The following is a 57,671-nucleotide window of genomic DNA, read 5'->3' as shown; positions in this document are numbered from 1 at the left end:
TCTTCCTGCCCGCCGCCCATGTCTTCGGACGCCTGGTCGAGGTCGCCTCGGTGATGGCTCCGATCAAGCTCGGCTGCGTACCGGACATCAAGAACCTCACCGACGAGCTGGCCGCGTTCCGGCCGACCCTGATCCTCGGTGTGCCGCGCGTCTTCGAGAAGGTCTACAACGCGGCGCGCGCCAAGGCGCAGGCCGACGGCAAGGGCAGGATCTTCGACAGGGCCGCGAACACGGCGATCGCCTACAGCCGCGCGCTGGGCACCCCGCAGGGCCCGTCGATGGGCCTGAAGATCAAGCACAAGGTCTTCGACCGGCTGGTCTACGGCAAGCTGCGGGCCGTGCTCGGCGGGCGCGGCGAGTACGCGATCTCCGGCGGCGCCCCGCTCGGCGAACGGCTCGGCCACTTCTACCGGGGCATCGGCTTCACCGTCCTGGAGGGCTACGGCCTGACCGAGACCTGCGCGGCGACCGCCTTCAACCCGTGGGACCGGCAGAAGATCGGTACGGTCGGCCAGCCGCTGCCCGGCTCCGTGGTGCGGATCGCCGACGACGGCGAGGTGCTGCTGCACGGCGAGCACCTGTTCTCCGGCTACTGGAACAACGAGGCGGCGACAACCGACGCGCTGGCCGACGGCTGGTTCCACACCGGTGACATCGGCACCCTGGACGAGGACGGCTACCTCGCGATCACCGGCCGCAAGAAGGAGATCATCGTCACGGCCGGCGGCAAGAACGTCGCCCCCGCCGTCATCGAGGACCGCATCCGCGGCCACGCCCTGGTGGCGGAGTGCATGGTCGTCGGCGACGGGCGCCCGTTCGTGGGCGCGCTGGTGACGCTGGACGAGGAGTTCCTGGGTCGCTGGGCCGAGGAGCACGGCAAGCCGGCCGGCTCGACCGCCCTGTCGCTGCGCGAGGACCCGGAGCTGCTGGCCGAGGTGCAGCGCGCGGTGGACGACGGCAACGCGGCGGTCTCCAAGGCGGAGTCCGTACGCAAGTTCCGCGTTCTGGGCGCCCAGTTCACCGAGGAGGCGGGTCACATCACGCCCTCGCTGAAGCTGAAGCGGAACGTGGTGGCGAAGGACTTCGCGGACGAGGTGGAAGCGATCTACCGCTCGTGAGCGTGTGACCTGTACGTGTGGGGGTCCGCACCGGACGCTGGTGCGGACCCCTGCACGTGGCCAATGCGGGCCCTTGCTCCTACACGTTCAGAGCAGTTCCCTGAGCCTCTCCGCCAGCAGGTCCCAGCGCCACTTCTCCTCGACCCAGGCCCGGCCCCGCTCCCCCATCCGGCGCCGCAGCTCCGCGTCGCCCAGCAGCGCGTTGATCCGCTCCGCCGACTCCTCGGCCGAGCCGCCGCGCACCACCCAGCCCGTCTCGCCGTCGAGCACCGCGTCCGGGGCGCCGCCCGAATCACCCGCCACCACCGGCAGCCCGGTCGCGGACGCCTCCAGGTAGACGATGCCCAGGCCCTCCACGTCGAGGCCGCCGCGCCGGGTCCGGCAGGGCATCGCGAAGACGTCGCCGGCCCCGTAGTGCGCGGGCAGCTCCGCCCAGGGCACCGGCCCGGTGAACCGCACGGAGTCCAGCACCCCGGTCCGCGCGGCCAGCTTCCGCAGCTGCCCCTCGTAGGGCCCGCCGCCCACGATCAGCAGGACGGCGTCCGGCTGCTCGGCCAGGATCGCGGGCATCGCGAGGATCAGGGTGTCCTGGCCCTTGCGGGGCACCAGCCGGGACACGCAGACCACGACCGGCCGGTCGGTAAGGCCGAGCCGGTCCCGGACCAGGTCGCCGCCGGAGTCCGGGTGGAAGGTCTTCTCGTCGACGCCCGGGGGCAGCTGGACCATGCGGCCGGCGGCGGCCGGGGTGAGCGCGGCGGCGATCCGGGAGCGGGTGTACTCGCCGAGGTAGGTCAGCGTGTCGGTGCCTTCGCCGATCCGCCGCAGCAACTGCCGGGACGCGGGCAGCTGGGCCCAGCCGGCCTCGTGGCCGTGCGTGGTGGCGACCAGCCGCCGGGCGCCCGCCTCGCGCAGCGCCGGGCCCATCAGCCCGAGCGGGGCGGCGGCGCCGAACCAGACGGACGAGCAGCCGTGGGTGCGCAGCAGCTCGGCGGCGCGCCGGGTCACGCGCGGGGTCGGCAGCAGCATCGTCGTACGGTCGCGGATCACGGTGAAGGGCTGGTCGGCGTCGAAGGCGGCGGTCGCGGCCTCCCCCTCGGCCCCGCGCTTCCAGGTGGAGGCGTAGACGACGACCCGGTCGGGGTCCAGCCGCAGCGCCATGTTGTGCAGGAACGCCTGGATGCCCCCGGGCCGGGGCGGGAAGTCATTGGTCACGATCAAGGTCTTGTCCATCGCCGCCGACAGTACCGGCCCGGCCCCGCCTGGTGGCTCGCGCACAGGCCGGACGGGCATCATGGCTCCTCGTACGACGAAGGCGACGGGTGAGGCGGGTCATGACGGGTTCCAGCGGCACACGTCCGGCGGCCTTCGCGGTGTGGGCGCTCAGCAGGGCGCTGCTGCTGCTCTGGGTGAGCAAGGTGATCACCCCGCCGGGACTCGACGTGACGAGTGACGTGTCGGTGATCTACCACGGTTGGTACGACGTGCTGCGCTCGGGCACCTACCCGCAGTCCGACGTCACCTGGCAGTACCCGCCGGTGGCGGCCCTCGCGATCCTCTCCCCCGCCCTGCTGCCGTTCCTGGACTACGCCACGTCCTTCTACGTCCTGGCGTTCCTGTGCGACGCGCTGGTCATGGGTCTGCTGCTGCGCGCGAGCCGGGGGCCGGGCCGGCGGACGGCCGGGGTGTGGGTGTGGGTGGCGGGGGTGCCGCTGCTCGGCACGACCGCGTACGCCCGGTACGACGTGATGGTGACGGCCGTGGCGGTGGCGGCGCTGCTGGCCGGGCTGCGGCAGCCCCGGGTGCTGGGGGCGCTGGCGGCGTTCGGGGCGCTGCTGAAGGTGTGGCCGGCGCTGCTGCTGGCGGGGACGGCCCGGGGGCGGCACACCCGGCTGGCGTGGACGACGGCGGCCGGGGTGGCGGCCGGGCTGCTGGCGCTGTGCGCCGCGGCGGCGCCGGGGTCGCTGGCGTTCCTGGGCTTCCAGCGCGAGCGGGGCACCGAGGTCGAGTCGCTGGGGGCGCTGGTCTTCCACGTGGCGCGGCAGTTCGGCTGGCAGGGCCGGGTGGAGCTGCACTACGGCTCGCTGGAGTTCCTGGGCCCGCACGTGGGTCTGGTGAGCACGCTGGCGCTGGGGCTGAGCCTGCTCGCGTTCGGCTGGCTGCTGGTGTGGCGGCTGCGGGCGCGCACGTTCGGGGTGAGTACGCCGGCGGACGCGGCGTTCACGGCGGTGCTGCTGTTCACCACGACGAGCCGGGTGATCAGCCCCCAGTACATGCTGTGGCTGGTCGGGCTCGCCGCGGTGTGCCTGGTGCTGCGCGAGAGCCGGATGGGGTGGCCGGCCGTCCTGGTGGTGGTGGCCACGGGCATCACCCAGCTGGAGTTCCCGATCGGCTTCGTCCATGTGGTGACGAGCGACGCGACGGGCGTGACGCTGATGTTCCTGCGCAACGGGCTGCTGGTGGCCGCGTCCCTGCTCGCGGCCGTACGGCTGTGGCGCGAGACCGTGCGCGAACCGGAAGCGGAACCGGCGGTGCGCGAGGTGCCGGCCGCGCCCGCGCTCAGCCGAGCCGGTTCTCCAGATACACCCGCCAGCGCGCCGTGAAGTCCTGCGGGGTGGTGCCCAGCACCTCGTGCAGGGCCTCCTCCACGGCCCCGTCCCTGCCCCCGTGGCCGCCGACGGCCCGGTAGAACGCGAACAGCTTCGCCTCGCCCCAGTGGTCGGCGATCAGCTCGCAGGCCAGCCAGCCGCCCTCGTACGCCTTCGCCAGCCGGCCCGCGTCGCCCGCGAAGGCGAAGTCCTCGTCCTCGGGCAGCGCGGCCGGCCCGTCGCCCGCCCGGACGGCGTCGGCCAGCTCGGGCGCGATCTCCTCGGCGGTGCGCTCCTGGCCCCGGTAGGCCGCCCAGTCCGCGAAGCCCTCGGAGAGCCAGGTCGGGGTGGCGGCCGAGGTGCGGGCACGGGTGGCCACATGGGCGGTCTCGTGGGTGAGGACGACGCGCTGCCCGAAGCCGCCGAGCAGGGCGTACGCCTCCGGGTTGACGATCACCCGGTCGGCGGGCGCCTTCCCCGAGCCGCCGGTCTCGCCGGTGGTGACGGCCGCTATGCCCCGGTAGTTCGCGGCGGGCGATCCCAGCAGCTCCGCCATCTCCGACACGCTGTCCGGCACCAGCACCACCACGCGCCCGGCCCACCGCTCCGGCCAGGCGGCGGAGACGGCCGGCACCGCCTCGTCCGCGGTCGCGGCGATCGCGTCCAGCTCGTCCCGCGAGCGCCCGACGCCGAGCACCAGGCTGTGCGCCCCGCGCACCACCTCGATGTCGCCCTGCTCCCACAGCTGCCGGCCGCCGCCGTCCGCCGCCCGGTCCGCGGTGACGTACCAGCGGCCGTCCGCCGGGCCCCGGGCCAGCTCGACCACCCGGTCGACGGAGACGGGGGCGCTGTCGTAGCCCCTGAGCCGGTAGCCGAGCCGGACGTCGGCGGTGGCCCGGTCGCTCCCGTGCGCGGACAGGTGGGTCAGCCGGTACGTCCAGGAGCCGAGCGGCACGTCCGCGAGCCGGGCGATCTCGCGGCGCTGCGCGCTGCGCAGGGCCGTGGCGTCCGGGGCGACGACGGCTACGTAGGCCGCCGCGTCGTGGTGCAGCACCGCGGCGGCGCGCCGGTCCAGGGTGGCGCGGACGTCACGGGTGGTGGTGTCCGGCGCCTCGTCGGTCGGGGCCGAGCAGCCGGCCGCGCACAGCAGCGCGGCGAGCACGGCACCCGCCGCCCGCCGTCGCCCGCCACGCGCCCGCCCCGCGGTGCGCACCTGATCCGCCACATGACGAGCGTAAGGGCTGTCACACGCGGGTGACCGAGGAGACGGGCATCATGCCGACGGGGTCGTAGCGGACCGGGGCGCCGGGGTACGGGGCGTGGATGACCTGGCCGTTCCCGACGTACATGGCGATGTGGCCGGCGTCCGCGCGGTAGGCGACGAGGTCGCCGGGGCGGGCCTCGGAGAGCGGCACCATGCGGCCGGCGTACCGCTGGGCCTGGGAGGTGCGCGGCAGGCTGACCCCGGCCTGGGCGTAGGCCCACTGCATCAGCCCGGAGCAGTCGAACCCGGAGGGCCCGTTGGCGCCCCAGACGTAGGGGCGGCCGAGCGCCCGGTGGACGGCCAGGACGGCGGCCGCCGCACGGGACGAGCCGGCGGGCAGAGCGGCCATGGGTCCGGCGCCCGGGTCGCGGCCGTCGCGGGAGGCACGTGCGAAGGCGGCGCGCTCGGCGCCGGGCAGCGACTTCAGCACCTGCCGGGCCTGGAACAGCTTGTGTTCGACGGTCCGCTTGTGGCGGCTGACGGCCTCCCGGCCGCGTTCGAGACCGGCGAGCGATCGGGCGGCCTCGGCGCGGGTCTGGGCCAGCGCCCGCTGGGCCTTGCGCAGGTCGGCCAGGGCGGTGGCGCGGTGGGCGTCGGCCCGGCCGACAGCCGCGGCCCGGTCGAGATAGCTGTCGGGGTCGGAGGTGAGCAGCAGGGCGAGCGAGGGGTCGATGCCGCCGGAGCGGTACTGCGCCCTGGCGGCCGAGCCGAGCTCCTCGCGCATGCGGTTGATGCGCTCCTGGCCCCGGGCGGCGCGGTCCTGGGCCCGGCTCACCTCGCCGCGCAGCCGCGCGACGTCCTCGCCGGCCTTGTTGTACTGCTCGGTGGCGCGCTCGGCCTCGGTGTAGAGGCGGTCGACGCGGGCCCCGGCGGTCTGCGGGGTGTCCTGCGGCTCGGCGTTCGCGGTGGCCGCGCCGAGCGTCGCGGCGGCGGTCGCCGCGGCGGCCGTCAGGACGGTGACCCGGGCGCTCCGGCCGGCACCGGACTGTGTGGAACGGCGATGGGACCCCACAGGACGCCGCACTCCCTTCCGCTGTACGCAGACGCGCGCAGCCCCTGCCGCCCGGGCGGGCGGACCGACACACGGGAGCTGCACGGCAGGGCAGACAGTAACCGCGCGGTCACGGAGCGGACAAAGACACGCCGGGGCGGCGGGGAGCACACACAGTGACGCCCCGCCGGTGACCTGTGGTCTCCGGCGGGGCGGCCGTCAGTATCGGGCGCGGGAATTCGCCCGTTCGGGGGCGGTCAGATGCGCACCGCGCCGAAGATGCTGCCGATGGTGCTCATCGACTCGTAGCGCACGTACGCGCCGGGGTACGGGGCGTGCAGGACGGTGCCGTTGCCCGCGTAGAGGCCCACGTGCGAGTTGCCGTTGAAGAAGACCAGGTCGCCGGGCTTCAGCTGGCCGACCCCGATCCGGGTGCCCTGGTTGATCTGGGTGTACGTGGTGCGGGTGATGTTGGCGCCGGCCTGGGCGTAGGCCCACATGGTCAGGCCCGAGCAGTCGAAGGAGTTGGGGCCGACGGCCGACTTGACGTACGGCATGCCCACCCGGGTGGCGGCGGCGTTGAGGGCCTTCGCGCCGAGGGCGGAGGCGGGGGCCTCGTTGCCGAGCTCGACCCGATCTCCGGCGTCGCGGCTCGCGCGGACCTCGTCCTGCTGCATCTTCTGGCGTTCGGCGGCGGTGAGGGTGTTGAGCACCTGGCGCGCCTCGGCGAGCTTGCCCTGCTGCTTCTTCTTCTTCTCACCGAGCGTCTTGCGGACGTCGGCGAGGTCGCCCAACTTGTCCTGGGCCTCCTTGCGCTGCTGCGCGAGGGCCCGCTGCTTCTCCTGGACCTTCGACAGCGCCTCGGTCTGCTTGGCCGTCAGCTGGTCGAGTGCGGAGGCCTGGTCGAGGAAGCTGTCCGGGTCGGAGGAGAGGAAGAGCTGCACGGAGGGGTCGATGCCTCCGGAGCGGTACTGCGCGGCGGCGAGGGAGCCGAGGCCGGAGCGGAGCGAGTTGAGCTCCTGCTGCCCGCGGGCGACCTTGTCCTGCAGCGCGCTGATCTGCTTCTCGAGCTTCTCCTGCTTCTCCTTGGCCCCGTTGTACTGCTCGGTGGCCACCTCTGCCTCGTGGTAGAGCTTGTCGACCTTCGCCTTGACCTCGCTCTTGGTCGGCTTGGGGTCGGCGTGGGCGGCCTGGGCGGACAGGGCCACGGCCGCGGCGGCGGTCGCGGTGAGCACGGTCACACGAGCGCGGCTCGGCTGCTTGGGACGACGGTGGGACGCCACGAAGGCGAGCTCCTTCTTCCTCGAGCCGCCTACCGGGCCAATGGGGGGAGGTGAATCCCCGGCTCCGTGCACGTCACGGACTCGGCGGTTCCTTCGCCGTCACCCCGGATGGGCGATCGACCGTGCGAAGGTTCGAGCCCTGACCATAGTGACCATCTTGTGATCAGTTCAAATCCTCACAGGAAAAATCTCGTCACACAGGGCACTTCTTTACCCACATCACACCGGGTGTAGCGGCGACTTGACGGTCCGTTCCATGATCTCCGGCAAGTCACCGCAAGCAGCGCTAAACACGCGAAAGCCGCTTCAGGAGCAAGGCGGACGCAACGGGCCTGGCCCCCGCCCTGGCCACCCCGTCGGCCACCTCGCGGTCGGTGGAGACCACCACCACGGGCCGCCCCGACGGCTCCGCGCGCGCCAGTTGACGGATGAGCTCGTCGGCGGTGACGCCCGGCTTGCTGAACAGCACCCGCACCCCGCGCGGCGGCGCGAGCAGCACCGGCGCGGCCAGTTCGGCCCCGTCGAACACACAGGTCATCTCGGCGCCCGTGCGCGCCGCCAGCACCGAGAGACCGCCCAGCAGCCGCAGCCGCTGCTTCTCCAGCGGCATCTGCGGATAGCCGGTCTTGGTGACGTTGTAGCCGTCCACGATCAGATGGGCCTGCGGCAGCGCGAGCAGTTGGTCGAGCAGCGCCGGATCGGTCTCCGAAAGGGCCCTGGCCGCAACGTCCTTGGGTGACATCCGGCCCGGCTCGACCGCGTCCACGCCGTCCGCCGGCCGCATCGACGAGGGCGGCAGCGCCAGTTCGCGCCGCAGCCCGCCGGCCGCTTCGAGCACCGTGTCCAGCAGCAGCCGCAGCCGCATGTCCTCGACCGAGCGCCCCTCGCGGGCGGCCCTGCGGCTCGCCTCGACGGACGCCTCGGCCTCCCCGAGCCTCGCCCGCAGCCGCCGGGTCTCGCTCTCGGCCGCGGAGACCTGGGCGGCCGCCTCGGCGCGTACGGCATCGGTCTCGGCCCTACCCCGGCGCAGCGCCGCCTCACCGCGCTTGACCTCGTTGACCGCGCTGCGCAGCTTGCGCTGGAGGGCGTCGGCCTCCTTGCGGGCCGCCTCCAGCTCGGCGCGGAGCCGTTCCGTCTCGCTCTTCGTCTGGGCCCTGGCCAGGGCGAGTTCCTCGCGCAGCCGGGCCAGCTCGCGCCGGGTCTCCTCGTCGGCCCGCTCGGCGTCGGCCCGCTGGACCTCCTCGCCGGCCGCCGCGACGAGCTTCACCCAGCCGGCCGGCCGCAGCACATAGGCGGCCGCCGCCACGTCCACCGGGTCGGCGGCGGCGGGCGGCGCCCCGGCCTCCAGGGCGCCCGCCAGCTCCGGCTGGGCCTCCCGGAGCCGTTCGCCGATGCGGCGGCGGAACACCGCGTCGCCCGCCACCGCGGACGCCATCGCGTTCCCGGCGAACTTGGCGCGCCGGGACGGCGTGAAGCGCGCGTACTGCCTCAGCTGGGCGGGCAGTTCGGTGACCGTGAGACCGCCGAACGCGTCCGAGACCAGCGCGACGACCCGGCGCCGCACCTCTTCGGGCAGCGGGCGGTCGAGCGCCTCCACGGCGTCGTCGGCCCCGTCGGCCGACGCGGCGCCGCCCGCGGGCTGCTCCACCATCCGTCACCTCATGTGTTGTCTCCGCACGGCCCCGTCAGGAGTCGGCACCCGGCCTGTCGACTAGCTCGATCTGGTCCACCGCGTTGCACCAACGACAGCGCACCGACTCGATGGTCTCACTGACCACCTCGCGTTCCTCGACGCTCGACTCCCCGGCCAGGTCGAGATGGACGTACTCGACGACCTTGGACGAGCGCGTCACGTCGAATCGCGTGAGGTTTCCGCAGAGCGTGCAGCGCCAGCGGGTCGTGCCGGTCGGCTGGGGAACGGTCGTCATCGGTGCGTCCTCTTTCGTCGAGCCGTGAGCTGCCGGACAAGGGTCTCGCGGTGCGCCGTCGAACTGCGGATGTCCACCTGTCACCCTACGGCCTCGGCGCTTCCCCCCGGCACGGCGAGGCGGTCTGTCCCGTTCGCTCCGCTTGCGCCATGCTCTGTTCATGATCGATCGGCGGGCTGCGGCCGGCAGGCTCCTGCGCGCGGCGACTTCGGGCGGGCCACCGGTGACGTACGCCCTCATCGCCCTGTGCTGCGCGGTGTTCGTGATCAGCCCGCTCTCCGGATTCGTCCCGGTGCGCGGCGGCGCGGACGCCCTGCTCGCCGCCCAGGCGGGGTACTTCGAACGGTGGGGCGTCATCCCGAGCGAGCTGTGGGACGGCTCGGCACACGCCCTGCTCACCCCGCTCACCGCACTCTTCGTCCACGGCAGCTGGCTGCACCTGCTCGGCAACATGCTGTTCCTGTACGTGTTCGGCGCGATGGCCGAGGAGCGCATGGGCCACACGGAGTTCGCCCTCTTCTACCTCGGCTGCGGCTACCTCGCCCTGCTCGCCTACGCGGCCGCGCACGCCACGTCCGACCAGACGCTCGTCGGTGCGTCGGGGGCGATCTCGGCGGTGCTGGGGGCGTTCCTCTACCTCTTCCCCCGGGCCCGGGTCACCAGCCTCTTCCCGTTCCTGCTCTTCCTGCCCCTGCGCTTCCCCGCCTGGGTGGTGCTGATCTTCTGGTTCGTCCTGCAGTGGCTGGCCGCCGAGGGCGCGGGAAGCGGCCCGGGGGTGGCCTACCTGGCCCATGTCGTCGGCTTCGCCACCGGCTTCTTCTACGCCTGGGGACGTTATAGGGGTGACGCTAGAGTGAAGTCTCCAGCCACGGCCACCGAGGGAGAAAGCCAGCCGTGATCACCGCGATCGTGCTCATCAAAACCAGCGTGGACCGGATTCCCGAGATCGCCGAGGCCATCGCCGCGCTGGACAGCGTCAGCGAGGTCTTCTCGGTCACCGGTACCTACGACCTGATCGCCATGGTCCGGGTGTCCAAGCACGACGATCTCGCCGAGGTCATCCCCGGCCGGATCAGCAAGATCCCCGGTGTCGAGGGCACCGACACCCACGTCGCCTTCCGTACGTACTCGCAGCACGACCTGGAGGCGGCCTTCTCCATCGGCCTGGACGCGTAGGGCCTACGTGCTGCTGCGGCCGGGTACGGACGTCCGTACCCGGCCGCAGCAGCACGCGGTCCGTCCTCAGACCTGGGCGGCGCCCCGGTCCGGGACGCAACGGCCGTCCTCGGTGCGGTACTTCCAGCGGGCCCCGGCGCTGACCAGTTCCCGGACCGCCCGCAGGAAGCGCTCGATGTGCTCGTCCGGCGTGCCGGCGCCGAAGCTGACCCGGATGGCGTTCAGGGACCGCTCGCCCGGCTCGGCCTCCGGCGCCCCGCACTCGCCGGCCTCACCCGGGTCGCTGCCGAGCAGGATGCGCACGAGCGGGTGGGCGCAGAAGAGGCCGTCGCGCACCCCGATGCCGTACTCGGCGGAGAGGGCGGCGGCGAAGTGGGAGCTGTTCCAGCCCTCCACCACGAACGAGATCACGCCGACCCGCGGGGCGTCGTCGCCGAACAGCGAGAGCACCTTGACCTCGGAAACCTCGGCGAGCCCGGCCAGGACCTCGCCGACCAGGTGCTGTTCGCGGGCGACCAACCGGTCGAAGCCGGCCTCGGTGAGCGCCTTGCAGGCGGAGGCGATGGAGTGGACGCCGATGACGTTGGGCGAACCGGCCTCGTGGCGGGCGGCGGTGGTGTGCCACTCGACGTCGACCCCGCCGTCCGCGCGCCGGGCGACCTTGCGGGAGGCGCCGCCGCCGGCGAGGTAGGGCTCGGCGTCGCGCAGCCAGTCGGCGCGGCCGGCCAGGACGCCCGATCCGAACGGCGCGTACAGCTTGTGCCCGGAGAACGCGACCCAGTCCACGTCCAGCCCGGCGATGTCGACGGGGTGGTGCGGGGCGAGCTGGGCGGCGTCCAGGACGATCCTCGCGCCGTGGGCGTGCGCGGCGGCAGCCAGCTCCTTGACGGGCCACAGTTCGCCGGTGACGTTGGACGCGCCGGTGACGCAGACGAGCGCGGGGCCGTAGGGCTCACGGTCGGCGAGGGCCCGCTCCAGCGTGGCGACGGCCCGGGCGGGAGTGCGCGGGGCGTTCAGGTAGGTCACCCGGGCGTCGCGCCAGGGCAGCAGCGAGGCGTGGTGCTCGGTCTCGAAGACGAACACCTGGCAGTCGGCGGGCAGCGCGGCGGCCAGCAGGTTCAGCGAGTCGGTGGTGGACCGGGTGAAGACCACCTGGTCCCCGGGGCGGCAGCCCAGGAACTCCGCCACCGTGGCGCGGCTGGACTCGAAGAGGTCCGTGGAGAGCTGCGAGAGGTAGCCGGCCCCGCGGTGGACGCTGCCGTAGTACGGGGCGTACGCGGCCACGTCGTCCCAGACGCGCTTCAGCGCCGGGGCGCTCGCGGCGTAGTCCAGCGCGGCGTACCCGACCTCTCCGCCGGTGACCAGCGGGACGAGGACATCCTCGCCCAGAACCGGCAGAGGCGCACAAAGTGACTGCTCGGCGGCAGCGGTGAAGACAGACATGACGAACTCCCGTTACAGGCAGGCGAATTCCGCGTGCCTGCGAAGACGCGGCAGCACGGAGTGAAAGAAGAGGGGTACGCGGAACAGGGCCGAAGGCCCTAACGCATTCGCTTGCTCACAAGAGGCTCCCTGAGGACCAAGGACCCCACGGGCGGACGTCGCACGACATCCAGGGGTCCGCGCTTGCCGCAGACCTCGCTGCCTGCAGCCCGGTCTTCACCCGGGGCACCCCGCCACGGACGGAGGGTTGCCGGACAGCGGGCCGGGGCCGTAGTCGCTGTCACTCATGACCTGCGCAGCATCCTGCCATACGCACGGGAACGCGCAAGGCGCAGTCCAGAATCCGGACTGCGCCCTGCCTCACATCCGTGCGCTCACGCGTTGCTGGCGACGACCCATCTCTCCAGCGCCCGCCCGGCCGCCCCCGAGTCGATGGACTCGGCGGCCTTCGCCATGCCGGTGCGGATCTGCTCGGTGAGCGTGCCCTCGCCCGGGTCCAGCGCGACCAGCGCGGCAGCCGAGTTGAGCAGGACGGCGTCCCGTACCGGGCCCGTCTCACCGGCCAGCAGCCGACGGGCCACATCCGCGTTGTACGAGGCGTCCGCGCCGCGCAGCGCCTCCACCGGGACCAGGTCCAGGCCGACGTCGCGCGGGTCGAAGGACTCCTCGCGCACCACACCGTCCCGGGCCACCCACACCCGCGAGGTCGCCGTGGTGGTCAGCTCGTCCAGCCCGTCGTCGCCCCGGAAGACCAGGGCCGAGTTGCCGCGCTCGGCGAGGACGCCGGCGACGATGGGGGCCATCCGCAGATCGGCCACTCCGATCGCCTGCGAGCGCACCTTGGCCGGATTGGTCAGCGGGCCGAGGATGTTGAACGTGGTCGGCGCGCCCAGCTCCGCCCGGGCCTTGGCCGCGTGGCGCAGGGCCGGGTGGAACTTCACCGCGAAGCAGAAGGTGATGCCGGCCTCCTCGGCCACCTCCGCCACACGGCGCGGGGACAGCTCCAGGTTGACGCCGAGCTTCCCGAGTACGTCGGAGGAGCCGCTGGCCGAGGACGAGGCGCGGCTGCCGTGCTTGACGACCTTGGCACCCGTCCCGGCCACGACGATCGCGGACATGGTGGAGATGTTGACCGTCTTGGCCATGTCGCCGCCGGTGCCGACGATGTCGACCGTCCGGCCGGGCACCTCTATGGTCGTGGCGTGCTGGTACATGGCGCGGACCAGACCGGATACCTCCGTGACCGTCTCGCCCTTGGCACGCAGGGCCACCGCGAAACCGGCGATCTGCACGTCGGTCGCCTCGCCGCTCATGATGCGGTCCATCGCCCACGCGGTGGCGTCGGCGCTCAGGTCCTCGCCGCGCATCAGGGGGGCCAGCACGCCGGGCCAGGAACGGGCCGCCACGCTGTCGCCGCCGCCCGGGGTCACAACGTTCATGGTCCGCTCCTGGGGTCCACAGCCGATAAGGGGATGGGGCCACCCTATCGAGCCACGGAGACGGCAAAGAGCCCCGTCCAGCGAATGGACGGGGCTCTCGCCGTGGCGATCGGAACGGGTGATCAGTGGTGGCCGTGGCCGCTGGTGATCTCCTGGTACTCCTCGGCGGTGGGCTTGGCGATCTGGTTGTTCTCGCCGTACAGGCCCTTGCTGAGCCTGACCCGGAGCTTCTGGAGCCTGGACACCTTGCGCTCCACGCCGTTCTCGTCGACCGTCGGGCCGATCTCGAGCGGCTCGTACTGCTCGTGCGCCGTGAGCCTGTGCAGGTTCTCGGGCGAGAGCGGCTCGTGGACCTCGACGAACTCACCGTGCGGCAGGCGCTTGATGAGCCCGGACTCGCGCCCGTGCAGCACCTTCTCCTTGTCGCGGCGCTGGAGGCCGAGGCAGATCCGCCGGGTGGCGACGAACGCCAGGACGGGTCCGACGAAGAAGGCGACGCGGACGAACCAGCTGATCGCGTTGAGCGACAGGCTGAAGTGGGTCGCCCAGATGTCGTTGCCGCCGCCGACCAGCATGACGAAGTAGATCGTCACCCAGGCGACGCCGAGCGCCGTGCGGGTCGGGGCGTTGCGCGGCTTGTCCAGGATGTGGTGCTCGCGCTTGTCCCCGGTGATCCAGGACTCGATGAACGGGTAGAGCGCCAGGAGTCCGAGGACCAGACCGAAGACGACCAACGGGATGAACACGCCCAGGACCAGCGTGTGGCCCCAGAGGTTGATCTCCCAGCCCGGCATCACACGGACGAAGCCTTCGGCGAAGCCCATGTACCAGTCCGGCTGGGCGCCCGTGGACACCTGGTCGGGACGGTACGGCCCGAGCGCCCAGATCGGGTTGATCGTGGCGATGGCCGCGATGATCGCGATGAAACCGAAGACCAGGAAGAAGAAGCCGCCGGCCTTCGCCATGTACACCGGCAGCAGGGGCATGCCGACGACGTTCTTGTTGGTGCGTCCGGGTCCCGCGAACTGCGTGTGCTTGTGGTAGAAGACCAGGATCAGGTGGCCGACCACGAGCCCGAGCATGATGCCCGGCAACAGCAGGATGTGGATCGAGTAGAACCTCGCGATGAGGTCGCCGCCGGGGAACTCCCCGCCGAACAGGAACATCGAGATGTACGTACCGACGACGGGCACCGACAGGATCGCGCCCTGGGTGAAGCGCACACCCGTGCCGGATAGCAGGTCGTCCGGGAGCGAGTAACCGGTGAAACCGGTGAACATGCCGAGGACGAACAGCAGGAAGCCGAACAGCCAGTTGATCTCGCGCGGCTTGCGGTACGCACCGGTGAAGAACACCCGGAACATGTGCACGAACATGCCGGCCAGGAAGATGACCGCGGCCCAGTGGTGGATCTGCCGGACCAGCAGACCACCGCGGACGTCGAAGCTGATGTTCAGCGTCGAGGCGTACGCCTCGGACATCCGGATGCCCTGCATGGGCTCGTACGGGCCGTGGTACACGACCTCGTTCATGCTCGGGTGGAAGAACAGCGTCAGGTACACACCCGTGAGGATGATGATGATGAAGCTGTAGAGGCAGATCTCACCGAGCATGAAGGACCAGTGGTCCGGGAAGATCTTCCGCATGTTGGACTTGGCGAGGGAGTAGATCCCCAGTCGGCCGTCCGCCCAGTCGGCCACCCGCTCACCGGCGGGCGCCTTGCGATTGCCCGGCGCGGCCGATCCGGGCGTGTTGGTGGTCGCAGTACTCATCCGCGCTCCCAGAATGCAGGACCGACGGGCTCTTCGAAGTCACCGAGCGCCTCGAGGTTGCCCTCGCTGTTCACGCCGATCCGCAGCTGCGGAAGGGCGTGACCGGCCGGACCGAAGATGACGCGGGCGCCGTCGGAGAGGTCGAAGGTGGACTGGTGGCACGGGCAGAGCACGTGGTGCGTCTGCTGCTCGTAGAGGCTGATCGGGCAGCCCACGTGGGTGCAGATCTTCGAGAAGGCCACGATGCCCTCGTGGGCCCACTCGCGCTCGCGCTTGTCCTTGATGTCGTCCGGCTCGATGCGGATGATCATCAGCGCGGCCTTGGCGATCTGCGTCTGGAAGTCGTGCGCCTCCTCCTTCAGGCCCTCGGGCATGGCGAAGGTGAGCGAACCGACGGCGACGTCCTCGGGACGCAGCGGCTCCATGGTGTTCATGTTGACGAGCTGCTTGCCCTTGGCCCACAGGGTGTTGCGGAGCTTCTTCTCCGGCAGCGGCCCCAGGTCGCGCAGCAGCATCACACCGGAGAGCGGCACCAGGGCCAGCGCGCCGAACATGGTGTTGCGGATCAGCTTGCGCCGGCCGAGAGCGGACTCCCGGGCGCCGTCCGCGAAGTCGGCCAGAACCTTGGCCTTGACCTCGGGCGCCGCCTCGATGGGGTGCCGGTCGTCGGCGACCTCGACGTCGGACATCAGCGTGCGCGCCCAGTGGACGGCACCCGCGCCGATCAGGAAGAGCGCCAGCCCCAGGGTCAGACCCAGGGAGAAGTTGAGCGCGCTCACATGACCGAGCGGGAAGATGAAGACGATCTTGTCGACCGGGAAAATGACGTAGGAGGCGATGAAGCCCACCGTCGCCAGCATGGACAACAGGAACATGGTCGCGACGACGCGCTCGGAGCGCTTCGCGGCCCGCTCGTCGATGTCCTGGATGCGCGGCTTGTGTGCCGGCAGTCCCGGGTCGGCGAACGGGTCGTGCGCCTTGTCCACCGCGTCGTGCGCGGCACCCTGCTCTTCCGGCAGGTTCTCTTCTGGAATCTCTTGGCTACTCATGACTTCTTGGCCTTAGCGGTGTGGGCCGCGACCCAAATGGCAACTGCGATCAGACCGCCCAGTCCGAAGATCCAGCCGAACAGACCCTCGCTGACCGGACCCAGGCCTCCGAGGCTGAGGCCGCCGGGGGTCTGCGCCTCGGAGCTGTTCACGGTCTTGATGTAGGCGATGATGTCCCGCTTCTGCTTGTTGGGCATCGTCGAGTCCGGGAAGGACGGCATGCTCTGCGGGCCGGTCAGCATGGCCTCGTAGATGTGCTTGGGGTCCACGCCGTTGAGGTCGGGCGCGTACTTGCCGTTCGTCAGCGCGCCACCCTTGCCGGTGAAGTTGTGGCACTGCGCGCAGTTGGTACGGAACAGGTCGCCGCCCTTGGCGACGTCCGCACCTTCCGGGCTGACATCACTCTTGGTCGGAACGACCGGGCCGGCGCCGAGCGACGCGACGTACGCCGCGAGCTGGTCGATCTCGGCCTGGCTGTAGATGACCTTCTTCTTCGGTACCTGGGCACCCGGCTGCTGCGCGGGCATACGGCCCGTACCGACCTGGAAGTCCACGGCGGCGGAGCCCACGCCGACAAGCTGGGGCCCGTCGGTGGTGCCCTGACCGCCGGTTCCGTGGCAGCTGGCGCAACCGACGGAGTACAGCTTCTTGCCCTCTTCGATGGCGAGGGACTGGGCGGTGTCGTCGGCCTGCGCCTTACTCGCGGGCGCAAACGCGGCGTACAGCCCCCCGGTGGCCGCCAGCGCGAGGAGTAGTACGACGACCGCCGCCAACGGATGGCGTCGTCGTGCGGAGAGCTTTTTCACGGATTACCCCGGTGTCAGGATCTTCTGCGTCGATGCTGGATGTGGTTCGGGCTCGGGCCCGGTTACTTGATCAAGTAGATCGTGGCGAAGAGGCCGATCCACACGACATCGACGAAGTGCCAGTAATAGGACACGACGATGGCAGCGGTCGCCTGTTCATGGGTGAACCTCTTGGCCGCGTATGTTCTGCCCAGGACGAGCAGGAAGGCGATGAGACCGCCTGTCACATGCAGACCGTGGAAGCCGGTGGTCAGGTAGAACACCGAGCCGTACGGGTCCGAGGACAGCGAGATGCCGTCCTCCTTCACCAGCTCGGTGTACTCGAAGATCTGGCCTCCGATGAAGATCGCACCCATCACGAAAGTGATCACGAACCAGGCGCGGAGCTTCTTCACATCGCCCCGCTCCGCGGCGAAGACGCCGAGCTGGCAGGTGAGTGATGAGAGCACCAGGATGGTCGTGTTCGTCGCCGAGAACGGAACGTTCAGGGACGACGCCATTTCCTTCCAGTGTTCTGGTCCGGTCACCGATCGCAGGGTGAAGTACATCGCGAAGAGGGCCGCGAAGAACATCAGCTCGGAACTCAACCAGATGATGGTTCCGACGCTGGTGAGGTTCGGCCGATTGACCGACGGGTGCGCGTGCCCGGTTTCTACTGTCGTTGCTGTCGCCACGACCGACATTATGTCGGTCGCTTATCCCGCCCTCACTCCGGGGGGTGCCGTTCGGTGTGTCAGGGGGGTGTGTCCTGCCCGAACGGCCCATGCTTCCGCCGTCCGGACCGGTGCTGACAGGCTGTCGGGCGGAGTACGATCCGCGCATCGGACGGCTCTCGCACACCGAGCGCCCCGAGTGCCCCGAAGACACGGATGTCACGGAGGAACCATGCAGCCGACCGCCACGGTCCTGGTCTACAGCGACAACGCGCACACCCGTGAGCAGGTGAGGCTGGCAGCAGGGCGCAGGCCCGCGGCGGACGTGCCGCCGGTGGAGTTCCTGGAGTGCGCCACCCTGCCCGCCGTCCTGGAAGCCCTGGAGCACGGGGGTGTCGACGTCTGTGTGCTGGACGGCGAGACGGCCCCGGCGGGCGGGATGGGCGTCTGCCGGCAGATCAAGGACGAGATCTTCCGCTGCCCGCCCGTCCTGGTCCTGATCGGGCGCCCGCAGGACGCCTGGCTGGCCACCTGGAGCCGTGCGGACGCCGCGGTGACCCTGCCGGTCGAACCGGTGGAGTTCGCGGACTCCCTGGCCGCCCTGCTGCGCACCAGGCTCTCCGTGGGGGCCTGAGCCCCCGCCTTCCCGTCTCCCTGAGGGGCAGCGCACCCCCGGCCGTCAGACCTGGGGGCGCAGCCGCGCCGCCCGGACCGTGTCGACGCGCGGTGCGGTGGTGTCGTTGTGCAGTGCGCTGCCCTTCTGCCACTTGGCCCAGGACAGGTTCCAGTCGCCGTAGCCGTTGTCGAACGGCGTCATGGTCTCGCCGTCGCTGCCGACGACGCTGACGATGTCGCCCTCGCGCACGGTGTTGAAGAACCACTCGGCCTCGCTGGTGCTCATGCCGGTGCAGCCGTGGCTGACGTTCGCGTACCCCTGCGATCCGGTGGACCAGGGGGCCGCGTGCACGTACTCGCCGCTCCAGGTGACCCGGGTGGCGTAGTAGACCGGCAGGTCGTACGAGTCCGCCGAGCCCTCGGCGATGCCGATGGACTCCCCGCGCATACGTACGTAGTACTCCTTGCCCAGCACGACCTTGACGCCGTTGCGCGTGTCGAAGCCGGGCTTGCCGGTGGTCACCGGAATGGTCTTGATCACTTCGCCGTTGCGCAGCACCGTCATGGAGTGCTCCGAGGCGTCGGTGACGGCCTCGATGCGGTCGCCGGTGGTGATCTTCAGCGCCTTCGCGGGTGCCCCGTAGAGCGCGTTGGTCACCTTGATGCCGGTCAGGTTGCTGCTGACCTCGATGGCGGCCTTCGCCGGCCAGTACTCCTTGGGCCGGTAGTGCAGCGTCTTGTCGTCGACCCAGTACCAGGAGCCGGTGACCGCGGGCGTGGAACTCACCTTCAGGCCGCGCTCGACGGTGGCGCGGGCCGCGTTGTCGGTGACCGGGGCGCTGAGCTGGGCCGTGAGGGGCTGCCCGACGCCGTAGGTGCCCGCCTGGGGGCCGAAGGCGACCTCCAGGAACTTCTCGGCCGCCGCCGTGTCGAAGGACATCGTGCGGGTGCCAGGGGCGCCCTCGGCGTCCTCCATGCGGACCTTGACGGTGTAACGCGTCCCTGCGGCCAGCGGAGCCGTGGAGTGCCAGCGGTGGCCGTCGGCGTCGAGTTCGCCCGCCAGATGGCGTCCTGCGGCGTCCACGGCCGATACGTCGGTGATCCGGCCGTCGTCGCTGTCGACGGTGACTTCGAGGGGCTTGTCGGGATCGACCTTCTTGCCGCCGTCGGGGGTGTTGAAGGAGATCTCGTCGGCCGCGTCGTACGGCTGGGCCGAGAGCGGATGACCATCGGACTCCCCGCAGGCTGCCGCCCCGGCGACCAGGGTCGCGGCCAGCAGAGTGCAGCTCACTACGGGACGGAAGCGCGGCGTGTGGTTCATGAACCCACGCTAAGAAGATTCATCCGTTTCAGCGCGCGGGATGACTGCAAACGGGGGGCCGGCACTCCGCTCGGAAGTGCCGGCCCCCCGTCAGGTGGAGCGGTGTGTCACCGGTGGAACGGTGTCACTGGGTGCGGTTCTCACCCCGGTAGTACTCGAACACCCAGCCGAACAGGCCGATCAGCAGGATCGGGGCCGAGAAGAAGAGCAGCCACCAGCCGAAGGCCACTCCCATGAAGGCGAACGCGCCGCCGATCGCCAGCGCGAGCGGCTGCCAGCTGTGCGGGGAGAAGAACCCCACCTCGCCGGCCTCGTCCGCCACATCGGCTTCCTTGTTGTCCTGCGCCAGCGCGTCGACCCGCCGGGCCGTGAAGGCCAGGTAGAAGCCGATCATGACGCTCAGGCCGAAGGCGAGGAGCAGTGCGGTGGTGCCGACGGGCTCCTTGGACCACACGCCGTACGTGATGGCGACGATCAGGATGAACAGCGCCAGACCGAGGAACATCTTGCCCTGGATCTTCACTTGCCCGCCTCCTTGCCACCGGCGAGGGCCTTGTCACCCTCGGAGAGGTGATCCAGCTGCTCCAGCGCCGTGATCTCCGGGTGGTGCAGGTCGAACGCCGGGGATTCGGAACGGATGCGCGGCAGCGTGATGAAGTTGTGCCGCGGCGGCGGGCAGGAGGTCGCCCACTCCAGCGAACGGCCGTAGCCCCAGGGGTCGTCGACCTCGATCTTCTTGCCGTACTTGGCGGTCTTCCACACGTTGTAGAAGAACGGCAGGATCGACAGGCCGAGCAGGAACGAGGAGATCGTCGAGATCGTGTTCAGCGCGGTGAAGCCGTCCGCGGCGAGGTAGTCCGCGTAACGCCGCGGCATGCCCTCCGCGCCCAGCCAGTGCTGCACCAGGAACGTGCCGTGGAAGCCCACGAACAGCGTCCAGAAGGTGATCTTGCCGAGCCGCTCGTCCAGCATCTTGCCGGTGAACTTCGGCCACCAGAAGTGGAATCCGGAGAACATCGCGAACACCACGGTGCCGAAGACGACGTAGTGGAAGTGCGCGACCACGAAGTACGAGTCGGAGACGTGGAAGTCCATCGGCGGCGAGGCCAGGATGACGCCGGTGAGACCGCCGAAGGTGAAGGTGATCAGGAAGCCGATCGCCCAGAGCATCGGTGTCTCGAAGGACAGCGAGCCCTTCCACATCGTGCCGATCCAGTTGAAGAACTTCACCCCGGTCGGCACCGCGATGAGGAACGTCATGAAGGAGAAGAACGGCAGCAGTACACCGCCGGTGACGTACATGTGGTGCGCCCACACGGTCACCGAGAGGCCGGCGATGGAGATCGTCGCGGCCACCAGGCCGATGTATCCGAACATCGGCTTTCGGCTGAACACCGGGATCACTTCCGAGATGATCCCGAAGAACGGCAAGGCGATGATGTACACCTCTGGATGCCCGAAGAACCAGAAGAGGTGTTGCCAGAGCAACGCGCCGCCGTTGGCCGCGTCGAAGACGTGCGCACCGAACTTCCGGTCCGCCTCCAGGGCGAACAGCGCGGCCGCCAGCACCGGGAAGGCCAGCAGGACCAGCACACCGGTCAGCAGGACGTTCCAGACGAAGATCGGCATGCGGAACATCGTCATGCCGGGAGCGCGCATGCAGATGATCGTGGTGATGAAGTTGACCGAACCGAGGATCGTGCCGAAGCCGGAGAAGGCCAGACCCATGATCCACATGTCGGCGCCGACACCCGGCGAACGGACCGCGTCCGAGAGCGGGGAGTAGGCGAACCACCCGAAGTCGGCCGCACCCTGCGGGGTGAGGAAGCCGGCCACCGCGATGATCGAGCCGAAGAGGTACAGCCAGTACGCGAACATGTTCAGCCGCGGGAACGCCACGTCGGGCGCGCCGATCTGCAGCGGCATGATCCAGTTCGCGAATCCGGCGAACAGCGGCGTCGCGAACATCAGCAGCATGATCGTGCCGTGCATCGTGAACGCCTGGTTGAACTGCTCGTTCGACATGATCTGCGTGCCCGGACGGGCCAGCTCGGCGCGCATGAAGAGCGCCATCAGACCGCCGATGCAGAAGAAGGCGAACGATGTGACCAGGTACATCGTGCCGATCGTCTTGTGGTCAGTGGTGGTCAGCCACTTGATGACGACGTTTCCCGGCTGCTTGCGCCGGACCGGCAGCTCGTCCTCGTACGAGTCGTCTGCTGCCGCGGCACCCTGAGGTTCGTTGAGGATGCTCACAGTTTGTTCGTCTCCGCATTCCTGGCCGGTTCAGTCTGCTCGATGCCGGCCGGCACGTAGCCCGTCTGGCCCTTCTTCGCCAGCTCCTCGAGGTGCGCCTGATAGCGCTCCGGGGAGACGACCTTGACGTTGAAGAGCATCCGGGAGTGGTCGACGCCGCAGAGCTCGGCGCACTTGCCCAGGAAGGTGCCCTCCTGGTTGGGAGTCACCTCGAAGGCGTTGGTGTGGCCCGGAATGACGTCCTGCTTCATGAGGAACGGCACCACCCAGAAGGAGTGGATGACGTCACGCGAAGTCAGGATGAAACGGACCGTCTCGCCCTTGGGCAGCCAGAGGGTCGGCCCCGGGTTGCCGGTCTGCGGGTTCCGGTCTCCCGGGATGCCGGCGTCGTAGACGCCGTCCGCACCCTTGGGGAAGGCGTCACGGAACCTGTTCGGGATGGCGTCGAGCTCCTTGGGGACCTCGTTGCCCGTGGCGGCGGAGCCGTCCACGTTCTCGATGTAGTTGAAGGCCCAGCTCCACTGGTAGCCGACCACGTTGATGGTGTGGGCGGGCTTGGGGGAGAGCGTGAGGAGCTTCGTCTCGTCTCGTGCGGTGAAGTAGAACAGCACCGAGACGATGATCAGGGGGACCACGGTGTACAGCGCCTCGATGGGCATGTTGTACCGGGTCTGCGGAGGTACCTCCACCTTGGTGCGGCTGCGCCGGTGGAAGATGACGCTCCACAGGATCAGGCCCCAGACCAGCACGCCCGTGGCGAGCGCTGCCGCCCACGAGCCCTGCCAGAGGGAAAGGATCCGAGGGGCCTCTTCCGTTACCGGCGTAGGCATACCGAGGCGGGGGAAGTCCTTGTACGTGCAACCGGTGGCGGTCGCCAGGATCAGGCCCGCAGTCAGCACCTGCGGCAGCTTCCGCCGCATCGGGCGCCGCGACGAGCGGTCGGAGCCGTTGGGACTCACGTAGCGCCTTCCCGAGAGTCTCGCCCGCACGGTCGGCGCGTCCGTCTCGCTGGTCGGTCGCCGGCCCTGTGCGGGCAGGGGTTTGGATGTTTATGCGGACCAAACCCTACTGGACGCTATTTGGGGTCGCGCGGGGAGGGTGCCCAACGCGCCGCCCGACACCCCGAAGGGGTGGAATTCGCGCCTCCGGCCGCCATCTGACGCCCCCTCTCCCGGCGGGCCCCGGGCGCGGCCGGGCTAGCGTGGCCGGGTGCCCTACTTCGACGCGGCGTCGGCCGCCCCCCTGCATCCCGTCGCCCGCCAGGCCCTGCTTGCCGCGCTGGACGAGGGCTGGGCCGACCCGGCCAGGCTCTACCGCGAGGGGCGTCGCGCCCGGCTGCTGCTGGACGCGGCCAGGGAGGCGGCCGCCGACGCCGTCGGGTGCCGGCCCGACGAGCTGACCTTCACCTCGTCGGGCACCCGTGCGGTGCATTCCGGAATTTCCGGGGCGCTCGCCGGGCGTCGGCGTGTCGGCCGCCATCTGGTGGTGTCGGCGGTCGAACACTCGTCGGTGCTCCACTCGGCCTCCGACCACGAGGACCGGGGCGGCTCCGTCACCCGGGTGCCGGTGGACCGGACGGGCGCGGTGAGCCCGCAGGCGTACGCAAAGGCGCTGCGCGAGGACAGCGCGCTGGCGTGTCTGCAGTCCGCCAGCCATGAGGTCGGCACCGAGCAGCCGGTGGCCGAGGTGGCCGGAGTCTGCCGGTCGGCGGGGGTGCCGCTGCTGGTGGACGCCGCGCAGTCGCTGGCCTGGGGGCCCGTGCCGGAGGGGTGGTCGCTGCTGGCGGGCAGCGCGCACAAGTGGGGCGGGCCGGCCGGGGTCGGGCTGCTCGCGGTGCGCAAGGGTGTCCGGTTCGCGCCGCAAGGCCCGGCGGACGAGCGGGAGTCGGGGCGGGCGCCGGGCTTCGAGAACCTTCCGGCGATCGTCGCGGCGGCCGCGTCCCTGCGGGCGGTGCGGGCGGAGGCGGACGCGGAGTCGGTGCGGCTGCGGGCGCTGGTCGACCGGGTGCGGACCCGGGTGCCCGAACTGGTGAGCGATGTGGAGGTGGTCGGCGATCCGGAGCGGCGGCTGCCGCATCTGGTCACCTTCTCCTGTCTCTATGTCGACGGGGAGACACTGCTCCACGAGCTCGACCGGGCCGGCTTCTCCGTATCGTCCGGTTCGTCCTGCACGAGCAGCACGCTGACGCCGAGCCATGTGCTCAAGGCGATGGGGGTGCTGTCGGAGGGCAACGTCCGGGTGTCGCTGCCGCGGGGCACCACGGACGAGGACGTCGACCGCTTCCTGGCGGTGCTGCCCGGCCTGGTCGCCGGGGTACGCGAGAAGCTGGGCGCGCCCGCGTCTGCCGCCCCCTCCCCCGCCCCGGACGACTCGCTGGTGCTGGACGCGCTCGGCAGGCGCTGCCCCATCCCCGTGATCGAACTCGCAAAGGTGATCGAAGGGGTGCCCGTGGGCGGGACGGTGACCGTGCTGTCCGACGACGAGGCGGCCCGGCTCGACATCCCGGCGTGGTGCGCGATGCGGGAGCAGGAGTACGTGGGCGAGGAGCCGGCGGACCGGGGCGCGGCCTATGTGGTCCGCCGGCTCTCCTGACCCCGACCGGGCCCGCGTCAGGCGAGGTGCGTGCGGACCTCGGCGGCGGCCTCGTGGCCGTACGCCTTGGTGAAGCGGTCCATGAAGTTGTTGCGGTGCAGGGTGTACTCCTGGGTGCCGACCGTCTCGATGACGAGCGTGGCGAGCATGCAGCCGACCTGGGCGGCCCGCTCCAGGCCGACGCCCCAGGCGAGACCGGAGAGGAATCCGGCCCGGAAGGCGTCGCCGACGCCGGTCGGGTCGGCCTTGGCGTTCTCCTCGGGGCAGCCGACCTCGATGGGCTCCTCGCCGGCCTGCTCGATGCGCACGCCCCGGGCGCCGAGCGTGGTGACCCGGTGGCCGACCTTGGCCAGGATCTCCGCGTCGGTCCAGCCGGTCTTGGACTCGATGAGCCCCTTCTCGTACTCGTTGGAGAAGAGGTACGTGGCGCCTTCGAGGAGGATGCGGATCTCGTCGCCGTCCATCCGGGCGATCTGCTGCGAGAAGTCCGCGGCGAACGGGATGCCGCGCGTACGGCACTCCTCGGTGTGGCGGAGCATCCCCTCCGGGTCGTCGGCGCCGATGGAGACGAGGTCGAGGCCGCCCACCCGGTCGGCGACGGCCTTCAGCTCGATCAGCCGGGCCTCGCTCATGGCGCCGGTGTAGAAGGAGCCGATCTGGTTGTGGTCGGCGTCCGTCGTGCAGACGAAGCGGGCGGTGTGCAGGACCTCGGAGATCCGCACCGAGCCGGTGTCGACGCCGTGGCGGTCGAGCCAGGCGCGGTACTCGTCGAAGTCGGAGCCGGCGGCCCCGACCAGGATCGGCCGGGTGCCGAGCAGGCCCATGCCGAAGCAGATGTTGGCGGCGACACCTCCCCGGCGCACGTCCAGGTTGTCGACCAGGAAGGAGAGCGAGACCGTGTGCAGCTGATCGGCGACCAGCTGGTCGGCGAAGCGGCCGGGGAAGGTCATGAGGTGGTCGGTGGCGATGGAGCCGGTGACTGCGATACGCACGGGGAGACTGCTCCTGCGGAGGTCGAGGGGAACGGATGACCGCGTTCCCCGGGGTGGCGTGACAGTTCACGCTACCCGTTCCCGCCTGCTCCGAAGCGGAAAAACTACCCGATAGTAGGGCTTTCTTCCCGAGCTCTGTGGTGCCTACGGTGCCGTTATGTCGAACCACATCGCCCCGCGCGAGTCCGAGTCCGGTCTGGCCGCGCTGCGCGGAGACTGCGCGCGGATGGCCCCGCACTGGGTGGCCCCCGCGAGGACCGCCCCCGCCCCTGTCGCACCGGCCCTGATCAACGGGGTGACCGTGCCGCCCGCCTCGGCGCGGCTGATCGACGCGATGGCGGATTACGGGGACTGAGACCGCGCCCGGCGTCGCCCCCGGGGAACCGTGCGCCCCTTCGCCCCGTCCCACCCGTGTCCGCCCCCAGCGGCGGGCCGTATGCCGGCCCAGGCGTATGACGGCGATGCAGGCGAAGGAGCGATCCGGTGAGCACCGAGCGACCCGACAACGACGTGACCACTCCCCGGCGGCGTTCGCCGCTGGTCGCGGCCTCGGTGGCGGCGGCCGTACTGCTGGCCGGTGGCGGCGGCGCGTACTGGGCCGCGACCGCGGCGGACGGCGGCGACGGCGCGCGGAGCGCGGCGGACAGCGGCGGCACCACTCCCCCGCCTCTGCCGCTGGACGGCGCCGACACACCCGCCACGCCGTCCGCCGATCCCTCCGGCCCGCCCGAGGGCATCGCTCCCGGTGAGCCCGATCCACATGGCGGCCGGCTGGTCTACCGCGCCTCCGGCACGCTCCCGGACGGCCCCGGCCGGGCGGCCGTCCAGCGTGCGAAGGGGACCGTGTCGGCCGCCGAGGTGACCCGGCTGGCCAAGGCGCTCGGGCTGACCGGCGCACCGCAGTCCGACGCCACGTTCTGGAAGGTGGGCTCCGACGGGGACGGCTCGGGGCCGGTCCTGCGGGTGGACAAGCAGGCGCCCGGGACCTGGACCTTCACCCGGTACGGCTCCGGCGGCACGGACAACTGCAAGAAGGGGGCCGTCTGTTCGGGCGCGCAGGTGGCGCCGGGCGGCTCCGGCTCGCCGGTGAGCGAGAAGGCTGCGAAGGCGGCCGCCGCGCCGGTGCTGAAGGCGGCCGGCCAGGACGACGCGGCGCTCGACGCGGGCCAGCTCATGGGCTCGGCCCGGGTGGTGAACGCCGATCCGGTGGTGGACGGGCTGCCCACGTACGGCTGGGCGACCGGCATCCAGGTGGGCCCGGACGGCGAAGTGATCGGCGGCGGCGGGCAGTTGAAGGCCCTGGAGAAGGGCGACGCCTATCCGGTGATCGGCGCGGCCGAGGCGCTGGACCGGCTGAACGCGGCGCAGCCTCCGTCGGGCGGGAAGATCGGCGGGTGCGCCACGCCCGCACCGCTGGCGAAGGGCACGAAGTCGTCGGGCGTCAGCTGCGGGGCCCGGACCGGCGCGGAACAACCGGTGACGACGGTGACGGTGGACAAGGCGGTCTTCGGCCTGGCGGTCCACTCCACGGGGGGCGAGCAGTTGCTCGTACCGTCCTGGATCTTCTCGGTGAAGCCGGCCGGTGGCAGGGGTGACACGGTCACCCAGGTGGCCGTGGACCCGAAGTACCTGACGCGGGAGCCGTCGCAGGGCACGACCCCGGACGGGGACGGTACGGCGCAGGCCCGCGCGGTCCAGTCGTACAGCGCCGGCGGGCGGTCCCTCACGGTGACGTTCTGGGGCGGCGCGTGCAGTACGTACACGGCGAGCGCGCGCGAGGACGGTGACGCGGTGCGGGTGAGCGTGAAGGAGACGAAGGCGGACCCGGACGAGGTCTGCGTGATGATCGCCGAGGAGCTGACCCGTACGGTCACGCTGGACCGGCCGCTGGACGGGCGGAAGGTGGTCGACGCGGCCTCGGGTTCCGCGGTGCCGCGCACCTGACGCCTTCGGCGTGATGTGACGTACGTACGGCGGCGGCCCCGGGATCGGAATCCCGGGGCCGCCGCCGTACCTCCGCCGCTACCGCTTCACACCTCAGCTGAAGGAGTCGCCGCAGGCGCAGGAGCCCGTGGCGTTCGGGTTGTCGATGGTGAAGCCCTGCTTCTCGATGGTGTCGACGAAGTCGACCGAGGCGCCGCCCAGGTACGGGGCGCTCATGCGGTCGGTGACGACCTTCACGCCGTCGAAGTCCTTCACGACGTCACCGTCGAGGGAACGCTCGTCGAAGAAGAGCTGGTAGCGCAGGCCCGAGCAGCCGCCGGGCTGGACGGCGACGCGGAGAGCCAGGTCCTCGCGGCCTTCCTGCTCCAGCAGGGCCTTGACCTTGGCTGCGGCGGCGTCGGACAGGAGGATGCCGTCGCTCACGGTGGTGGTCTCGTCCGATACGGACATCTGCTTCTCTCCCGGGTTGTACGGAGACTGCTTGCCGACGTTGCAACCGTCGGGACCGCGGATTCATTCCGGGCCGCGCGCTTGCCTGTTCCCTTCATGCTCGCACACCGGTCCTACAGGCGGATGCGTCACACTGACGCTATCGGCATCGTCAAAGTGACGTGAAGAGGCTATGATAGATAGCGTCAATTAGACGAAAAGGCTTTCTCCGCAGAGAAGTCCGCAGAAGAAAGGGTGCGTGACGTGACCACGGCCCACCCCGTCCAGGACCTCGATGTCCAGCCGACGCCCCTCGCCCTGCTCCTGCTCGGCCGCGACGCCGACCCCAGGAGCGAGCGCGGTGTCGAGTGCCCCGGCGACCTGCCCTCCCCCTCCGACCCGGACCTGGTGGAGCGCGCCCGCGCGGCCAAGGAGAAGCTGGGGGAGAAGGTCTTCGTCCTGGGACACCACTACCAGCGCGACGAGGTCATCCAGTTCGCGGACGTGACCGGCGACTCCTTCAAGCTCGCCCGGGACGCCGCGGCCCGCCCGGAGGCCGAGTACATCGTCTTCTGCGGTGTGCACTTCATGGCCGAGTCCGCGGACATCCTGACCACCGACGACCAGAAGGTCGTACTGCCCGACCTGGCGGCGGGCTGCTCGATGGCCGACATGGCCACCGCCGAGCAGGTCGCCGAGTGCTGGGACGTGCTGACCGAGGCGGGCGTCGCCGAGCAGGTCGTGCCCGTCTCCTACATGAACTCCTCCGCCGACATCAAGGCCTTCACCGGCCGTCACGGCGGCACGATCTGCACCTCGTCCAACGCGAAGCGCGCCCTGGAGTGGGCCTTCGACCAGGGGGAGCCCTCGGCGGTCAAGGTCCTCTTCCTGCCCGACCAGCACCTGGGCCGCAACACCGCCGTCCGGGACATGGGCATGTCCCTGGAGGACTGCGTCCTCTACAACCCGCACAAGCCGAACGGCGGCCTCACCGCCGAGGAGCTGCGCGACGCGAAGATGATCCTGTGGCGCGGGCACTGCTCGGTGCACGGCCGCTTCTCGGTGGAGTCCGTCAACGACGTGCGCGCCCGGATACCCGGCGTCAACGTGCTGGTGCACCCGGAGTGCAAGCACGAGGTCGTCGCCGCGGCGGACCACGTCGGCTCGACGGAGTACATCATCAAGGCCCTGGAGGCGGCCCCGGCCGGCTCCAAGTGGGCGATCGGCACCGAGCTGAACCTCGTGCGCCGCCTGGCGAACCGTTTCGCCGCCGAGGACAAGGAGATCGTCTTCCTCGACAAGACGGTGTGCTTCTGCTCGACGATGAACCGCATCGACCTGCCGCACCTGGTGTGGACGCTGGAGTCGCTGGCGGAGGGCAAGCTGGTGAACCGGATCACGGTGGACGCGGAGACCGAGAAGTACGCGAAGCTGGCGCTGGAACGGATGCTGGCGCTGCCGTAAGGATTTCCCCCTACCACCGAACGACCGGAAACAGCCGAGTTTGTCCGGACCGGCACCGGGACGCCCCTCCCGTACCTACGCTGCTGTCCTCACAGCACGCGGGTACGGGGGCGGGGCCACATGACACAGCGCAGCAGGGTCGACGATCTGGTGGTCGTCGTGCCGGGCATTCTGGGCAGCCGGCTGGCCGACGCGGACGGGCACGAGGTCTGGGGGCTCTCCGGCCCGGCCCTGCTCCGCGGCATTCGCACGTTCGGCCGCTCCGTCACCGGCCTGACGCTGCCTCCCGACCTGGGCGACGAGCACCCGGGCGACGGTGTGCGCCCGCTCGGTCCGATGCGCGATCTGCACGGACTGTTCGGCATCGGGACGCTCGTGGACGGCTACGACGGCTTCCTGGAGTGGCTGGAGAACAACTTCACGCTCCGCCGCCGCACGAAGAAGGACGAAGCGGACTCCCCCGCCAACCTGCTCGCCTTCGCCTACGACTGGCGGCTGTCCTGCCGCTACAACGCCGACCGGCTCGCCGAGCGGGTGGACGAGGAGCTCGGCCGCTGGCGCGCCTCGGCGCCGGAGCGGGCGGAGGCCCGCGTCGTCTTCGTCTGCCACTCGATGGGCGGCCTGGTCACCCGCCAGTACGTGGAACGCCGCGGCGGCGCGGAGGTGACGCGCCGCGTCATCACCCTCGGAACCCCCTACCGGGGCTCCCTGGACGCCCTCCTCGACCTCGTCAACGGGGTGGGCCCGGCCGGTATCGGCCTCACCGCGTTCGCCCGCGGCCTTCCGTCCCTCCACCAGCTGGTCCCCGACTACGCCGCGCTGATCACCGCGCCGGGCGGGCCGCTGCGGTACGCCCGTGAGGTGACCGGCCTGCCCGGCACCGACGCGGCCCTGCTCAAGGACGCCGCCGGCTTCCACGAGGCGCTGCGCGAGTCCGGCGCGGGTGCGGCGTACGGAGTGGAGTACGTACCGGTCAGCGGGGTGCTCCAGCCGACCCCGACCACCGCCGAGGTCCGGGGCGAGCGGCTGGCCGGCCTGCTCACGATCGACGGGGCCGACGAGGGCGGCGACGGCCGCGTGCCCAGGCTCTCCAGCGCCCATGTGGGATCGGCCGGAAGGCCCGCGTACACGCCCTGGGAGAGGCACGGCTCGCTCCAGAACAACACGGCGCTGCGCCAGGCCCTCTACAACTGGCTCACCCCGGACCCGCCGGTCCACCGGGGCCCGGAGACCGCGGACGTCCCGCTGGCGGTGGACGCTCCGGACACGGTCACCGAGGGCGAGGTGTACGAGCTGCGGGCCACGGTCCCCCCGGACATACCGGGCCACGACCGGGTGGCCGTCTTCGCGACGGCCGAGGGCGGGCCGGTGCGGACGCTGGACAACCTGGGCGGGGGCCGTTACGCGGCACGCCTGGCCGGACTGCCGGCCGGGCCGCACCGGGTGCGGGTGAGTACGGGAAACGCGGGCCATGTGGTGATGACCGCTCTGGTGCTGGTACGGGAAGACGAGGCGAACGATGGTGTGTGAGGCGGACGTGGACGTGGTGCACGACGAGGGGCACGAGCCGGCGGGAACGGCGCTGTGCGTGGTGTGCGAGAAGTACGCCGACGAGCGGAGCTTTCCCCGGCTGACCGGGGCGGTGGCCCAGATGGAGGGAATCGCGGAGCTGCTGGCGGAGCGGGGGATCGCGGCGCGGGTGGTGGGTGGCGGGAACCCGTCCTGGCCGGCCTTCGACGATGCCCTCACCGCCTGGAGCGAGGGCTGGCGGGCGTCCGGGGCGGCGAAGCCCGCGATCATCGTCTGGTCCGGGCACGGCGTGCTGGTCGACGACGAACTGCGCCTCGCGCTCTGCGACCTGGATCTGGACGTCGAGCAGGTGACCCGTGACGCACGCGCCCTCAGGCGGGGCGTCTCGGCCGAGACCCTGGTCAACGAGGCGGTTGCGTCGGGCGCTGACCAGATTCTGCTGATCGTCGACACCTGCCATGCGGGGGACGCGGTGGGCCGGGGCCTGGAGAAGGCTCTGCGGCGCTGGGAGACCGCGTCCACTGAGCCCGGCCGGGCTCAGTGGCTCGGGATCATGGCGAGCTGCCGGCGCGGCGAGACGTCGGACGGCGACGGCCCGCTGCTCACCGCGCTGGCGGAGGTGCTGAGGGCGGGTCCGGCCACCACCGACTACCGCTCGGCGTGGAGCGCACACAACGCGTGGATCAGCGGCCCGGACCTGCTGGCCGCACTCGGTGAGCGCTGGCGCGGCGAGGGCCAGACACCCGTGTCCGCCACCCTGGGCACCGGCCGGCCGGTCTTCCCGAACCCGCGCCATGTGCCCGGGGCCCCGGCCCGGCTGGTGGAGCACCTGGTGCTCGCGGCGCGCGGGGTCGGGTACCGCGAGGAGGGCTGGTTCTTCACGGGCCGCAAGGAGGTGCTGGGCCGGATCGTCGCCTGGCTGGAGGCGGACGAGGCCGGGCTCTTCCTGGTGACCGGTCCGGCGGGTAGCGGCAAGTCGGCCGTGCTGGGCCGGATCGCGACGCTCACCGATCCCGCGCAGCGCAAGGAGGCCGAGGCCCGGGGCGGCCTGCGCGAGGACGACCCGGACCCGGGCCCGCGCCCCGAGCGCTCCCTCGCCTCGGTGCATCTGCGGGGCCTGAGCCCGTTGCAGGCGGCCTCGGAGCTGGCCCGGCAGCTGGGGCTGCCGGAGCCCCGCAACACGGACGACTTCCGGGGCGAGCTGCGTGAGCTGTCCCCGCAGCCGGTGCTGGTTCTCGACGGCCTGGACGAAGTGCCCGCCGAGCATCTGCGCGCCATGATCGAGGAGCTGGTCTTCCCACTCGGGCGGGCGGTCCCGGTCCTGCTCGGCTCCCGCGAACGCGCGTTCCGCAGCCGCCTGGCGGACGGCGGGCACCAGGACGAGACCCTGCCGGACGCGCTGGCCAGGCTGATCGGCGCGGGCGTCACCACCGCGGACCTGGAGCGGGAGCCGCACACGCAGGAGGACATCGCCGAGTACGTGTTCCGCCGGTGCGCGGCGGCCGGTGTCCCGGAGGGCCGGGCGCGGGAGACGGGCGACGCGGTCGCCTCGCGTGCCACGGCGGTGGGCGGCGGGTTCCTGTTCGCCCGGCTGGTGACGGGGTCGCTGCTGGCGCGGGGGCGTGCCGCCGGGGAGGAGCGGTGGCAGGACGGTCTGCCGGGCTCCATCGAGGCCGCGTTCGAGGACGACCTGCGGGCGGGACCGGTCCGGGTCCTGGCGGACGGCAGCGAACTGCCGTCCGCCGCCCGGGATCTGCTGACCGCACTGGCGTGGACGGTGGGGCGCGGCATGCCCGCCGGTGGCGTCTGGGAGGAGGTCGCCGGGGCGCTGGGCGGCCGTGACGTGCCGTACGACGAGAGCGACGTGGACTGGGTGCTGTCCGCCTACGGGCGGTACGTCGTCGAGGACTCGGAGGACGGGCAGGCGGTGTACCGGCTGTACCACCGGGAGTTCGTGTCCCATCTCGCGGACCGGGAGGTGCCGGGGGGCGCGGAGGCCGCGGAAGTGGTGCTCGCCGCGCTCGTCGCGCACGCCGAGCGGCGCGCGGCGGACGGTGGCTGGGGGGCGGTCGATCCGTACGTGGTGCGGGGGCTGTCGCGGCACGCCGTGCGGGCGGGTGCGCCGGGGATCGGGATGCTGCGGGAACTGGCGGCGCGGGTCGGGCCGAGCGCGGTGCCGGTTCTGGCCCAGGCGTTGCACGGCTTCTCCGCCCGGCTCGGGGCGGACGGGGACCTGGACGGGGCGCTGAGTGCGGCGCGGCAGGCCGCCGGCCTCTACGAGGCGCTGGAGGAGGCCGCTCCCGGGTCCTGCACGACGTCCCTGGTCCACACGCTCGTCAGCGTCGCCAACCGGTGCGCCGACATCGGCGACCGCGAAGGGGCGCTGGCTCCGGCGCGTGAGGCGGTCGCGCTCCAACGGAGCCTCGCCGACGCTGGAGGCAGTGAGTCCCGGCCCGACCTGGCCCTCGCCCTCGCCCTCGCCACGCTCGGCCGACGCCTCCACGACATCGGTGACCGCGAGGGAGCGCTCACGCTCACGCGGGCCGCCGTCGGCATGTTCCGGCAGCTCACCGAAGGCGAACCGGCGGCCTTCCGGCCACGACTCGCCGGCGCGCTGACCAACCTGTCGGTGAGTCTGTCAGCCGTCGGGGAACGCCGGGCCGCCGTTGCCCCGGCGCAGGAGGCCGTGGAGATGTACACCGAGCTCGCCGCCGCGCACCCCGATGAGTTCCTGGCCCCCCTCGCCTCTTCCCTCACCAATCTGGCGAGCAGCCTCAAGTCCGTCGGACGTCACGAGGAGGCGCTTCCGCACGCGCTGGCGGCGGTCCGGGTCAACCGGAAGGTGGCCGACCGCCACCCCACCGCCCTGCGGGCCGCCCTGGCGGGCTCCCTGACCAACGTGTCCGTGCACCGGGCGGACGTGGGTGACCTGCCGGGTTGCCTCGCACCCGCGCGGGAGGCCGTGGAGATCTGCCGGGAACTCGTCGCACGTCACCCGGCCGCCTTCCAGCCCGACCTGGCCGGCGCCCTCCACAATCTGGCGGACCGGCTCTCCGCCGCCGGGGACGACGAGGGCGCGCTCGCTCCGGCACGTGAGGCCGCGCGCATGTTCGCCGGGCTCGCCAAGCAGCACCCCGACGTCTTTCAGCCGGATCTCGCCCGGTCCCTGACCTCCCTGGCCAACAAGACCGCTGCCGCGGGAGACCTGGCGTCGGCGGTGCTGCTCGCCCGCGAGGCCGTCCGCCTCCAGCGCGAACTGACCCGGGACCGGCCGACGGCCTCCCTGCCGGGGCTGGCCGCGATGCTCAACAACCTCGCCATGCATCTCGGCACCGCGGGTGAGCCCGCGGCGGCTCTGCCCCACGCCGAGGAAGCGACCACGCTGTACGGGCGCCTCGCCACCGACGACCGGGACGCCTTCCTCCCTGAGTACGCGGTGGCCCTCAGTAACCTCGGCAACTTTCGCGCGAACCTGGGCGACCTGTCGGGGGCGCTCGCCACCGGCCGGGAAGCGGTCGCGATCCGACGGGAACTCGCCGCACAGCAGCCCGCCGTCTTCCGGCAGGAGCTGGCCACCGCACTCACCAATCTCGCCGCCCACCTGAACAGGGCCCAGGAACCGGCGGAGGGGCTGCGGGCATCGGAGGAGTCCGTCGCGCTCCTGCGTGAACTCGTCCCGCATGCGCCCGCCCTCCGCCCCTCCCTCGCCGGCTCGCTCGGCACCCTGGCCCAGAACCTCGCCGGAACCGGCAATCCGGAGCAGGCTCTGACAGCGGCCCGCGAAGGCGTCGGGCTCTGGCACGAGCTCGTGGACGGGCACAGCGGCGCCCACCTTCCCGGCCTGGCTCTCGCCCTGCGGAATCTCGGCAAGCTCCTGGAGATGAACCAGGACCCCGAAGGGGCCGTGAGCGCGGCCGGGGACGCGGTCACCGCCTACCGGACCGTGGCGCTGGACAACCCACGGGCCTTCGCGAACGACCTGCTGCACGCCCTCGGCGACCTGGCCCGGGTGCTCGCCCGCACCGACGACCACACCTCGGCGGTCGAGGCATTCGAGGCGGTCGCGGCGGAGTTCGCCGACGTGCACCCCGAGACCTCCCGGCGCCTCGGTGTCGAGCGGAGCATCTTCCTGCTGGACTGCCCCGGCGCCCGCCCCTCGGACGGCGTGCGGGAACTCGTGTCGTTCCTCGGCGCGGACGGGGGCGCCGAGCCGGAGAGCGGGCCGGACACGGTGACCGTACGGGCCCGGCAGGCGCTTCGCGACCACGCCGACACCGAGGCCGTACGCGCCGCGTGGGAGGCGGAGACCTTCGGCCCGGCACCCGCCTGGCTCACCCTGTCGGCCAAGACGCTGGAGCTGGTCGCCTCCTGGATGTTCTCGCCCGACTGGCCCGCTTCACGCGACTTCTGGTCCCGCAACGCCGACGCGCTCGGCGGCGAGGAGACGGCGACGGCCCTTGAGGAGCTGGCGCTCCTGGACCCCGGCACCGCACAGCGGCACGCCGCGCTCCGCATGGCCGTACTCACCCACGGCGTGACCGCCGCCTACGACCCGCTGATCCTCGCGGAGCAGACGGCCGAGTGGGTGGGCTGCGAGTCCTGGGCGGAGTCGCGGGCCTTCCTCCAGGACCACCCGCGCCTCCTGGGGGTCCGGCCGACCCAGGACACCCCGCTCTCGCACGTCGCCCTCCTCGATGTCTCCCGCTCGGAGGGACTGGACGCCGCCTACCGGCTCGTCGAGGACCGCGACGCCCTCCAGGCCTACGTGGAGAGGGCGTTGGCGGCCGGGGACGGCACCGCGCTGATGCACGCGGCGGCCATCGAGGGGCAGGTCTTCGGCGACCAGCTGTCCTCCCTCACCCACGCGCAGGCGGGCATGGTGCTCGCCGGCGCCGTCGAGGGCATCGAACCGGACGAGCTGGGCACGCTGCTCCCCCGCGCGCGCGAGGAGATCCGTGTCCGGCTGCTGAGGGAGATCGCCGGCCTCAGCGTCCAGCACGCCCGCCCGCACGGCGAGCTGTGGCTCCGCATGGTCCAGGCGCTCAGCGGGGCCGCCTGACGCCGATCGCTCCGGGGACGTCACCCGCCGGAGAACCCGAAGGGGCCTGTCCCGCACGCTGGTGCGGGACAGGCCCCTCGTCATGCCGGGCGGACCGGATCAGGCCTTCACCGGCTCCGGCTCGTCGGAGGAGGTCTCCTGCGACTCGGCCGAGGCCGGGAGGCCCGCCTTCCCGGCTCGCTTGGCGGCCTTCTTCCTGGCGCGGCGTTCCTTGCGCAGCTCGACCATCGCGTACAGCGTCGGCACCAGGAGGAGCGTCAGCAGGGTCGAGGTGATCAGGCCGCCGATGACGACCACGGCCAGCGGCTGGGAGATGAAGCCGCCCTCGCCGGTGACGCCGAGCGCCATCGGGAGGAGGGCGAAGATCGTCGCCAGGGCGGTCATGAGGATCGGGCGCAGACGGTGGCGGCCGCCCTCGACGACCGCTTCGACGACGCCCATGCCCCGGGTGCGGTACTGGTTGATCAGGTCGATCAGGACGATCGCGTTGGTCACCACGATGCCGATCAGCATCAGCATGCCGATCATCGCCGGGATGCCCATCGGGGTGTCGGTGATGAGGAGCAGGCCGATCGCGCCGGTGGCCGCGAACGGGATGGAGACCAGCAGGATCAGCGGCTGGATCAGCGACCGGAAGGTGGCGACCAGCAGCATGAAGACGATCGCGATGGCCGCCAGCATGGCCAGAGCCAGCTTCGTGGTCGCGTCGCTCTGGTCCTGGGTGACGCCGCCGATGGTCGCGGTGGCACCGTCCGGGAGGTCGAGGGCGTCCATCGCCTTCTGAAGGTCCTTGCTGACCGCGCCGGTGTCGTCATCGGTGGGCTTGGCGGTGATCGTGGCGGCGCGCTGACCGTCGATCCGGGTCATGGAGACCGGTCCGGGGACCTCTTCCACAGTGGCGATCGAGCCGAGCTTGACCCCGCCGAGCGAAAGGTCCTTCAGCTCCTGCATGGTGGTGGCCGGGTGGGCCGACTTGATGACGACGTCGCGCTCGGTGTCGTCCATGACCGCCTTGCCGGACGGGGTGCCGCGCACCGCTGCGGCGACGGCAGCGCCCAGCGTGGCCTGGGTGTAACCGGCGTCGGCGGCCTTGTCGTTGGCCTTGACCGAGATCCGCGGAACGCTCTGCGCCAGGTCGCTCTGGACGTCGGTGACGTTCTTGAGCTTGGCGACCGCGGCGCGCACCTGCTCGGATGCCTTCTTCAGCGTGTCCCCGTCGGCCGACTTGACCACGACGCTCAGGTCCTGGCTGCCGAAGCCGCCGGCCGAGGCGATGGTGGTGTCACCGATGCCGTCGAGCTTGCCGAGAGCCTCCTCGATGCGCTTCTGGGCGTCGTCGTAGTCGGCGGCGTCCTTCAGGGTGACCTGGTAGGAGGCCTGGTTGGCGCCCGTGCCGCCGCCGAAGGCCGCCATGAAGCCGGACGAGCCGACGGTGACCTGGTAGTCCTTCACACCCTTGTCATCGGCGAGGACCTTCTCGACCTTCTTGGCCGCCTCGTCGGCGGCCGCCAGGCTGGTGCCCGGGGTCAGCTCCTGCTTGACGGACAGGACTTCCTGCTCGCCCTGGTCGAAGAGCGTGGTCTTCAGCAGCGGGGCCATACCGAAGGTGGCGAGCAGCACCACCACGGCGATGACGACACTGGTGACGCGGCGGCGGGTGGCGAAGCGCAGCACCGGGACGTACAGCCGCTGGAGCCGGCTGCGGGCTTCCTTCTCCTCGGCCTCGCGACGCGCCTTCTCCGAGTCCTCGGCGGTGCCCTGGGGGGCGCGCAGGAACCAGTACGACAGGACGGGGACCACGGTCAGCGAGACCAGCAGGGAGGCCAGCAGGGCCGCGGTGACGGTCAGCGAGAACGAGCCGAAGAGCTGGCCGACCATGCCGCCGACCAGCCCGATCGGCAGGAAGACGGCGACCGTGGTGAGGGTCGAGGAGGTGACCGCGCCGGCCACTTCCTTCACCGCGGTGGTGATCGCCGACTGGCGCTCCTCGCCGTAGCCGAGGTGCCGCTTGATGTTCTCCAGGACGACGATCGAGTCGTCCACGACCCGGCCGATCGCGATGGTGAGCGCGCCCAGGGTCAGCATGTTGAGCGACAGGCCACGGGTCCAGAGCACGATCAGCGCGAGGACCACGGAGAGCGGGATGGAGACCGCGGTGACCAGGGTGGAGCGGAGCGAACCCAGGAAGACCAGGATCACGATGACCGCGAAGAGCAGGCCGAGCGCGCCCTCGGTGGTCAGGCCGGAGATCGCTTTGGAGACGGCGGGGCCCTGGTCGGAGACGACGGTCAGCTCGGCACCGGAGCCGAGGTCCTTGCGCAGGTCCGGGAGCTTGTCCTTGACGGCGTCGGAGATGGCGACGGCGCTGCCGTCCTTGTCCATCGTCGCCATGACGGCGAGGCTGGGCCGGCCGTTCGTCCGGGTGATGGAGTCCGCGGTGGCGGGCTCCTGCTTCACCGTGGCGATGTCACCGAGCCGGACCGGCTCGCCGGGCTTGCCGGATGCCGGGGTCTGACCGGAGACCCGCAGGTCCTCGATCTGCTTCAGCGAGGTGAAGGCCCCACCGACCTGGACGGTGCGGCTCTTGCCGGACTCGGAGAAGGAGCCCGCGGGAACGGTCGCGCCGCCCGCCTGGAGCGCCTGGGCGAGCGAGGCCGCGTTCAGTCCGGCTGCGGCGAGCTTCTTGTCGTTGGGGGTGACGGAGATCTGGAGGTCCCGGACACCGTCGACGGAGACCTGGCCGACGCCGTCGATGCCCTCAAGGGCGGGGACGACGGTGCGGTCCAGCTGGTCGGCGAGCGCCTGCTGGTCCTTGTCGGAGGTGACGGCGAGGACGACGGTCGGGATGTCGTCGGTCGAGCCGGCGATGACCTGCGGGTCGACGCCGTCGGGCAACTGGGCGCGGGCGCGGTTCACCGCCTGCTGGATGTCCGCGACGAGCTGCTTGGTGCCCTCGTCGCCGAAGTCGAAGGTCGCCATGATGACGGCGTTGCCCTCGCTGGCGGTCGACGTGAAGCCGGTGACGCCGTCGACGGCCTTGATCGAATTCTCGAGCGGTTCGACGACCTGCTTCTCGACCACATCGGGAGACGCGCCCTGGTAGGGGGCGAGCACCGACACCATCGGGAGCTCGATGGTGGGGAACAGCTGCTGCTTGAGCTGCGGGATCGCGATCGCGCCGAAAACGAGCGCGACGATCGAGATCAGCCCGATCAGGGCCCTTTGCGCGAGGCTGAATCTGGACAGCCAGGACATGGGTGGGTCTCTCTTCTGTGGCTTACGCGGCAGGTGGGCGGGTGACTGGGCCGTGTCCGCGAAGTCCCGCCCGGCCCACGACGCCTGGCGCGCACTCTCGCCGCACCAGACGCCGCGGACCGCGCCCTTCGGGCGTACGACGTGACTTTGCGGGCACGGTCCAGGGGACAGACCCGGCCCACCTATACGATCGCCGATCCCCTGGGCCGAAAGCGTCGGCCCCAGGGTTGCTTCCTTACGCCGCGCGTACCGCAGCTGGAGTACGCCCCGGCTGCACCCTCACTCCACCCGAGGACGCACCAGGCCCGATTCGTACGCGATTACCACCAGTTGGGCGCGGTCCCGGGCGCCCAGCTTCGCCATCGCCCTGTTCACATGCGTCTTGACGGTGAGTGGGCTGACGACCAGCCGCTCGGCGATCTCGTCGTTGGACAGCCCGCCCGCCACCAGGACCAGCACCTCGCGCTCCCGGCCGGTGAGGGCCGCCAGCCGCTCGGTGTACACCGCCGCGCCCGGCCCCTCGTCGGCCCCGTTCCCGCTCTGCGCGAGGAACCTGGCGATCAGCCCCTTGGTCGCGGCGGGCGACAGCAGCGCCTCGCCCCCGGCAGCGATCCGGATGGCGTTGAGGAGTTCGTCCGGTTCGGCGCCCTTGCCGAGGAAGCCCGAGGCGCCGGCGCGCAGCGACTGCACCACGTACTCGTCCACCTCGAAGGTGGTGAGCATGACCACGCGGACGCCCGCGAGATCCGGGTCGGCGCTGATCATCCGGGTCGCGGTCAGCCCGTCCGTGCCGGGCATCCGGATGTCCATCAGCACCACGTCGGGCCGTTCGGTGCGGGCCGCTTCCACGGCCTGCGCCCCGTCCGCGGCCTCGCCCACCACCCGCATGTCGGGCTCCGAGTCGACCAGCACCCGGAACGCGCTGCGCAGCAGCGCCTGGTCGTCGACGAGCAGGACCTTGATGGCCGATGTCATGCGTTCTCCCCCGTCCGGTCCGCCGCGCCCGGCCGACCGGGCTCCTGCGCGCGGGCCTCGACGGGCAGGATCGCATGGACGCGGAAGCCGCCCCCGTAGCGGGGACCGGCGGTGAGGGTGCCGCCGAGGGCGGTGACGCGTTCGCGCATCCCGAGCAGGCCGTGGCCGCCGCCGTACGGGGCCTGCGGGGTGCCGGCGGCGTGGCCCCGGCCGTTGTCCAGCACCATGACCTCGGCCGTGGCTCCGACCCGTACGACACTCACCTCGGCCCTGGCGCCCGGCCCCGCGTGCTTGCGCACGTTGGTCAGGGCCTCCTGGATCACCCGGTACGCGGCCAGGTCGACGGCCGAGGGCAGCGGCGGGTCGTCCCCCACCGCGCAGGCCACCTCGACGGACAGTCCCGCCTGCCGCACGCTCGCCACGAGTGCGCCGAGCAGGGCGAGCCCGGGTGCCGGTTCGGTGGGGGCCTCCGGGTCGCCGGACTGGCGCAGCAGCCCGACGGTGGCGCGGAGCTCGTTGAGCGCGGAGCGGCTTGCCTCGCGGACGTGGGCGAGGGCCTGTTTGGCCTGGTCGGGGCGCTTGTCCATGACGTGGGCCGCGACCCCGGCCTGCACGTTGACCAGGGCGATGTGGTGGGCGACGACGTCGTGCAGGTCGCGGGCGATGCGCAGCCGTTCCTCGGCCACCCGGCGGCGGGCCTCCTCCTCGCGGGTGCGCTCGGCCCGTTCGGCGCGCTCCCGGATCGCGTCGACGAACGCGCGCCGGGAGCGGACCGCGTCGCCCGCGGCGCCGGCCATGCCGGTCCAGGCGAAGACGCCCAGGTTCTCCTGGCTGTACCAGGGCGGTGAGCCGAAGAGCATGGCGGCGGCCGTGAGCGCGGCCATCGTGAGCAGCCCGACCCGCCAGGTGGTGGGCCGGTCGGTGCGGGCGGCGACGGTGTACAGCGCGATGACCGCGCTCATCACGACCGGGGCCGGCGGGTCGGCCGTGACCAGCTCGACCACGGTCAGGGCGCCGGTGGCGGCGAGCACCGCCATCGGCTCGCGGCGCCGCCGGATCAGGGCCAGGGCGCCCAGCGCCATCAGCAGCAGGCTGCTCGCCGCGGGGGTGCGGGTGCCGAAGATGGGCACGTCGTGCCCGCCCGGATCGGCGAACGATCCGGTGATCATGGCCACGAGCACGGCCAGGGCGAGCGCGCCGTCCAGCGCGAGGGGATGGCCGCGCAGCCAGTGGCGGATGCGCAGGACCCCGGTTCCGAGGGTGGTCACGTCAAGCTACGTTACGGCGTGTCGCTGGCGGGCCGGCCCGGCCGCCCGGGAGCGGCGGACCGGGCACCCTCGCCCTACCCTGCGCTCCTGGTCGCCCGGAAGCGCAGGGCGCGCGGCGGGGGCCGCCCGTACGGCACTGTGCCCCGCGTCCGGTGGGCCGGGCGCGGGGCGCGGTGCTGTGGGTGCTGGAGAGCCGCCGGGTGTCAGCCGGGGATCAGGCCGTCGTCGCTGAGCATGGCGCGTACCTCTTCGAGGGTCGCGTCGGGCGACGGCAGGATCAGCTCGGACGGCTCCAGGGAGTCGTCGGGCAAGGGTGTGCCGAGTTCGCGCACCCGGGCCAGGAGCGCGTGGAGGGTGGTGCGGAAGCCCGGCCCGTCACCGCGCTCCATCTCGGTGAGCAGGGCGTCGTCGAGCTTGTCGAGCTCGGCGAGATGACTGTCGGCCAGGACTGCCTGGCCCTCCCCCATGATCCGTACGATCATGACGCTGCCTTAATTCTTGTCGAACTTGTGCGTCGGACTGGACTGCTGCTGGGCGTCCTGCGGGCCGCCCTCGATCGCCTGCTGCGAGGAGGAGCCGCCGGCCAGTTCGGCCTTCATCCGCTGAAGTTCCAGCTCCACATCCGTACCACCGGAGATCCGGTCCAGCTCGGCGGCGATGTCGTCCTTCGCCGTGCCGCTCGGGTCGTCGAGGGCGCCGGAGGCGAGCAGCTCGTCGATCGCGCCCGCGCGCGCCTGCAGCTGCTGGGTCTTGTCCTCGGCCCGCTGAATGGCCAGGCCGACGTCGCCCATCTCCTCGGAGATGCCGGAGAAGGCCTCCCCGATCCGGGTCTGCGCCTGGGCCGCCGTGTAGGTGGCCTTGATGGTCTCCTTCTTCGTACGGAAGGCATCCACCTTGGCCTGCAGCCGCTGGGCCGCCAGAGTGAGCTTCTCCTCCTCGCCCTGCAGCGTGGTGTGCTGCGTCTCCAGGTCGGTGACCTGCTGCTGGAGGGCGGCGCGGCGCGACAGCGCCTCGCGCGCCAGGTCCTCGCGGCCGAGCGCGAGCGCCTTGCGGCCCTGGTCCTCCAGCTTCGAAGACTGGCCCTGCAACTGGTTCAGCTGCAGCTCCAGCCGCTTGCGCGAGGTCGCCACATCGGCGACACCGCGGCGCACCTTCTGAAGCAGCTCCAGCTGCTTCTGGTACGAGTAATCGAGGGTCTCGCGCGGGTCTTCGGCCCGGTCAAGGGCCTTGTTCGCCTTCGCGCGGAAGATCATCCCCATACGCTTCATGACACCGCTCATGGGCTTCGCGCGCCCCCTTCTGACTCAACTGGGCTCCAGCACTCCAACAGAACCCACAGTACGGGCCCTGCCTCTATTACCGCACTGTTCGAGCGTGGATGGGGTCCTCCCCAAGGACGACTGTGCCCGTGGCCCGCTCCGGCCCAGGGAGTAGGTGAGGGCCCGGGAACCGGTGTGAAGGCCGGGAATCAGGGGGATGACGGTCCGGGAATCCGCAGATGACGCCCGTATCGTCCCGCTCGTACACCCACCAGGACGCAGGCCGTTGCCGGATCGTTCCCGACCGGCCTGGGGTCGCCGCGATCGACCCCGTACCCTTGTGCATTGTGTTCCGTAGCCGCTCCAAGGAAGAGAAGGCCCCCACCGACAAGGTGACGGCGGACCTCTCCAAGACGCCCCGCGACCCGCAGGCCCCCAAAGGTCGCCCCACCCCCAAGCGCAGCGAGGCCCAGTCGCAGCGCCGTCGTGCCTCCAGTGGCGCGCCGCTCGACCGCAAGGAGGCCATGAAGCGCCAGCGCGAAGCGCGGCGCGTGGACATGGCCAAGCAGCGGGAGGCGCTCGCCAACGGTGACGAGCGCTATCTGCCGGCGCGCGACAAGGGGCCGGTGCGCCGCTTCGTCCGCGACTTCGTGGACTCGCGCTTCTGCATCGCGGAGTTCTTCCTGCCGCTCGCCGTGATCATCCTGATCCTCAGCGTGATCCAGGTGCAGGGCATTCAGAACATCTCGCTGCTGCTCTGGCTCGTCGTGATCGTGCTGATCGTGTTCGACTCGATCGGGCTCGCGTTCCGGCTGCGCAAGCAGCTGAACACGCGCTTCCCGGACACCCCGAAGCGTGGCGCGGTCGCCTACGGACTGATGCGTACGCTCCAGCTGCGCCGGCTTCGCCTGCCGAAGCCGCAGGCCAAGCGCGGAGAGCGGCCCTGAGTACGGAGTTTCCCGGCCCGGTCGACGGCGTCGCCGCCGGCCGGCCGGCCGCTGCGGTCTCCGGTTTCGCCGGGGCCTCGTCGGCGTGGACGAAGGGGCTCTCGGGGCTGCGCAACACCGTGCGCCAGGAGCTGGTCGCCCGGCAGCTGGACGAGCAGATAGCGGCCCGCTTCCCCGTGGGGCAGCGGCTGCGCATCCTCGACGTCGGCATGGGCCAGGGCACGCAGGCGCTCCGCCTCGCCCGGGCCGGTCACACGGTGACCGGTCTGGAGTCCGACGCGGAGATGCTGCGGATCGCCCGTGAGGCGCTGGGCGGCGAGCCCGCGGGCATCCGCGAGCGGGTCCGGCTCATCGAGGGCAACGGTCAGGACACCGGGGTGCACTTCCTGCCCGGCAGCTTCGACGTGGTGCTCTGCCACGGCGTCCTGATGTACGTCCAGGAGCCGGACGCCATGGTCGCCGGCCTGGCCCGGATGCTGGCACCGGGCGGGCTGCTGTCCCTGCTCGTACGGAACGCGGACGCGCTGGCGATGCGGCCCGGGACGGCCGGGGACTGGGACGCGGCGCTGGCGGCGTTCGACAGCGACCGGTACACCAACCGGCTCGGGCTGTCCGTGCGCGCGGACCGGCTCGACGCCCTCACGGCGACGCTCGCCTCGATCGCCGCGCCGCTGCACGCCTGGTACGGGGTGCGGATCTTCACGGACAACGTGAGCAACGACGTCGAGCTGCCGCCCGCGGCCGAGCTGGAGCGGGTGCTCGCGGCGGAGGACCGGGCGGGGCGGACGGACCCCTACCGCGGGGTGGCCGCGCTGCTGCACCTGTGCGGGGTGCGGGGCTAGGGCCTCCCGTCCGGATCGGGCCGCGCCCCGGTGGACGCGCCCAGCAGGCCACCCATGGGGCCAAAAGTAATAATCCGGACATGGATGCCTTTCACTCCCGCCGCCGTGCGCGCCGGCTGCTGCTGCCCCTGTCCGCCGGCGTCTGCGCGATCGCACTGGTGAGCGGCTGCTCCGGCTCGAACGCCTCCGCCGCGAAGCCCGACGCGACGAAGTCCGGATCGGCCCAGCCGGGCTCGGCTCCCAGGGCCTCCGGCGACCTGCAGAGCGAGTACCAGTCCGTCATCACCGACGTGCTGCCGTCGGTCGTGCAGATCGACGCGTCCGACAGCCTCGGCTCCGGCGTCGTCTACGACGCCAAGGGCCACATCGTCACCAACGCCCACGTCGTCGGCGACGAGAAGACGTTCAAGGTCACGGTGGCCACCGGCGAGAAGGTGCTCAAGGCGTCTCTGGTCGCCGCCTACCCCGAACAGGACCTCGCCGTCATCAAGCTCGACGACGTGCCCGACGGGCTGCGGCCCGCGAAGTTCGGCGACTCGGACAAGGTCGCGGTCGGACAGATCGTGCTGGCGATGGGCTCGCCGCTCGGCCTGTCCAGCAGCGTCACCCAGGGCATCGTCTCGGCGCTCGGCCGGACCGTGAGCGAGAGCAGCGCGGGCGGCGGCACCGGCGCGACCATCGCGAACATGGTCCAGACGTCGGCGGCGATCAACCCGGGCAACAGCGGCGGCGCCCTCGTCAACCTGAACAGCCAGGTCATCGGCATCCCGACGCTCGCGGCCTCCGACCCGCAGATGGGCGACAGCGCGGCGCCCGGGATCGGCTTCGCCATCCCGGCCTCGATGGTGCGCACGGTCGCCGACCAGATCATCAAGAACGGCAAGGTCACCGACTCGGGCCGGGCGGCCCTGGACATCACCGGCCGTACGGTCGTCAACGGCAGCTACCAGCCCGCGGGCGTCGCGATCGTCAGCGTGAAGAAGAACGGCGCGGCCGACAAGGCGGGGCTGCGGTCCGGCGACATCATCACCAAGGTCGACGGCGCGCCCGTCACCACGATCACCTCGCTCTCGGAGGCCCTGGCCGGGAACAAGCCGGGCGAGAAGGCGACCGTGACCTACATGCGCGGCAACGCGCAGAAGACGGCCGAGGTCACGCTCGGCGAGATCTGACGGACACCACGCGACGGCGGCCGCCGGGCGGGCCCGTGGGGCTCACCCGGCGGCCGCCGTGCCCCCTCAGCCGGCCTCGTCGGCCCGAAGGCTCATCGGGCCGTAGATCTTCGTCGCGTCCTCGAAGAGCGTCACCTGGTCCGCCCCGCCGTCCAGGAGTTCCTTCCAGTACTCACCGATCCAGGACTCCGCGTCGCCCTGCGTCGTGAATTCCTCCGGCTGCAGGGCCGGCTCCGTCTCCGTACCGTCGGACTTCTCGAACCGCCACGTCCACGCCATGTGCGCCTCCCGGGTCACTTGTTCCGTTCGGCAGCCTAGTGCTTCCCACCAGCGTGGGAAGGGGCTCTCGCGCCGCTCGCCGCCCCACGTCGCGCACCCCGTGCGGGGACGCGGGAGGATCGGAGCGTGGAACTGACTCTCCTCGGCACCGGAGCCCCCGACGGGCTGCCGCGCCCCGACTGCCCCTGCGCCGCCTGCGCCACCGCCCGCAGCGCGGGCAGCCGGGCCGCGACCGCCCTCCTGGTCGACGACGCGCTGCTGCTCGACCTCACGCCCGGGGCGGTGTTCGCCGCCGCCCGCGCGGGACACTCGCTCACCGGCGTACGCCAGGTGCTTCTCACCCATCCGCACGACGGGCCCGCCGTCGAACTGCCCGCCGGGCTGCCCCCGGCGGGCCGGGTGCCGGACGGGCGGGTGCTGACGCTGATCAGCGGGCACCGGGTGCGGGCCGTGCCGATGGACGCGCCGGGGACGGGGTACGAGGTGACCTCGCCGGAGGGCGCCCGCCTGCTCTACATGCCGCCGGGCGGCGCACCGGCCGGCCTCACCGAGCCGGTGGCGCAGCCGTACGACCTGGTGGCCGGGGACGTCGTGGGGCGGCCCGACGCGGTGGCGCGGCTGCGGGCCGTCGAGGCGATCGGGCCGGAGACCGAGCTGATCGCCGTCCACCTGGACCACGACGCGCCGCCCGGCCCCGAACTGGAGCGCCGGCTCGCCGCAGCCGGGGCGCGGGCCGTGCCGGACGGTACGACCCTGTCGGCCGGCGGCTACCGCACCCCGCCCGGCGTGCCCCGGCGCACGCTGGTGACCGGCGGCGCGCGCTCCGGTAAGTCGGTCGAGGCCGAGCGCCGCCTGGAGACGTACCCGGAGGTCGTGTACGTGGCGACGGGCGGCGGCCGGGACGGGGACGCGGAGTGGGCGGCCCGGGTGGGGCTGCACCGGGAGCGCCGGCCGGCGGCCTGGCGCACCGAGGAGACGTGCGAGGTGGCGGAGCTGCTGTCCTCGGACGGACCGCCGCTGCTGGTCGACTGCCTGTCGCTCTGGCTGACGGACGCGATGGACCGGGTGGACGCCTGGGACGATGCGGCGTGGGCGGAGGGCGGCGAGCGGGCGCTGCGCGCCAGGACCGCCGAGCTGGTCGCCGCGGTGCGCGGGACGCGGCGGACCGTCGTCCTGGTGACCAACGAGACCGGTTCCGGGGTGGTGCCGGCGACGGCGGCCGGGCGGCGTTTCCGGGACGAGCTGGGGCGGCTGAACGCGGCGGTGGCCGAGGAGTGCGAGCAGGTGCTGCTGGTGGTGGCCGGGCAGGTGCTGACCCTGCGCGGCTGACCGCGTGTGCGGGGCCACTCGCCGGCGGGGCGCGCTTCGGCCGCTGGTCGCGGCTGACCGCGCGTGCGTGGGGGCCGCGGCACGGGCGGGGGCCGCGGCACGGGCGGGGGGTGGGAAAACGCGGCGGGTACTGTTCCGCAGTGAGCCCGCAGCCGGGCTCCCCGGCCCACCCCACGTATCGACCCGCGAGGCAGACCCCCGTGAATCTGGACGACTTCTCCGACCTGATCGAACGCCCCGACGGGGGTGTACGGCGAGACGCCGAGGAACGCCGGGAGCGGTTCAGCGTGCCTCCGGGTGCCCTCGGCCGCCTGGACGAGCTGGGCGAGTGGCTTTCGGCCGCCCAGCAGGCCGTACCGGTGCGGACCGTCGAGCAGCCGCGCGTGGTGCTGTTCGCCGGTGATCACGGGGTGGCGGAGCTCGACGTGTCCGGGCGTGCGGCCGGCACCGCGCACGAGCTGGTCCGGGCCACGCTGGACGGGTCGACCCCACTGGCGGTGCTGGCCCGCCGGTTCTCCGTACCGGTGCGGATCGTCGACGCCGGTCTCGACTGCGACCCGGAGCTGCTGCCGGAAGCGGTGGTACGGACCCGGGTGCGGCGCGGCAGCGGCCGGATCGACGTCGAGGACGCGCTGACGGCCGAGGAGGCCGAAGCGGCGGTGCGGCTGGGTATCGCGGTGGCCGACGAGGAGGCCGACTCGGGCACCGACCTGGTGGTGCTCGGCGACCTGAGCGTCGGCGGGACGACGGCCGCGGCCACGCTGATCGCGGCGCTGTGCGGCACGGACGCCTCGGTGGTCACCGGGCGCGGCGGTGCGGGGATCGACGACCTGGCGTGGATGCGCAAGTGCGCGGCGGTGCGTGACTCGCTGCGCCGGGCCCGGCCGGTGCTGGGCGACCAGTTGGAGCTGCTGGCCACGGTGGGCGGCGCCGATCTGGCCGCGATGACCGGCTTCCTGCTGCAGTGCGCGGTGCGCCGGCTCCCGGTGATCCTGGACGGGGTGGTCGGCGCGGCCGCCGCGCTGGTCGGCCAGCGGGCCGCGTTCCGGGCGCCGGACTGGTGGCTGGCGGGCCAGCTGAGCGGTGAACCGGCGCAGGCGAAGGCGTTCGACCGGATGGCCCTCAACCCGTTGCTGGACCACGGCGTCATCGTCGGTGAGGGGTGCGGGGCGCTGCTCGCCCTGCCGTTCGTCCAGGCCGCTGCCGCGCTGGCGGCGGAGCTGCCGGAGCGCGAGCCGGTGGCGGAGGAGGGCGGCACGGACGGTGGGAAGGACGACGCGGAGGACTGACGGCGGGTAGGCCGGCCCATTGCTCTGCGGCTGCCGGACACCGGCCGCGGAGCAGCCCCTCATGAAGCGTGATGCCCCATATGATCGCTTTTCATGGGAGAGGTCCATATGGCCAGCGAAGAATCCGGACGGGGTGCCGTCCGCAAGCCCAGCACCCCGCGTTCACAGCAGGGCGCGGCGCTGGCCATCTGGTACCTGCGCGTCGTGTCGTTCATCAACTTCCTGAGTGCCGTCTGGGTCACCTTCGGCCAGGATCTGCGCCGCCACAACACGGACAACTACTTCACGCCGTATCTGCTCACCGCGGGCTTCTCCTCGGGCGTGGTCGCGCTCTTCCTGGCCGTCACCATGCGGCGGCGCAAGCGGGCAGCCTGGATCGTCAACATGGTGCTGAGCGGCCTGACGCTGCTGCTGTTCGCCGCCGTGATCGGCTTCCCGGAGGTCCGCCGGTACCCGCAGAACTGGATCTCGCTGGCGCTGACCGCCGCGTTCGTCTTCGCGCTGGTCCTCGGCCGGCGCGAGTTCTACGCGAAGGGCGACCGGTCCAACCCGAAGCTGGCGGCGCTGGTGGCGGTCGGCGGGCTGCTGGTCACCTCGCTGCTGGCGGCAGGCCTGGTCACGGTCACCAACACCGCGAGGGACGACTACCGTTCGACGTTCCTGGACCGCTGGGGCTACGGCGCGCTGCGGCTGGTGTCCGTCACGGCCAGCGACTACCGGTTCCCCGGCATCACCGCGCCCGGCTGGGTGAACGTCGCCGTCAACGTCCTGTCCACCCTGCTGCTGATCGCCGTCGTGTACGCGGCCTTCCGCTCCCGCCGCGCGGTCGACCCGATCACCCCCGAGGACGAGGCGGCGCTGCGGGCGCTGCTGGACAAGCACGGCGAGCGGGACTCGCTCGGCTACTTCGCGCTGCGCCGCGAGAAGAGCGCGGTCTGGTCGCCGACCCGGAAGGCGGCGATCGCCTACCGGGTGGTCGGCGGGGTCTCGCTCGCGTCCGGCGACCCGATCGGGGACCCGGAGGCGTGGCCCGGGGCGATCACGCCGTGGCTGGCCGAGGCCCGCGAACACGGCTGGATTCCGGCCGTGATGGGGGCGAGCGAGGAGGCCGGCACGGTCTACGCCCGGCACGGCCTCGACGCCCTGGAGCTGGGGGACGAGGCGATCGTGGAGACGGCCGAATTCACCCTGGAGGGCCGGGCGATGCGGACCGTCCGCCAGGCGTACAACCGGGTGAAGCGGGCGGGTTACGAGGTGACGGTCCGCCGGCACGCCGACATCCCCGAGGACGAGATGGCGGAGCTGGTGCGGCGGGCCGACGACTGGCGCGACGGGGCGACCGAACGCGGTTTCTCGATGGCGCTGGGCCGGCTCGGCGATCCGGCCGACGGGCAGTGCGTGATGCTGGAGTGCCGCGACACCGCGCCCGGCGGGGACGGCGCGCGGGGCGAGTTGCGGGCCCTGCTGAGCTTCGTCCCCTGGGGCCCCAAGGGCCTCTCGCTGGACCTGATGCGGCGTGACCGGGACGCCGAGAACGGGCTTATGGAGTTCATGGTCATCGAACTCCTGCAGCGCGCCGGGCAGATCGGCGTGACGCAGGTGTCGCTGAACTTCGCGATGTTCCGCTCGGTCTTCGAGCGCGGGTCACGACTGGGGGCGGGGCCGGTGCTCCGGATGTGGCGGTCGCTGCTCAGCTTCTTCTCGCGGTGGTGGCAGATCGAATCGCTCTACCGCGCCAACGCCAAGTACCGCCCGATCTGGGAGCCCCGGTTCATGCTCTTCGAGAAGAGCGCCGACCTGCTGCGCATCGGCGTCGCGGCGGGCCGCGCCGAAGGCTTCCTGGAGGCCCCGGGCCTGCCCAAGTGGCTGCACCGCTCGCGGCTGGACCGGGGCCGCGACCTCCCGTCCGGACCGCGTGGATGAGAGCCGTGCGCGCGCTCGGCCGGGCGGCCCGCCGGGAGTGGGGCCCGCTCTGGTCGGCCGTACGGGCGTCGCTCGCCGCCGACGGGCTGCGGGCCGTGCCGATGACGCTGGTGGCGGTGTGCCTGACGGGGCTGCTCCAGGTGGCGCAGAACCGGCCCCGGGGGTACGGGCCGGTGCAGACGCTCGGCGCGGTCCGGGCCCAGGACCCGCTGGGCGTGGCCCTGCTGCGTACCCCGCTGTCGCTGTTCGTACCCGCGCTCGACCTGCCGGTGTGGGGCGCGCTGGCGCAGATGCTGCTGGTGTTCGGGGTCGCGGAGATCTGCCTCGGCCGGTGGCGGACCCTGCTGATCGCGTACGTGGCGACGCTGGCCGGGACGCTGTACGCGCGGATCGGCATCGCGGCCGGGCCCGACGGGTTCTTCGGGCTGCCCGCGTCGGACGCGCGGATCGTGGACACCGGCCCGTCGGCGGCGGTCGTCGCGCTGGCCGTCTGCGTCTGCTGCGCCTACCGGGCCCGGGTCACCGGGGCGCTGGTGATCGCGGCGATGGTGGCCGAGGCCGTGGTGAAGGACAACCTGGCGGGCCGGGAGCACCTGGCGGCCATCGTGGCGGCCCTGGTGCTGTGCGCGGTTCCGGTGCTGCGCGGGAGGCGGCGGGAGGGTCAGGGCTTGGGCGAGGGAGCCGGAACGCGGTCAGGCGCGCCGCCGATGAGGTCCTGAAACCTGCGGCGCGGCCCGGCCCAGCGGACGTCGTGGTGGTAGGCGCGCAGCACCGCGCGGGAGCGGGCGCGGTGCCGGTTGCGGTAGAACCGCTTGGCCCACACCGAGGTCGGCCGGGCCAGCCGGACCGCGCCGATCAGCGCGACGAACGGGACCAGGGTGCCGACCACGGCCATGCGCGCCTTGCCCTTGAACAGGGTGATCAGCACGAAGCAGAAGTTGACGACCACGGTGAGCACGGCACCGGCCCGGCCCTGCTCCTGATCGTCGCTCAGATCGTCCACGCCCAGCGGCGAGAACCCGCCGAGCACCAGCAGCACCAGGGCCGCCGTGAGCACCACGACCTCCACGCTCCGGCGCCCCTCCTCGGTCCAGTACACGTCGTCCAGGTGCAGGATCAGGGCGAACTCGTCCAGCACCAGGCCCGCGCCCATACCGAAGACGACCGCGCAGACCGCCGCCGTGACGCCGTGCCGTCCGCCGGCCACCGCGCCGAAGCCGCCGACGACGCTGAGCACCACGCCGGGCACCACGTGGTGGACGTGGATGCCGCCGGGCGTGATGTTGCGGAACGGCCCCTTCCCGGCCCGGATCATCCGGGTGATGACCCGGGTGACCGCGAACGTCAGTACGAAGGCGGCCAGGGCCAGGAGCAGGGGCAGCTTCCCCGGCTCGACGAAGTTCCGATCGAACCAGTGACCCATGCCACTCACTCCCGACAATCCGCTTCTGCCCTTTATGCGGCATTTCAGCCAATCTAGCGGCCGCCCCCACCGATTAGCCTGCGCGCCGTGACCTCCCTGAACAGCCACGGCGTACGTTTCGCCTTCGGCACCCTGACCGTGCTCCCCGTCCGCGTCACCCGCTGGGACCGCGAGGCCGCCCGGGCCGGGATGCTGTGCGCCCCCCTGGCCGGGCTCGTCGTCGGCGTCCTCGCGGCGGTCCCGGGCGGTCTGCTGCTGTGGGGCGGCTCGGGGCCGCTGCTCGCCGCGGTCGCCTCCGCCGCGGTGCCGGCCGCCCTCACCCGGGGGCTCCACCTGGACGGCCTCGCGGACACCGCCGACGGCCTGGGCAGCGGCAAGCCGGCCGACGACGCGCTGCGGATCATGAAGCAGTCGGACATCGGCCCCTTCGGTGTGATCACCCTGCTGTTCGTCCTGCTGGCCCAGGTGGCGGTCCTTCAGCAGCTGTACGCCCAGGGCTGGACGCACGGGGCGGTGGCGGCCGTCGCCTCCGCCGTCACCGCCCGGCTCGCGCTCACCCTGGCCTCCCGGCGCGGCGTCCCGGCGGCCCGGCCGGAGGGTCTGGGCGCGGCCGTCGCCGGCACGGTCCCGGTGGCCGGCGCCGGGGTGGCCGCGCTCGTGGTGGTGGCGGCCTGCTCGGGCGCGGGCGCGCTGCTCGGCGGGGACGGGGCGCTGCGACACGGACTGGCCGCGGCGGCCGGGCTGCTGGTGGCCGAGCTGCTGCTGCGGCACTGCGTGCGGCGGTTCGGCGGGGTGACCGGGGACGTGTTCGGGGCGCTGGCGGAGACGGCGGCGACGGTCACGCTGGTGGGCCTGGCGCTCGGCTGATGCGGCCCCGGCCGGCGCCCTGTCAGCCCTGGAGGCAGGTCTCGCGCTCGACGCCGAGCTCGTACTCCTTGCGCAGCGAGCTGAGCCCCAGCTTCCGGGACTGCGCGCAGAACCGTGCCGTCGGCAGCTCGTACTCCACGTGGAAGACCGCCTTGCCCGCCTCCACGAACGGGGTGAGCTCCTCGCACTCCTCGTACTGGGCGCACTGCTCGTTGACCGCGAAGTCGAAGTCCGCGACCAGCTCCGGGATCTGCGGGAGGTCGTTCTTCAGGCCGACGGCCATGCCGTGGCGGTGGACCGTTCGGGCGATGAGCCGGTTGTAGCGCAGCTGGTCGGCGGCGGTCAGCGGGAAGCCGCTCTTGTTGCGGTAGCCGTCCATGTTGTCCGGCTCCACCGCGTCGAAGCCCTTCTTCGCGCACATCGCGATCCGGGTCTCCATCAGCGGCTCCAGGACGTCGGTGCGCCGGATGTCGAGCCAGCGCTCGCCCTTCCAGCCGTTGCCCTTGCCGAGGACGGCGGTGGGGAAGCGGGCCGCGTCCGGGCGGAAGTCCTCCCAGGCGCCGGTGGACAGGTAGCAGATGACCTTGCGCCCCTTGCGGTGCAGCGCTTCGACCTCGGCCGCGTTCCGGTCGAAGCCGTCGATGTCGTACACCGGGGCGTCCACCGTCGTATCGAGCCGGCCCGACAGCTGCCACTGCCAGTCGGTGCCCGGCTTCGGCTGCCAGCGCGCGGCGGCGGGCCGCGCGGAGGCGGACGCCTTCCCCTCGGGCGCCCGCCCGGGCTCCGAGGAGCAGCCCGTGAGCGTCACCAGCACCATCAGTACGGTGACGGCGAGAGCACTGCGCCCCGCGGTCACCCGTGCGGCCGTCCGGTCGCGCATCGTTCCCCCATGTTCGCCGGACCCCGGCAACGCGGTTGCGCTCGGGGCCCGTTCCGCCGGGATGATCTTCCCGGGACCACCACCGTACGACGCCCGCGGGGGCCCGACGGCCCGCCCCCGTGATCGGGCAGCAAAGGCGCGCGTAGGCTCATTCCCGGCACATTGCGGCGGCGTCTACGATGCGCCGGGCACGGTCGGCCCACCCCTCGACCGAAAAAGAACTCAACGGAAGCGAGATTTCACCACCGTGACTGCTCTCACTCTCAGCACTGCCGGTGCGGCGACGCTGCGCGCCGACGCCCTCGTCGTGGGCGTCGCCAAGGGCGCTGGATCCAAGCGTGGGGACCTCGTCCTCGCACCGGGCGCCGAGGCCGTGGACAAGGCGTTCGGCGGGAAGCTCGCCGCCGTCCTGGCGACCCTGGGTGCCTCGGGTGCCGAGGGCGAACTGACGAAGGTTCCCGCCCCCGAAGGCCTCAAGGCCCCGGTGGTCGTCGCGGTCGGTCTCGGCTCGGCCCCGGAGAAGAACGGCGCGTACGACGCCGAGGCGCTGCGCCGGGCCGCCGGCGCGGCCGCCCGCTCGCTGGCCGGTGCCAAGAAGGCCGGTTTCGCGCTGCCCATCGACTCCGTCGAGGACGCCGAGGCCATCGCGGAGGGCGCGCTGCTGGGCGCGTACGCCTTCACCGCCTACCAGGCCGGCGAGAACAAGCTCGCCCCCAAGGACGCCAAGGCCGGCGGCCCGAAGCTGCCGCTCGCCGAGGTCGCCGTGCTCGGCGCCAAGCCGCGCGACAAGGCGTTCAAGGCCGCCGCCGAGCGCGCCCTCGCCCTGGCCGAGGAGATCAACCGCGCCCGCGACCTGGTGAACACCCCGCCGAACGACCTGTACCCCGAGTCCTTCGCCGCCGTGGCCACCGCCGCCGGCAAGGAGCACGGCGTCAAGGTGCAGGTCTTCGACGAGAAGGCGCTCGTCAAGGGCGGCTTCGGCGGCATCCTCGGCGTCGGCCAGGGCGCGGCCCGCGGCCCGCGCCTGGTGAAGCTCGCCTACACGCACCCGAAGGCGGAGAAGACCCTGGCCCTCGTGGGCAAGGGCATCACCTACGACTCGGGCGGCATCTCGCTGAAGCCGGCCGGCCACAACGAGACGATGAAGTGCGACATGGCCGGCGCCGCCGCCGTGTTCGCGACCGTCGTCTCGGCCGCCCGCCTGGGCCTGCGCGTCAACGTCACCGGCTGGCTGGCGCTCGCCGAGAACATGCCGTCGGGCAGCGCCACCCGCCCCGGCGACGTCCTGCGCATGTACAGCGGCAAGACCGTCGAGGTCCTCAACACCGACGCCGAGGGCCGGCTCGTCCTGGCCGACGCGCTGACCCGCGCCTCGGAGGAGAACCCGGACGCGATCGTCGACGTGGCGACCCTGACCGGCGCGATGGTGCTGGCCCTGGGCAACCGCACCTTCGGCATCATGGCCAACGACGACGCCTTCCGCACCTCGATCCACGAGATCGCCGAGGAGGTCGGCGAGGCGTCCTGGCCGATGCCGCTCCCGGCCGACCTGCGCAAGGGCATGGACTCCCCGACCGCCGACATCGCCAACATGGGCGAGCGGATGGGCGGCGGCCTGGTGGCCGGTCTGTTCCTGAAGGAGTTCGTGGGCGAGGGCATCGCCTGGGCGCACCTGGACATCGCGGGCCCCGCCTTCCACGAGGGCGCCCCGTACGGCTACACGCCGAAGGGCGGCACCGGCTCGGCGATCCGCACCCTGGTCAAGCTGGCGGAGCGCACCGCCGCCGGCGACCTCGGCTGAGGCAGCGGCTGCGACACGGCCCCGGGCATACGTCCGGGGCCGTACGCGTTCCCCCCACGGCACCGCGCGGCCGGGACGGGGATGGTTTCGCTCTCGACGAAATCCCCTGTTTCCTACCCGGCGGTAATCCACCGGGACGGTCGATCATCCGTCCCGGACACGGGCCCCGCGTCCCGCCCACCGTCAACAAGTGCGAAGATGGGTTCTCGGCAGGACAGGGCCCCCACCACAGGGCCGAAGACAAAGCGGCCGCACACCAGCCGACCGGCCGGTCACACCCCGAGGACGGGGCCCGGCGTACGGCGCACATGCATGGAGGACGTGACGTGGCGAACGACGCCAGCACCGTTTTCGACCTAGTGATCCTCGGCGGTGGTAGCGGCGGGTACGCCGCGGCCCTGCGCGGAGCGCAGCTGGGCCTGGACGTCGCTCTGATCGAGAAGGGCAAGGTCGGCGGCACCTGCCTGCACAACGGCTGCATCCCCACGAAGGCCCTGCTGCACGCCGGCGAGATCGCGGACCAGGCCCGCGAGGCCGGCCAGTTCGGTGTCAAGGCCACCTTCGAGGGCATCGACATGGAGGCCGTCCACAAGTACAAGGACGACGTGATCTCCGGCCTGTACAAGGGCCTGCAGGGTCTCGTCGCCTCCCGCAAGGTGCACTACATCGAGGGTGAGGGGCGGCTCTCCTCCCCCACCTCGGTGGACGTGAACGGCCAGCGCGTCCAGGGCCGCCACGTGCTCCTGGCGACCGGCTCCGTGCCGAAGTCGCTCCCGGGCCTGGAGATCGACGGCAACCGCATCATCTCCTCGGACCACGCGCTGAAGCTGGACCGCGTGCCGAAGTCCGCGATCGTGCTGGGCGGCGGCGTCATCGGCGTCGAGTTCGCCTCCGCGTGGACGTCCTTCGGCACCGACGTGACGATCATCGAGGGCCTGAAGCACCTCGTCCCGGTCGAGGACGAGAACAGCTCGAAGCTCCTGGAGCGCGCGTTCCGCAAGCGCGGCATCAAGTTCAACCTCGGCACGTTCTTCCAGAGCGCCGAGTACACGCAGGACGGCGTCCGCGTGACCCTCGCCGACGGCAAGACCTTCGAGGCGGAGGTGCTGCTGGTCGCGATCGGCCGCGGCCCGGTCTCGCAGGGCCTGGGCTACGAGGAGGCCGGGGTCGCCATGGACCGCGGCTACGTCCTGGTCGACGAGTACATGCGCACCAACGTGCCGACCGTCTCGGCCGTGGGCGACCTGGTCCCGACGCTCCAGCTGGCGCACGTCGGCTTCGCCGAGGGCATCCTCGTGGCGGAGCGGCTGGCCGGTCTCCAGACCGTCCCGGTCGACTACGACGGTGTCCCCCGGGTGACGTACTGCCACCCCGAGGTCGCCTCCGTCGGCATCACCGAGGCCAAGGCCAAGGAGCTCTACGGCGCGGACAAGGTCGTCGCGCTGAAGTACAACCTCGCGGGCAACGGCAAGAGCAAGATCCTCAAGACCGCGGGCGAGATCAAGCTCGTCCAGGTCAAGGACGGTGCCGTGGTCGGCGTCCACATGGTCGGTGACCGTATGGGCGAGCAGGTCGGCGAAGCCCAGCTGATCTACAACTGGGAGGCGCTGCCGGCCGAGGTCGCCCAGCTCATCCACGCCCACCCGACCCAGAGCGAGGCCCTGGGCGAGGCCCACCTCGCCCTGGCCGGCAAGCCCCTGCACTCCCACGACTGATCAGTCGACCGGGCGCGACGACCGACCACTTCCGCATTTTCGTTAGGAGCAACTGAAACCATGTCGGTTTCCGTAACCCTTCCGGCGCTCGGCGAGAGCGTCACCGAGGGCACTGTCACCCGCTGGCTGAAGGCCGAGGGCGAGCGCGTCGAGGCCGACGAGCCGCTGCTCGAGGTCTCGACCGACAAGGTCGACACCGAGATCCCGGCCCCCGCCTCCGGCATCCTGTCCTCCATCAAGGTCGCCGAGGACGAGACCGTCGAGGTCGGCGCCGAGCTGGCCGTCATCGACGACGGCTCGGGCGCTCCGGCCGCCGAGGCCGCCCCGGCCGCCGAGCCGGCCGCGGTTCCCGCCCCGGCCGCCGACGAGGCCCCGACCGCCCCGTCGACCGAGACCCAGGCCCCGGCCGAGGCGCCGAGCGCCGAGGCCACCGCCGGCGCCTCCTCCGCCTCCGGCACCGACGTCACCCTGCCGGCGCTCGGCGAGAGCGTCACCGAGGGCACCGTCACCCGCTGGCTGAAGGAGATCGGCGAGGAGGTCACGGAGGACGAGCCGCTGCTCGAGGTCTCCACGGACAAGGTCGACACCGAGATCCCGGCCCCGGTCTCCGGCGTGCTGCTGGAGATCGTCGTCGGCGAGGACGAGACCGCCGAGGTCGGCGCCAAGCTCGCCGTCATCGGTGCGCCCGGTGCCGCCCCGGCCGAGGCCCCGGCACCGGCCGCCCCCGCACCGGCCGCC

Annotated in this window: 48 protein-coding genes and 1 riboswitch (1 of these 49 running past the window's edge); of the genes, 22 read left to right on the top strand and 26 right to left on the bottom strand. The window is 71.9% G+C overall.

The window, feature by feature from the left end; all coding sequences use genetic code 11:
- On the top strand, positions 1-1,118 hold the 3' portion of the coding sequence (locus E6P78_RS26720) for an AMP-dependent synthetase/ligase (RefSeq protein ID WP_136206211.1). It extends 679 nt beyond the left edge of the window; only the last 1,118 of its 1,797 coding nucleotides appear in the window; the start codon falls outside the window, past its left edge; the stop codon is at positions 1,116-1,118.
- Positions 1,119-1,205: 87 nt separating this feature from the next.
- Here E6P78_RS26720 and E6P78_RS26715 read toward each other — a convergent pair whose 3' ends face one another.
- Complete coding sequence (locus E6P78_RS26715) at positions 1,206-2,348, bottom strand: glycosyltransferase family 4 protein (RefSeq protein WP_136206210.1); 1,143 nt, start codon at positions 2,346-2,348, stop codon at positions 1,206-1,208.
- 101 nt (positions 2,349-2,449) lie between these two features.
- Between E6P78_RS26715 and E6P78_RS26710 the strand changes: the two genes are divergently transcribed.
- A complete protein-coding gene (locus E6P78_RS26710; RefSeq protein WP_136206209.1) occupies positions 2,450-3,718 on the top strand; it encodes a glycosyltransferase family 87 protein in 1,269 nt (422 codons plus the stop codon).
- On the opposite strand, the gene E6P78_RS26705 is transcribed toward E6P78_RS26710, so the two are convergent.
- The 5 genes from E6P78_RS26705 to E6P78_RS26685 all read right to left on the bottom strand — a co-directional run bounded on the left by E6P78_RS26705 (position 3,675) and on the right by E6P78_RS26685 (position 9,169).
- Positions 3,675-4,916 carry a M1 family metallopeptidase gene (locus E6P78_RS26705; protein WP_136206227.1) on the bottom strand — a complete coding sequence of 414 codons (1,242 nt, stop codon included), beginning with the start codon at positions 4,914-4,916 and terminating at the stop codon, positions 3,675-3,677. The two genes, E6P78_RS26710 and E6P78_RS26705, sit on opposite strands and share 44 nt — an antisense overlap.
- 31 nt (positions 4,917-4,947) lie before the next feature.
- A complete protein-coding gene (locus E6P78_RS26700) occupies positions 4,948-5,979 on the bottom strand; it encodes a C40 family peptidase (protein ID WP_136206208.1) in 1,032 nt (343 codons plus the stop codon).
- A gap of 236 nt (positions 5,980-6,215) precedes the next feature.
- On the bottom strand, positions 6,216-7,241 hold the full coding sequence (locus tag E6P78_RS26695; RefSeq protein ID WP_206307921.1) for an NlpC/P60 family protein: 1,026 nt from the start codon (positions 7,239-7,241) through the stop codon (positions 6,216-6,218).
- Between the two features lie 286 nt (positions 7,242-7,527).
- Complete coding sequence (locus E6P78_RS26690) at positions 7,528-8,889, bottom strand: NYN domain-containing protein (RefSeq protein WP_206307923.1); 1,362 nt, start codon at positions 8,887-8,889, stop codon at positions 7,528-7,530.
- A 37-nt stretch (positions 8,890-8,926) separates the two neighbouring features.
- Positions 8,927-9,169, bottom strand: coding sequence for a hypothetical protein (locus E6P78_RS26685; protein WP_136206206.1), 243 nt, complete (start codon positions 9,167-9,169; stop codon positions 8,927-8,929).
- Between the two features lie 160 nt (positions 9,170-9,329).
- Here E6P78_RS26685 and E6P78_RS26680 point away from each other — a divergent pair, with 160 nt between their 5' ends.
- Together E6P78_RS26680 and E6P78_RS26675 are read left to right on the top strand one after the other, a co-directional pair.
- A complete protein-coding gene (locus E6P78_RS26680; RefSeq protein ID WP_206307920.1) occupies positions 9,330-10,067 on the top strand; it encodes a rhomboid family intramembrane serine protease in 738 nt (245 codons plus the stop codon).
- Entirely contained in the window at positions 10,064-10,345 is a 282-nt protein-coding gene (locus E6P78_RS26675) for an Lrp/AsnC ligand binding domain-containing protein (RefSeq protein ID WP_018555470.1), read from the top strand. The genes E6P78_RS26680 and E6P78_RS26675 overlap by 4 nt, the downstream gene beginning before the upstream one ends.
- Before the next feature lie 66 nt (positions 10,346-10,411).
- On the opposite strand, the gene E6P78_RS26670 is transcribed toward E6P78_RS26675, so the two are convergent.
- The 6 genes from E6P78_RS26670 to E6P78_RS26645 form a co-directional block, all read right to left on the bottom strand.
- Positions 10,412-11,788, bottom strand: a complete 1,377-nt coding sequence (locus E6P78_RS26670; RefSeq protein ID WP_136206205.1) for an aminotransferase class V-fold PLP-dependent enzyme — start codon at positions 11,786-11,788, stop codon at positions 10,412-10,414.
- A gap of 174 nt (positions 11,789-11,962) precedes the next feature.
- Positions 11,963-12,080, bottom strand: a riboswitch (SAM riboswitch).
- 82 nt (positions 12,081-12,162) lie between these two features.
- Positions 12,163-13,227 carry an anthranilate phosphoribosyltransferase gene (gene trpD, locus E6P78_RS26665; protein WP_136206204.1) on the bottom strand — a complete coding sequence of 355 codons (1,065 nt, stop codon included), beginning with the start codon at positions 13,225-13,227 and terminating at the stop codon, positions 12,163-12,165.
- 122 nt (positions 13,228-13,349) lie between these two features.
- Positions 13,350-14,999, bottom strand: a complete 1,650-nt coding sequence (locus E6P78_RS26660; RefSeq protein WP_136206203.1) for a cytochrome bc complex cytochrome b subunit — start codon at positions 14,997-14,999, stop codon at positions 13,350-13,352.
- On the bottom strand, positions 14,996-16,048 hold the full coding sequence (locus E6P78_RS26655) for a Rieske 2Fe-2S domain-containing protein (RefSeq protein WP_136206202.1): 1,053 nt from the start codon (positions 16,046-16,048) through the stop codon (positions 14,996-14,998). The genes E6P78_RS26660 and E6P78_RS26655 overlap by 4 nt, the downstream gene beginning before the upstream one ends.
- Entirely contained in the window at positions 16,045-16,854 is an 810-nt protein-coding gene (locus E6P78_RS26650; protein ID WP_136206201.1) for a c-type cytochrome, read from the bottom strand. The genes E6P78_RS26655 and E6P78_RS26650 overlap by 4 nt, the downstream gene beginning before the upstream one ends.
- Positions 16,855-16,916: 62 nt before the next feature.
- Positions 16,917-17,537 carry a heme-copper oxidase subunit III gene (locus E6P78_RS26645; protein WP_136206200.1) on the bottom strand — a complete coding sequence of 207 codons (621 nt, stop codon included), beginning with the start codon at positions 17,535-17,537 and terminating at the stop codon, positions 16,917-16,919.
- Positions 17,538-17,739: 202 nt separating this feature from the next.
- On the opposite strand from E6P78_RS26645, the gene E6P78_RS26640 reads away from it, so the two are divergent.
- The gene (locus E6P78_RS26640; protein WP_136206199.1) at positions 17,740-18,141 is read left to right on the top strand and encodes a hypothetical protein; all 402 of its coding nucleotides are present in this window, start codon (positions 17,740-17,742) and stop codon (positions 18,139-18,141) included.
- Positions 18,142-18,186: 45 nt separating this feature from the next.
- Here E6P78_RS26640 and E6P78_RS26635 read toward each other — a convergent pair whose 3' ends face one another.
- The 4 genes from E6P78_RS26635 to coxB all read right to left on the bottom strand — a co-directional run bounded on the left by E6P78_RS26635 (position 18,187) and on the right by coxB (position 22,658).
- A complete protein-coding gene (locus E6P78_RS26635; protein WP_136206198.1) occupies positions 18,187-19,443 on the bottom strand; it encodes an Ig-like domain-containing protein in 1,257 nt (418 codons plus the stop codon).
- A 124-nt stretch (positions 19,444-19,567) separates the two neighbouring features.
- On the bottom strand, positions 19,568-19,966 hold the full coding sequence (locus E6P78_RS26630) for a cytochrome c oxidase subunit 4 (RefSeq protein WP_136206197.1): 399 nt from the start codon (positions 19,964-19,966) through the stop codon (positions 19,568-19,570).
- Positions 19,963-21,699 (bottom strand): cytochrome c oxidase subunit I, encoded by a 1,737-nt coding sequence (gene ctaD / locus E6P78_RS26625; protein WP_136206196.1) that lies wholly within the window; start codon positions 21,697-21,699, stop codon positions 19,963-19,965. The genes E6P78_RS26630 and ctaD overlap by 4 nt, the downstream gene beginning before the upstream one ends.
- Positions 21,696-22,658: a cytochrome c oxidase subunit II gene (coxB, locus tag E6P78_RS26620; protein WP_136206195.1), complete on the bottom strand. Its 963-nt coding sequence runs from the start codon at positions 22,656-22,658 to the stop codon at positions 21,696-21,698. Before coxB ends, ctaD begins: the two co-directional genes overlap by 4 nt.
- 250 nt (positions 22,659-22,908) lie before the next feature.
- Between coxB and E6P78_RS26615 the strand changes: the two genes are divergently transcribed.
- Positions 22,909-24,291 (top strand): cysteine desulfurase/sulfurtransferase TusA family protein, encoded by a 1,383-nt coding sequence (locus E6P78_RS26615; RefSeq protein ID WP_136206194.1) that lies wholly within the window; start codon positions 22,909-22,911, stop codon positions 24,289-24,291.
- 17 nt (positions 24,292-24,308) lie between these two features.
- Here the strand turns inward: E6P78_RS26615 and E6P78_RS26610 are convergent, their stop codons facing one another.
- The gene (locus tag E6P78_RS26610; protein WP_136206193.1) at positions 24,309-25,283 is read right to left on the bottom strand and encodes a carbohydrate kinase family protein; all 975 of its coding nucleotides are present in this window, start codon (positions 25,281-25,283) and stop codon (positions 24,309-24,311) included.
- A gap of 157 nt (positions 25,284-25,440) precedes the next feature.
- Here E6P78_RS26610 and E6P78_RS26605 point away from each other — a divergent pair, with 157 nt between their 5' ends.
- Together E6P78_RS26605 and E6P78_RS26600 are read left to right on the top strand one after the other, a co-directional pair.
- Positions 25,441-25,638, top strand: coding sequence for a hypothetical protein (locus tag E6P78_RS26605; RefSeq protein ID WP_136206192.1), 198 nt, complete (start codon positions 25,441-25,443; stop codon positions 25,636-25,638).
- A 128-nt stretch (positions 25,639-25,766) separates the two neighbouring features.
- Positions 25,767-27,227 (top strand): hypothetical protein, encoded by a 1,461-nt coding sequence (locus tag E6P78_RS26600; RefSeq protein WP_136206191.1) that lies wholly within the window; start codon positions 25,767-25,769, stop codon positions 27,225-27,227.
- A gap of 93 nt (positions 27,228-27,320) precedes the next feature.
- Here the strand turns inward: E6P78_RS26600 and E6P78_RS26595 are convergent, their stop codons facing one another.
- Positions 27,321-27,677 carry an iron-sulfur cluster assembly accessory protein gene (locus tag E6P78_RS26595; protein ID WP_018555456.1) on the bottom strand — a complete coding sequence of 119 codons (357 nt, stop codon included), beginning with the start codon at positions 27,675-27,677 and terminating at the stop codon, positions 27,321-27,323.
- A 243-nt stretch (positions 27,678-27,920) separates the two neighbouring features.
- On the opposite strand from E6P78_RS26595, the gene nadA reads away from it, so the two are divergent.
- The 3 genes from nadA to E6P78_RS26575 all read left to right on the top strand — a co-directional run bounded on the left by nadA (position 27,921) and on the right by E6P78_RS26575 (position 35,709).
- Positions 27,921-29,120, top strand: a complete 1,200-nt coding sequence (gene nadA, locus E6P78_RS26585) for a quinolinate synthase NadA (RefSeq protein ID WP_136206189.1) — start codon at positions 27,921-27,923, stop codon at positions 29,118-29,120.
- A gap of 120 nt (positions 29,121-29,240) precedes the next feature.
- Positions 29,241-30,650 (top strand): hypothetical protein, encoded by a 1,410-nt coding sequence (locus E6P78_RS26580; protein WP_136206188.1) that lies wholly within the window; start codon positions 29,241-29,243, stop codon positions 30,648-30,650.
- Complete coding sequence (locus E6P78_RS26575; RefSeq protein ID WP_136206187.1) at positions 30,640-35,709, top strand: tetratricopeptide repeat protein; 5,070 nt, start codon at positions 30,640-30,642, stop codon at positions 35,707-35,709. Before E6P78_RS26580 ends, E6P78_RS26575 begins: the two co-directional genes overlap by 11 nt.
- A 99-nt stretch (positions 35,710-35,808) precedes the next feature.
- Here E6P78_RS26575 and E6P78_RS26570 read toward each other — a convergent pair whose 3' ends face one another.
- From E6P78_RS26570 to E6P78_RS26545, 5 genes are all read right to left on the bottom strand, one after another.
- On the bottom strand, positions 35,809-38,964 hold the full coding sequence (locus E6P78_RS26570) for an efflux RND transporter permease subunit (RefSeq protein ID WP_136206186.1): 3,156 nt from the start codon (positions 38,962-38,964) through the stop codon (positions 35,809-35,811).
- Positions 38,965-39,243: 279 nt separating this feature from the next.
- Positions 39,244-39,939 carry a response regulator transcription factor gene (locus tag E6P78_RS26560; protein ID WP_136206185.1) on the bottom strand — a complete coding sequence of 232 codons (696 nt, stop codon included), beginning with the start codon at positions 39,937-39,939 and terminating at the stop codon, positions 39,244-39,246.
- Positions 39,936-41,207 carry a sensor histidine kinase gene (locus tag E6P78_RS26555; RefSeq protein WP_136206184.1) on the bottom strand — a complete coding sequence of 424 codons (1,272 nt, stop codon included), beginning with the start codon at positions 41,205-41,207 and terminating at the stop codon, positions 39,936-39,938. The genes E6P78_RS26560 and E6P78_RS26555 overlap by 4 nt, the downstream gene beginning before the upstream one ends.
- A gap of 203 nt (positions 41,208-41,410) precedes the next feature.
- Positions 41,411-41,689 carry a hypothetical protein gene (locus E6P78_RS26550; RefSeq protein WP_136206183.1) on the bottom strand — a complete coding sequence of 93 codons (279 nt, stop codon included), beginning with the start codon at positions 41,687-41,689 and terminating at the stop codon, positions 41,411-41,413.
- Positions 41,690-41,698: 9 nt separating this feature from the next.
- Positions 41,699-42,475, bottom strand: a complete 777-nt coding sequence (locus tag E6P78_RS26545) for a PspA/IM30 family protein (protein WP_136206182.1) — start codon at positions 42,473-42,475, stop codon at positions 41,699-41,701.
- Between the two features lie 338 nt (positions 42,476-42,813).
- Between E6P78_RS26545 and E6P78_RS26540 the strand changes: the two genes are divergently transcribed.
- The 3 genes from E6P78_RS26540 to E6P78_RS26530 all read left to right on the top strand — a co-directional run bounded on the left by E6P78_RS26540 (position 42,814) and on the right by E6P78_RS26530 (position 45,427).
- Positions 42,814-43,413, top strand: a complete 600-nt coding sequence (locus tag E6P78_RS26540) for a DUF3043 domain-containing protein (protein WP_136206181.1) — start codon at positions 42,814-42,816, stop codon at positions 43,411-43,413.
- A gap of 119 nt (positions 43,414-43,532) precedes the next feature.
- Positions 43,533-44,255, top strand: a complete 723-nt coding sequence (locus E6P78_RS26535; RefSeq protein ID WP_136206180.1) for a methyltransferase domain-containing protein — start codon at positions 43,533-43,535, stop codon at positions 44,253-44,255.
- Positions 44,256-44,335: 80 nt separating this feature from the next.
- Entirely contained in the window at positions 44,336-45,427 is a 1,092-nt protein-coding gene (locus E6P78_RS26530; protein WP_136206179.1) for a trypsin-like peptidase domain-containing protein, read from the top strand.
- 66 nt (positions 45,428-45,493) lie between these two features.
- On the opposite strand, the gene E6P78_RS26525 is transcribed toward E6P78_RS26530, so the two are convergent.
- Positions 45,494-45,706 carry a hypothetical protein gene (locus E6P78_RS26525; RefSeq protein WP_136206178.1) on the bottom strand — a complete coding sequence of 71 codons (213 nt, stop codon included), beginning with the start codon at positions 45,704-45,706 and terminating at the stop codon, positions 45,494-45,496.
- Positions 45,707-45,832: 126 nt separating this feature from the next.
- On the opposite strand from E6P78_RS26525, the gene E6P78_RS26520 reads away from it, so the two are divergent.
- The 4 genes from E6P78_RS26520 to E6P78_RS26505 all read left to right on the top strand — a co-directional run bounded on the left by E6P78_RS26520 (position 45,833) and on the right by E6P78_RS26505 (position 50,966).
- Positions 45,833-47,035 carry a bifunctional adenosylcobinamide kinase/adenosylcobinamide-phosphate guanylyltransferase gene (locus E6P78_RS26520; protein WP_136206177.1) on the top strand — a complete coding sequence of 401 codons (1,203 nt, stop codon included), beginning with the start codon at positions 45,833-45,835 and terminating at the stop codon, positions 47,033-47,035.
- Positions 47,036-47,235: 200 nt separating this feature from the next.
- Complete coding sequence (locus E6P78_RS26515) at positions 47,236-48,324, top strand: nicotinate-nucleotide--dimethylbenzimidazole phosphoribosyltransferase (RefSeq protein ID WP_136206224.1); 1,089 nt, start codon at positions 47,236-47,238, stop codon at positions 48,322-48,324.
- 93 nt (positions 48,325-48,417) lie between these two features.
- Complete coding sequence (locus E6P78_RS26510; protein ID WP_206307919.1) at positions 48,418-50,247, top strand: phosphatidylglycerol lysyltransferase domain-containing protein; 1,830 nt, start codon at positions 48,418-48,420, stop codon at positions 50,245-50,247.
- Positions 50,244-50,966 carry a hypothetical protein gene (locus tag E6P78_RS26505; protein ID WP_136206175.1) on the top strand — a complete coding sequence of 241 codons (723 nt, stop codon included), beginning with the start codon at positions 50,244-50,246 and terminating at the stop codon, positions 50,964-50,966. The genes E6P78_RS26510 and E6P78_RS26505 overlap by 4 nt, the downstream gene beginning before the upstream one ends.
- Here E6P78_RS26505 and E6P78_RS26500 read toward each other — a convergent pair.
- On the bottom strand, positions 50,909-51,670 hold the full coding sequence (locus E6P78_RS26500; protein WP_136206174.1) for a hypothetical protein: 762 nt from the start codon (positions 51,668-51,670) through the stop codon (positions 50,909-50,911). The two genes, E6P78_RS26505 and E6P78_RS26500, sit on opposite strands and share 58 nt — an antisense overlap.
- Before the next feature lie 87 nt (positions 51,671-51,757).
- Here E6P78_RS26500 and E6P78_RS26495 point away from each other — a divergent pair, with 87 nt between their 5' ends.
- Positions 51,758-52,537, top strand: a complete 780-nt coding sequence (locus E6P78_RS26495) for an adenosylcobinamide-GDP ribazoletransferase (RefSeq protein WP_136206173.1) — start codon at positions 51,758-51,760, stop codon at positions 52,535-52,537.
- Between the two features lie 22 nt (positions 52,538-52,559).
- Here E6P78_RS26495 and E6P78_RS26490 read toward each other — a convergent pair whose 3' ends face one another.
- Positions 52,560-53,417, bottom strand: coding sequence for an endo alpha-1,4 polygalactosaminidase (locus E6P78_RS26490; protein ID WP_136206172.1), 858 nt, complete (start codon positions 53,415-53,417; stop codon positions 52,560-52,562).
- Positions 53,418-53,664: 247 nt separating this feature from the next.
- Here E6P78_RS26490 and E6P78_RS26485 point away from each other — a divergent pair, with 247 nt between their 5' ends.
- From E6P78_RS26485 to E6P78_RS26475, 3 genes are all read left to right on the top strand, one after another.
- Positions 53,665-55,218 carry a leucyl aminopeptidase gene (locus E6P78_RS26485; protein WP_136206171.1) on the top strand — a complete coding sequence of 518 codons (1,554 nt, stop codon included), beginning with the start codon at positions 53,665-53,667 and terminating at the stop codon, positions 55,216-55,218.
- Between the two features lie 326 nt (positions 55,219-55,544).
- On the top strand, positions 55,545-56,933 hold the full coding sequence (gene lpdA, locus E6P78_RS26480) for a dihydrolipoyl dehydrogenase (protein WP_168712711.1): 1,389 nt from the start codon (positions 55,545-55,547) through the stop codon (positions 56,931-56,933).
- Between the two features lie 60 nt (positions 56,934-56,993).
- Positions 56,994-57,671 (top strand): biotin/lipoyl-containing protein (locus E6P78_RS26475; RefSeq protein WP_346765616.1); only part of this gene is annotated, 678 nt, incomplete at its 3' end.

The sequence above is a fragment of the Streptomyces sp. A0958 genome, assembly GCF_004795035.1.
Taxonomy (GTDB): Bacteria; Actinomycetota; Actinomycetes; order Streptomycetales; family Streptomycetaceae; genus Streptomyces.
This window is presented reverse-complemented; position numbering and strand designations above follow the sequence as displayed.

Coding starts and splice junctions, on each gene's coding strand:
- E6P78_RS26595 (WP_018555456.1), bottom strand. CDS start 27,677: ATGTCCGTATCGGACGAGACCACCACCGTGAGCGACGGCATCCTCCTG.
- E6P78_RS26500 (WP_136206174.1), bottom strand. CDS start 51,670: ATGGGTCACTGGTTCGATCGGAACTTCGTCGAGCCGGGGAAGCTGCCC.
- E6P78_RS26530 (WP_136206179.1), top strand. CDS start 44,336: ATGGATGCCTTTCACTCCCGCCGCCGTGCGCGCCGGCTGCTGCTGCCC.
- trpD (WP_136206204.1), bottom strand. CDS start 13,227: ATGAACGTTGTGACCCCGGGCGGCGGCGACAGCGTGGCGGCCCGTTCC.
- E6P78_RS26660 (WP_136206203.1), bottom strand. CDS start 14,999: ATGAGTACTGCGACCACCAACACGCCCGGATCGGCCGCGCCGGGCAAT.
- E6P78_RS26505 (WP_136206175.1), top strand. CDS start 50,244: ATGAGAGCCGTGCGCGCGCTCGGCCGGGCGGCCCGCCGGGAGTGGGGC.
- E6P78_RS26570 (WP_136206186.1), bottom strand. CDS start 38,964: ATGTCCTGGCTGTCCAGATTCAGCCTCGCGCAAAGGGCCCTGATCGGG.
- E6P78_RS26580 (WP_136206188.1), top strand. CDS start 29,241: ATGACACAGCGCAGCAGGGTCGACGATCTGGTGGTCGTCGTGCCGGGC.
- E6P78_RS26575 (WP_136206187.1), top strand. CDS start 30,640: ATGGTGTGTGAGGCGGACGTGGACGTGGTGCACGACGAGGGGCACGAG.
- E6P78_RS26490 (WP_136206172.1), bottom strand. CDS start 53,417: ATGCGCGACCGGACGGCCGCACGGGTGACCGCGGGGCGCAGTGCTCTC.
- E6P78_RS26655 (WP_136206202.1), bottom strand. CDS start 16,048: ATGAGTAGCCAAGAGATTCCAGAAGAGAACCTGCCGGAAGAGCAGGGT.
- E6P78_RS26525 (WP_136206178.1), bottom strand. CDS start 45,706: ATGGCGTGGACGTGGCGGTTCGAGAAGTCCGACGGTACGGAGACGGAG.
- E6P78_RS26550 (WP_136206183.1), bottom strand. CDS start 41,689: ATGATCGTACGGATCATGGGGGAGGGCCAGGCAGTCCTGGCCGACAGT.
- E6P78_RS26545 (WP_136206182.1), bottom strand. CDS start 42,475: ATGAAGCGTATGGGGATGATCTTCCGCGCGAAGGCGAACAAGGCCCTT.
- E6P78_RS26605 (WP_136206192.1), top strand. CDS start 25,441: ATGTCGAACCACATCGCCCCGCGCGAGTCCGAGTCCGGTCTGGCCGCG.
- E6P78_RS26710 (WP_136206209.1), top strand. CDS start 2,450: ATGACGGGTTCCAGCGGCACACGTCCGGCGGCCTTCGCGGTGTGGGCG.
- E6P78_RS26715 (WP_136206210.1), bottom strand. CDS start 2,348: ATGGACAAGACCTTGATCGTGACCAATGACTTCCCGCCCCGGCCCGGG.
- E6P78_RS26510 (WP_206307919.1), top strand. CDS start 48,418: ATGGGAGAGGTCCATATGGCCAGCGAAGAATCCGGACGGGGTGCCGTC.
- E6P78_RS26670 (WP_136206205.1), bottom strand. CDS start 11,788: ATGTCTGTCTTCACCGCTGCCGCCGAGCAGTCACTTTGTGCGCCTCTG.
- E6P78_RS26560 (WP_136206185.1), bottom strand. CDS start 39,939: ATGACATCGGCCATCAAGGTCCTGCTCGTCGACGACCAGGCGCTGCTG.
- E6P78_RS26635 (WP_136206198.1), bottom strand. CDS start 19,443: ATGAACCACACGCCGCGCTTCCGTCCCGTAGTGAGCTGCACTCTGCTG.
- E6P78_RS26685 (WP_136206206.1), bottom strand. CDS start 9,169: ATGACGACCGTTCCCCAGCCGACCGGCACGACCCGCTGGCGCTGCACG.
- E6P78_RS26680 (WP_206307920.1), top strand. CDS start 9,330: ATGATCGATCGGCGGGCTGCGGCCGGCAGGCTCCTGCGCGCGGCGACT.
- E6P78_RS26640 (WP_136206199.1), top strand. CDS start 17,740: ATGCAGCCGACCGCCACGGTCCTGGTCTACAGCGACAACGCGCACACC.
- E6P78_RS26645 (WP_136206200.1), bottom strand. CDS start 17,537: ATGTCGGTCGTGGCGACAGCAACGACAGTAGAAACCGGGCACGCGCAC.